This is a genomic window from Salipiger thiooxidans, assembly GCF_900102075.1.
In the GTDB taxonomy this organism is placed as follows: domain Bacteria; phylum Pseudomonadota; class Alphaproteobacteria; order Rhodobacterales; family Rhodobacteraceae; genus Salipiger; species Salipiger thiooxidans.
In genome coordinates, this window is the sequence record NZ_FNAV01000003.1 from 338,957 (window position 1) to 394,505 (window position 55,549).

Annotated in this window: 51 protein-coding genes (2 of these 51 cut by a window edge); 23 read left to right on the forward strand and 28 right to left on the reverse strand. The window is 67.3% G+C overall.

Annotated features, from left to right (window positions below; all coding sequences use genetic code 11):
- Window positions 1-270, reverse strand: partial view of a 2,3,4,5-tetrahydropyridine-2,6-dicarboxylate N-succinyltransferase gene (gene dapD / locus BLQ77_RS05970; RefSeq protein WP_008887233.1) — the 5' portion only. 558 nt of this gene lie to the left of the window's left edge; only the first 270 of its 828 coding nucleotides appear in the window; its start codon is at window positions 268-270; the stop codon falls past the left edge of the window.
- 100 nt (window positions 271-370) lie between these two features.
- On the opposite strand from dapD, the gene BLQ77_RS05975 reads away from it, so the two are divergent.
- The 5 genes from BLQ77_RS05975 (at window position 371) to infB (ending at window position 6,409) form a co-directional block, all read left to right on the forward strand.
- Entirely contained in the window at window positions 371-766 is a 396-nt protein-coding gene (locus BLQ77_RS05975; RefSeq protein WP_008886657.1) for a VOC family protein, read from the forward strand.
- A gap of 187 nt (window positions 767-953) precedes the next feature.
- Window positions 954-1,550 carry a ribosome maturation factor RimP gene (rimP, locus tag BLQ77_RS05980; RefSeq protein WP_008886920.1) on the forward strand — a complete coding sequence of 199 codons (597 nt, stop codon included), beginning with the start codon at window positions 954-956 and terminating at the stop codon, window positions 1,548-1,550.
- A 6-nt stretch (window positions 1,551-1,556) separates the two neighbouring features.
- Window positions 1,557-3,188: a transcription termination factor NusA gene (gene nusA, locus BLQ77_RS05985; RefSeq protein ID WP_008886807.1), complete on the forward strand. Its 1,632-nt coding sequence runs from the start codon at window positions 1,557-1,559 to the stop codon at window positions 3,186-3,188.
- Window positions 3,189-3,190: 2 nt separating this feature from the next.
- Window positions 3,191-3,862, forward strand: a complete 672-nt coding sequence (locus BLQ77_RS05990) for an RNA-binding protein (protein ID WP_008887118.1) — start codon at window positions 3,191-3,193, stop codon at window positions 3,860-3,862.
- Between the two features lie 9 nt (window positions 3,863-3,871).
- A complete protein-coding gene (gene infB / locus BLQ77_RS05995; RefSeq protein ID WP_089956651.1) occupies window positions 3,872-6,409 on the forward strand; it encodes a translation initiation factor IF-2 in 2,538 nt (845 codons plus the stop codon).
- Window positions 6,410-6,573: 164 nt separating this feature from the next.
- Here infB and BLQ77_RS29615 read toward each other — a convergent pair whose 3' ends face one another.
- The 4 genes from BLQ77_RS29615 to BLQ77_RS06015 form a co-directional block, all read right to left on the reverse strand.
- On the reverse strand, window positions 6,574-6,702 hold the full coding sequence (locus BLQ77_RS29615; protein WP_085954141.1) for a hypothetical protein: 129 nt from the start codon (window positions 6,700-6,702) through the stop codon (window positions 6,574-6,576).
- 164 nt (window positions 6,703-6,866) lie between these two features.
- Window positions 6,867-7,268: an 8-oxo-dGTP diphosphatase MutT gene (gene mutT, locus BLQ77_RS06005; RefSeq protein ID WP_008886516.1), complete on the reverse strand. Its 402-nt coding sequence runs from the start codon at window positions 7,266-7,268 to the stop codon at window positions 6,867-6,869.
- Between the two features lie 82 nt (window positions 7,269-7,350).
- Window positions 7,351-8,580, reverse strand: coding sequence for a bifunctional glutamate N-acetyltransferase/amino-acid acetyltransferase ArgJ (argJ, locus tag BLQ77_RS06010; protein WP_089956654.1), 1,230 nt, complete (start codon window positions 8,578-8,580; stop codon window positions 7,351-7,353).
- Entirely contained in the window at window positions 8,581-9,429 is an 849-nt protein-coding gene (locus tag BLQ77_RS06015) for a peptidylprolyl isomerase (RefSeq protein ID WP_089956657.1), read from the reverse strand.
- Between the two features lie 195 nt (window positions 9,430-9,624).
- Between BLQ77_RS06015 and secA the strand changes: the two genes are divergently transcribed.
- From secA to BLQ77_RS06030, 3 genes are all read left to right on the forward strand, one after another.
- Window positions 9,625-12,375 carry a preprotein translocase subunit SecA gene (secA, locus tag BLQ77_RS06020; protein WP_089956661.1) on the forward strand — a complete coding sequence of 917 codons (2,751 nt, stop codon included), beginning with the start codon at window positions 9,625-9,627 and terminating at the stop codon, window positions 12,373-12,375.
- Window positions 12,376-12,511: 136 nt separating this feature from the next.
- The gene (locus tag BLQ77_RS06025; RefSeq protein WP_089956665.1) at window positions 12,512-13,477 is read left to right on the forward strand and encodes a translocase; all 966 of its coding nucleotides are present in this window, start codon (window positions 12,512-12,514) and stop codon (window positions 13,475-13,477) included.
- A 22-nt stretch (window positions 13,478-13,499) separates the two neighbouring features.
- Complete coding sequence (locus BLQ77_RS06030) at window positions 13,500-15,053, forward strand: phosphate ABC transporter substrate-binding/OmpA family protein (protein WP_089956669.1); 1,554 nt, start codon at window positions 13,500-13,502, stop codon at window positions 15,051-15,053.
- Between the two features lie 18 nt (window positions 15,054-15,071).
- Here the strand turns inward: BLQ77_RS06030 and radC are convergent, their stop codons facing one another.
- The 3 genes from radC to dnaK form a co-directional block, all read right to left on the reverse strand.
- Window positions 15,072-15,836 carry a RadC family protein gene (gene radC, locus BLQ77_RS06035; protein WP_089956673.1) on the reverse strand — a complete coding sequence of 255 codons (765 nt, stop codon included), beginning with the start codon at window positions 15,834-15,836 and terminating at the stop codon, window positions 15,072-15,074.
- A 157-nt stretch (window positions 15,837-15,993) separates the two neighbouring features.
- Window positions 15,994-17,151 (reverse strand): molecular chaperone DnaJ, encoded by a 1,158-nt coding sequence (gene dnaJ / locus BLQ77_RS06040; protein WP_008886942.1) that lies wholly within the window; start codon window positions 17,149-17,151, stop codon window positions 15,994-15,996.
- A 79-nt stretch (window positions 17,152-17,230) separates the two neighbouring features.
- Window positions 17,231-19,159, reverse strand: a complete 1,929-nt coding sequence (gene dnaK / locus BLQ77_RS06045; protein ID WP_008887209.1) for a molecular chaperone DnaK — start codon at window positions 19,157-19,159, stop codon at window positions 17,231-17,233.
- A gap of 221 nt (window positions 19,160-19,380) precedes the next feature.
- On the opposite strand from dnaK, the gene BLQ77_RS06050 reads away from it, so the two are divergent.
- The gene (locus BLQ77_RS06050) at window positions 19,381-19,986 is read left to right on the forward strand and encodes an alpha-ketoglutarate-dependent dioxygenase AlkB family protein (RefSeq protein WP_242661636.1); all 606 of its coding nucleotides are present in this window, start codon (window positions 19,381-19,383) and stop codon (window positions 19,984-19,986) included.
- Between the two features lie 197 nt (window positions 19,987-20,183).
- Here the strand turns inward: BLQ77_RS06050 and BLQ77_RS06055 are convergent, their stop codons facing one another.
- Window positions 20,184-20,798 carry an SH3 domain-containing protein gene (locus BLQ77_RS06055; RefSeq protein ID WP_089956680.1) on the reverse strand — a complete coding sequence of 205 codons (615 nt, stop codon included), beginning with the start codon at window positions 20,796-20,798 and terminating at the stop codon, window positions 20,184-20,186.
- An 84-nt stretch (window positions 20,799-20,882) separates the two neighbouring features.
- Entirely contained in the window at window positions 20,883-21,713 is an 831-nt protein-coding gene (locus BLQ77_RS06060; protein WP_089956684.1) for an ABC transporter permease, read from the reverse strand.
- Between the two features lie 126 nt (window positions 21,714-21,839).
- Here BLQ77_RS06060 and cysQ point away from each other — a divergent pair, with 126 nt between their 5' ends.
- The 8 genes from cysQ (at window position 21,840) to BLQ77_RS06100 (ending at window position 31,294) form a co-directional block, all read left to right on the forward strand.
- Window positions 21,840-22,637, forward strand: a complete 798-nt coding sequence (gene cysQ, locus BLQ77_RS06065; RefSeq protein ID WP_008886735.1) for a 3'(2'),5'-bisphosphate nucleotidase CysQ — start codon at window positions 21,840-21,842, stop codon at window positions 22,635-22,637.
- A 4-nt stretch (window positions 22,638-22,641) separates the two neighbouring features.
- Window positions 22,642-23,910 (forward strand): glycosyltransferase family 2 protein, encoded by a 1,269-nt coding sequence (locus tag BLQ77_RS06070; protein WP_089956687.1) that lies wholly within the window; start codon window positions 22,642-22,644, stop codon window positions 23,908-23,910.
- Window positions 23,911-24,014: 104 nt separating this feature from the next.
- Window positions 24,015-24,908 carry a UTP--glucose-1-phosphate uridylyltransferase GalU gene (gene galU / locus BLQ77_RS06075; RefSeq protein WP_008886542.1) on the forward strand — a complete coding sequence of 298 codons (894 nt, stop codon included), beginning with the start codon at window positions 24,015-24,017 and terminating at the stop codon, window positions 24,906-24,908.
- Between the two features lie 6 nt (window positions 24,909-24,914).
- Window positions 24,915-25,898 carry a UDP-glucose 4-epimerase GalE gene (gene galE, locus BLQ77_RS06080; RefSeq protein ID WP_008886561.1) on the forward strand — a complete coding sequence of 328 codons (984 nt, stop codon included), beginning with the start codon at window positions 24,915-24,917 and terminating at the stop codon, window positions 25,896-25,898.
- Complete coding sequence (locus BLQ77_RS06085; RefSeq protein ID WP_089956690.1) at window positions 25,879-27,096, forward strand: glycosyltransferase family 4 protein; 1,218 nt, start codon at window positions 25,879-25,881, stop codon at window positions 27,094-27,096. Before galE ends, BLQ77_RS06085 begins: the two co-directional genes overlap by 20 nt.
- Before the next feature lie 51 nt (window positions 27,097-27,147).
- Window positions 27,148-28,158, forward strand: coding sequence for a glycosyltransferase family 2 protein (locus tag BLQ77_RS06090; RefSeq protein WP_089956693.1), 1,011 nt, complete (start codon window positions 27,148-27,150; stop codon window positions 28,156-28,158).
- Entirely contained in the window at window positions 28,155-29,855 is a 1,701-nt protein-coding gene (locus BLQ77_RS06095; RefSeq protein ID WP_089956697.1) for a DUF5927 domain-containing protein, read from the forward strand. Before BLQ77_RS06090 ends, BLQ77_RS06095 begins: the two co-directional genes overlap by 4 nt.
- Window positions 29,856-29,863: 8 nt before the next feature.
- Entirely contained in the window at window positions 29,864-31,294 is a 1,431-nt protein-coding gene (locus BLQ77_RS06100) for a nodulation protein NodH (RefSeq protein WP_089956700.1), read from the forward strand.
- 218 nt (window positions 31,295-31,512) lie between these two features.
- Here the strand turns inward: BLQ77_RS06100 and BLQ77_RS06105 are convergent, their stop codons facing one another.
- The 6 genes from BLQ77_RS06105 to BLQ77_RS06130 form a co-directional block, all read right to left on the reverse strand.
- A complete protein-coding gene (locus BLQ77_RS06105; RefSeq protein ID WP_008887260.1) occupies window positions 31,513-31,977 on the reverse strand; it encodes a PTS sugar transporter subunit IIA in 465 nt (154 codons plus the stop codon).
- A gap of 56 nt (window positions 31,978-32,033) precedes the next feature.
- A complete protein-coding gene (gene hpf / locus BLQ77_RS06110) occupies window positions 32,034-32,597 on the reverse strand; it encodes a ribosome hibernation-promoting factor, HPF/YfiA family (RefSeq protein WP_008887252.1) in 564 nt (187 codons plus the stop codon).
- Between the two features lie 253 nt (window positions 32,598-32,850).
- On the reverse strand, window positions 32,851-33,609 hold the full coding sequence (gene lptB, locus BLQ77_RS06115) for an LPS export ABC transporter ATP-binding protein (protein WP_008886888.1): 759 nt from the start codon (window positions 33,607-33,609) through the stop codon (window positions 32,851-32,853).
- Between the two features lie 11 nt (window positions 33,610-33,620).
- Window positions 33,621-34,133 carry a lipopolysaccharide transport periplasmic protein LptA gene (gene lptA, locus BLQ77_RS06120; RefSeq protein ID WP_008886897.1) on the reverse strand — a complete coding sequence of 171 codons (513 nt, stop codon included), beginning with the start codon at window positions 34,131-34,133 and terminating at the stop codon, window positions 33,621-33,623.
- Window positions 34,134-34,144: 11 nt separating this feature from the next.
- On the reverse strand, window positions 34,145-34,753 hold the full coding sequence (gene lptC / locus BLQ77_RS06125; protein WP_089956704.1) for an LPS export ABC transporter periplasmic protein LptC: 609 nt from the start codon (window positions 34,751-34,753) through the stop codon (window positions 34,145-34,147).
- A gap of 3 nt (window positions 34,754-34,756) precedes the next feature.
- Window positions 34,757-35,371 (reverse strand): ribonuclease D, encoded by a 615-nt coding sequence (locus tag BLQ77_RS06130; protein WP_089956707.1) that lies wholly within the window; start codon window positions 35,369-35,371, stop codon window positions 34,757-34,759.
- 964 nt (window positions 35,372-36,335) lie between these two features.
- On the opposite strand from BLQ77_RS06130, the gene BLQ77_RS06135 reads away from it, so the two are divergent.
- The gene (locus BLQ77_RS06135) at window positions 36,336-37,025 is read left to right on the forward strand and encodes a sugar transferase (RefSeq protein WP_089956711.1); all 690 of its coding nucleotides are present in this window, start codon (window positions 36,336-36,338) and stop codon (window positions 37,023-37,025) included.
- A gap of 79 nt (window positions 37,026-37,104) precedes the next feature.
- Here the strand turns inward: BLQ77_RS06135 and BLQ77_RS06140 are convergent, their stop codons facing one another.
- Window positions 37,105-37,905: an HTD2 family dehydratase gene (locus BLQ77_RS06140; RefSeq protein WP_089956717.1), complete on the reverse strand. Its 801-nt coding sequence runs from the start codon at window positions 37,903-37,905 to the stop codon at window positions 37,105-37,107.
- A 34-nt stretch (window positions 37,906-37,939) separates the two neighbouring features.
- Between BLQ77_RS06140 and BLQ77_RS06145 the strand changes: the two genes are divergently transcribed.
- On the forward strand, window positions 37,940-38,338 hold the full coding sequence (locus BLQ77_RS06145) for a VOC family protein (RefSeq protein WP_089956721.1): 399 nt from the start codon (window positions 37,940-37,942) through the stop codon (window positions 38,336-38,338).
- Window positions 38,339-38,404: 66 nt separating this feature from the next.
- Here BLQ77_RS06145 and BLQ77_RS06150 read toward each other — a convergent pair whose 3' ends face one another.
- Entirely contained in the window at window positions 38,405-39,070 is a 666-nt protein-coding gene (locus BLQ77_RS06150; protein ID WP_008886455.1) for a YiaD family glycine zipper/OmpA-like lipoprotein, read from the reverse strand.
- A 174-nt stretch (window positions 39,071-39,244) separates the two neighbouring features.
- Window positions 39,245-40,123 (reverse strand): methylated-DNA--[protein]-cysteine S-methyltransferase, encoded by an 879-nt coding sequence (locus tag BLQ77_RS06155; protein ID WP_375360197.1) that lies wholly within the window; start codon window positions 40,121-40,123, stop codon window positions 39,245-39,247.
- An 81-nt stretch (window positions 40,124-40,204) separates the two neighbouring features.
- On the opposite strand from BLQ77_RS06155, the gene nth reads away from it, so the two are divergent.
- From nth to BLQ77_RS06170, 3 genes are all read left to right on the forward strand, one after another.
- A complete protein-coding gene (gene nth / locus BLQ77_RS06160) occupies window positions 40,205-40,849 on the forward strand; it encodes an endonuclease III (protein WP_040384803.1) in 645 nt (214 codons plus the stop codon).
- Window positions 40,846-41,859 carry an adenosine kinase gene (locus BLQ77_RS06165; protein WP_089956725.1) on the forward strand — a complete coding sequence of 338 codons (1,014 nt, stop codon included), beginning with the start codon at window positions 40,846-40,848 and terminating at the stop codon, window positions 41,857-41,859. Before nth ends, BLQ77_RS06165 begins: the two co-directional genes overlap by 4 nt.
- 108 nt (window positions 41,860-41,967) lie before the next feature.
- A complete protein-coding gene (locus BLQ77_RS06170; RefSeq protein ID WP_165617038.1) occupies window positions 41,968-43,194 on the forward strand; it encodes a S8 family peptidase in 1,227 nt (408 codons plus the stop codon).
- 31 nt (window positions 43,195-43,225) lie between these two features.
- On the opposite strand, the gene polA is transcribed toward BLQ77_RS06170, so the two are convergent.
- Complete coding sequence (polA, locus tag BLQ77_RS06175) at window positions 43,226-46,033, reverse strand: DNA polymerase I (RefSeq protein WP_089956732.1); 2,808 nt, start codon at window positions 46,031-46,033, stop codon at window positions 43,226-43,228.
- Window positions 46,034-46,243: 210 nt separating this feature from the next.
- A complete protein-coding gene (gene mbfA / locus BLQ77_RS06180) occupies window positions 46,244-47,218 on the reverse strand; it encodes an iron exporter MbfA (RefSeq protein ID WP_089956735.1) in 975 nt (324 codons plus the stop codon).
- 371 nt (window positions 47,219-47,589) lie between these two features.
- Between mbfA and BLQ77_RS06185 the strand changes: the two genes are divergently transcribed.
- Window positions 47,590-48,207 (forward strand): TetR/AcrR family transcriptional regulator, encoded by a 618-nt coding sequence (locus BLQ77_RS06185; protein WP_040384805.1) that lies wholly within the window; start codon window positions 47,590-47,592, stop codon window positions 48,205-48,207.
- 58 nt (window positions 48,208-48,265) lie between these two features.
- Here the strand turns inward: BLQ77_RS06185 and BLQ77_RS06190 are convergent, their stop codons facing one another.
- The 7 genes from BLQ77_RS06190 to BLQ77_RS06220 form a co-directional block, all read right to left on the reverse strand.
- Window positions 48,266-48,976, reverse strand: coding sequence for an NYN domain-containing protein (locus BLQ77_RS06190; protein ID WP_008886546.1), 711 nt, complete (start codon window positions 48,974-48,976; stop codon window positions 48,266-48,268).
- Between the two features lie 20 nt (window positions 48,977-48,996).
- Window positions 48,997-49,500: a GNAT family N-acetyltransferase gene (locus BLQ77_RS06195; protein WP_089956744.1), complete on the reverse strand. Its 504-nt coding sequence runs from the start codon at window positions 49,498-49,500 to the stop codon at window positions 48,997-48,999.
- Entirely contained in the window at window positions 49,497-50,270 is a 774-nt protein-coding gene (locus tag BLQ77_RS06200; protein ID WP_008886468.1) for a potassium channel family protein, read from the reverse strand. The genes BLQ77_RS06195 and BLQ77_RS06200 overlap by 4 nt, the downstream gene beginning before the upstream one ends.
- A gap of 104 nt (window positions 50,271-50,374) precedes the next feature.
- A complete protein-coding gene (locus tag BLQ77_RS06205; RefSeq protein ID WP_089956747.1) occupies window positions 50,375-51,334 on the reverse strand; it encodes an ABC transporter ATP-binding protein in 960 nt (319 codons plus the stop codon).
- A complete protein-coding gene (locus tag BLQ77_RS06210; protein WP_089956751.1) occupies window positions 51,331-53,229 on the reverse strand; it encodes a dipeptide/oligopeptide/nickel ABC transporter permease/ATP-binding protein in 1,899 nt (632 codons plus the stop codon). The genes BLQ77_RS06205 and BLQ77_RS06210 overlap by 4 nt, the downstream gene beginning before the upstream one ends.
- On the reverse strand, window positions 53,226-54,173 hold the full coding sequence (locus tag BLQ77_RS06215; protein WP_089956756.1) for an ABC transporter permease: 948 nt from the start codon (window positions 54,171-54,173) through the stop codon (window positions 53,226-53,228). The genes BLQ77_RS06210 and BLQ77_RS06215 overlap by 4 nt, the downstream gene beginning before the upstream one ends.
- Window positions 54,174-54,336: 163 nt before the next feature.
- Window positions 54,337-55,549: the 3' portion of an ABC transporter substrate-binding protein gene (locus BLQ77_RS06220; RefSeq protein WP_089956759.1), read on the reverse strand. It continues 359 nt past the right edge of the window; only the last 1,213 of its 1,572 coding nucleotides appear in the window; the start codon falls outside the window, past its right edge; its stop codon occupies window positions 54,337-54,339.

Genomic DNA, 55,549 nt, shown 5'->3' on the forward strand with positions numbered 1-55,549 from the left:
GACCTTGTCCCACCAGCCGCCGCCCTGCGGGCCGTTGTCGTGGATCTCCATGTCCTTGATGCGGAAACCGAGCAGCACGGCCTTCTTGGCCCACTGGTTCACCTGCCAGTTGCCGTCCGCCTGCTTCTCGGCGACGCGCAGCTTGCCCGAATCGAGCGCTTCGAGCGTGTCCTCGATGGCTTCGCGGGTCTCGCCGCCGGTCGAGGGGGTGATCGTGTCGCGCGCCTCCCAGGCGGCTTCGATGGCGGCTTCGAGCTGTGCGTTGGACATCTTTGTCTCCTCGTGCGATCCGGTTCACAGCCCTATAGCGGGCGGCCCGCCTCACGGCAACGCATCCCGAGGTCGCCCTTCGCAGGAAAGGAAAACCGTCATGGCCAAGGCCATCCACAGCATGATCCGGGTTCTCGACGAGGCGCGCTCGCTGGCCTTCTACGAGACCGCCTTCGGCCTGACCGTCGCCGACCGGCTCGACTTTCCCGAGTTCACGCTGGTCTACCTGTCGAACGCCGAGACCGGCTTCGAGCTCGAGCTGACGGTAAACAAGGACCGGACCGAGCCCTACGACCTAGGCGACGGTTACGGCCACCTCGCGGTGTCGGTCGCCGATCTCGAGGCCGAGCATGCGCGCTTCACCGCCGAGGGGCTGAACCCGCGCAAGCTGGTGGAATTCGCGCCGGCGGGCGAGGTGGTGGCGAAGTTCTTCTTCGTGGCCGACCCGGACGGCTACCAGATCGAGGTGCTGGCGCGCGAGGGCCGCTTCGCCTGACGTGTGCCCTGGGACCGGGCGGCGGCGAGAGGTCGCGATGTCGCCCGATGCTCCCCCCTTGCGGAATCGAATCGCGCAGCGTATATCGCCCTTTGACAGCGGCGCGTCGGAGGTTCTCCGAAGTTCCACCGGGAAACATCGACGGGCCGCGCGCCCGTTTTTTTGTGCCCAATCGGACCCGGACCCAATGACCGACCTGATCGCCAAATCCGCCATCGACCGGCGTCTCGCCGAGATCGTCGCCCCCGTCATCGAGGACATGGGGTTCGAACTCGTGCGCATTCGCCTGATGGGCGGCAAGACCGCCACGCTTCAGATCATGGCCGAACGCCCCGAGGGCGGGATCGAAATCGACGAGTGCGGCGACATCTCGACCGCCGTGTCGGCGGTGCTCGACGTCGAGGATCCGATCCTCGACAGCTACGTGCTCGAGGTCGGCAGCCCCGGCATCGACCGTCCGCTGACCCGTCTCAAGGATTTCGAGACCTTCGAGGGCTATGATGCCAAGATCCAGACGGACGAGCTGATCGACGGCCGCAAGCGCTGGCAAGGCGTGCTCGCCGGTGTCGAGGGCGGCGAGGTGCTGCTCAACATCGAAGAGAACGGCGAGACCCAGACCATCGGCCTGCAGTTCGACTGGCTTTCCGATGCCAAGCTCATCCTGACCGACGAGCTGATGCGCGAGATGCTGCGCGCCCGCAAGGCGCGGGGCGATGACGACGCCGACGACGATACCCAATTCGACGAAATTCAGGCCGAGGACGCGGCCACCGACGAGGAGTAAGACCCCATGGCAATCACCTCTGCCAATCAGCTCGAGCTGCTTCAGACCGCCGAGGCCGTCGCCCGCGAGAAGATGATCGACCCGGGCCTCGTGATCGAGGCCATGGAAGAGAGCCTCGCCCGTGCCGCCAAGTCGCGCTACGGCTCCGAGATGGACATCCGCGTGAAGATCGACCGCCGCACCGGCCGGGCGACCTTTACCCGCGTGCGCACCGTCGTCGAGGACGAGGAGCTCGAGAACTACCAGGCCGAGCTGACGGTCAAGCAGGCCAAGCAGTACATGGCCGACCCCAAGGTGGGCGACCAGTTCATCGAGGAGGTGCCGCCGGTCGACATGGGCCGGATCGCCGCGCAGTCGGCCAAGCAGGTGATCCTGCAGAAGGTCCGCGAAGCCGAGCGTGACCGCCAGTACGACGAGTTCAAGGACCGGGCCGGCACCATCATCAACGGCACCGTCAAGCGCGAGGAATACGGCAACGTCATCGTCGACATCGGCCGTGGCGAAGGCATCCTGCGCCGTAACGAGAAGATCGGCCGCGAGAGCTATCGCCCCGGCGACCGCATCCGCTGCTACATCAAGGACGTGCGCCGCGAAGCCCGCGGCCCGCAGATCTTCCTGTCGCGCACCTCGCCGGAATTCATGGCCGAGCTGTTCAAGATGGAAGTGCCCGAGATCTACGACGGCATCATCGAGATCAAGGCCGTCGCCCGCGACCCGGGCTCGCGCGCCAAGATCGCCGTCATCTCCTATGACGGCTCCATCGACCCCGTGGGCGCCTGCGTCGGTATGCGCGGCAGCCGCGTGCAGGCCGTGGTGAACGAGCTCCAGGGCGAGAAGATCGACATCATCCCGTGGAACGAGGACGTGCCGACCTTCCTGGTGAACGCGCTGCAGCCGGCCGAGGTGTCGAAGGTGGTTCTCGACGAGGACGCCGAGCGCATCGAGGTGGTGGTGCCCGACGAGCAGCTGTCGCTGGCCATCGGCCGCCGCGGCCAGAACGTGCGCCTCGCCTCGCAGCTCACCGGTCTCGACATCGACATCATGACCGAAGAGGAAGAGTCCAAGCGCCGTCAGGCCGAGTTCGAGCAGCGCACCAAGCTGTTCATGGACACGCTCGACCTCGACGAGTTCTTCGCCCAGCTGCTGGTCGCCGAAGGCTTCACCAACCTCGAAGAAGTGGCCTACGTCGAGCTTGACGAGCTGCTGGTCATCGACGGCGTCGACGAGGACACCGCGCAGGAGCTGCAGACCCGTGCGCGCGAGTTCCTCGAGGAGCAGGCCCGCAAGGCGTTGGAACACGCCCGCGAGCTCGGTGCCGAGGACAGCCTTATTGAATTCGAGGGCCTGACACCCCAGATGGTAGAGGCACTGGCGGAAGACGGCGTGAAGACGCTTGAGGATTTCGCCACCTGCGCCGACTGGGAACTGGCCGGTGGCTGGACGACCGAAGGCGGCGAGCGTGTGAAAGACGACGGCCTGCTCGAGAAGTTCGACGTGGATCTCGCCGAGGCGCAGAACCTCATCATGACCGCGCGCGTCCTGCTGGGATGGGTCGACCCGTCCGAGCTTGAGCCCGAGGCCGAGGCCGAGGAAGAGGCCGACGGCGAAGACGACGCCGAGACGAGCGAAGAGGCCTGATCATGAGCCGCGGAGGCCAGGACAAGGACCGGGCCGACGGGCCGGAACGCCGTTGCATCGCCACGGGCGAGACGCAGCCGGCCTCCGGCCTGATCCGCTTCGTGGTCGGACCCGAGGGCCAGGTGGTGCCGGATCTCGCGGGCAAGTTGCCCGGACGCGGGATCTGGGTCGCCTCCGAGCCCGCGGCACTTGAGAAGGCGGCGAAGAAGGGGCTCTTCGCCCGCGCCGCCAAGGCACCGGTGACGGTGCCCGATGATCTTCCGACGCTGATCGAGCAGATGCTCGCGCGCCGGGTGGTCGAGCTCATCAGCCTTGCGCGCAAGTCGGGCTCGGCTGTATCGGGCTACGAGAAGGTCAAGGACTGGCTTGGCCGCGAAGACGCGGTCGTGCTGATCCAGGCCGAGGATGGCTCGTCGCGGGGCAAGTCGAAATTGTCGACTCCCTACGGGGGCAAGTACATCGGCTGGCTCACCGCAGACGAGCTGGGGCTGGCCTTTGGACGGGAAAAGGTGATACACGCCGCGCTTGGCGCTGGTGGACTCACGAAACGTGTTGTAGAGGAAGCCCAACGATTGAAGGGCCTGCGCGTCGGAAGGACCGATGCGGCGACGGCAGCAGGGGCTGCCGAGGCGGCGAAAGCCGCCGGGGGCGGCAGGGGCCGCCGGAAAGGATAAGAGAGCTGAATGAGCGATAACGACGGCAAAAAGACTCTGGGCGTGCGTGGTGGTGGTCCCCGTTCGGGTTCCGTGAAGCAGAGCTTCAGCCATGGCCGCACCAAGAATGTCGTGGTCGAAACCAAGCGCAAGCGGGTTGTCGTGCCGAAGCCCGGCGCCGGCGGCGCCAAGGGTGGCAGCGCGCCCGGAGGCATGGGCGGCAAGCGCCCGGCCGGGATTTCCGATGCCGAGATGGAGCGCCGCCTGAAGGCGCTGCAGGCCGCGAAGGCCCGCGAGGTCGTGGAAGCCGCGCAGCGCGAGGCCGAGGAAAAGGCCCGCGCCGAAGAGCGTGAGCGTCTCCGGGCCGAGAAGGAACAGAAAGAGCGCGATCAGCGCGAAGCCGAAGAGCGCGCCCGCGCCAAGGCCGAGGAAGAAGAGCGCAAGGTTCGCGAAGCCGCCGAGGCCGCGAAGAAGGCCGAAGCTGTCGCTGCCGCTCCGAAGTCCGCCGATCCCGCCGCGGCCCGCGCGGGTGGTGCCGCTGCAGGCGCTGCCCCGGCCGCAGGCGCTGCCGGTGCCGCCAAGCCGGCCGCGGGCCAGCCGCAGCAGATGCGCAAGGCCGAGCGCGAGCGCGAAGAGCGTGGCCGTTCGACCCGTGGTCGCGACGATGGCAACCGCCGTGCCGGCAAGCTGACGCTGAATCAGGCGCTCGGTGGCGAAGGTGGACGTCAGAAGTCCATGGCCGCCATGAAGCGCAAGCAGGAGCGTGCGCGCCAGAAGGCAATGGGCGGAGCCCAGAGCCGCGAGAAGGTCGTGCGCGACGTGCAGCTGCCCGAGGCGATCACCGTCGCCGAACTGGCGAACCGCATGGCAGAGCGCGTGGCGGACGTGGTCAAGTCACTGATGCAGAGCGGCATCATGGCGACCCAGAACCAGTCCATCGACGCCGATACCGCGGAACTGATCATCGAGGAATTCGGCCACCGCGTCACCCGCGTCTCGGACGCGGACGTGGAGGACGTGATCAAGACGGCGGACGACAAGCCGGAAGATCTCAGGCCGCGTCCCCCGGTCATCACGATCATGGGTCACGTCGACCACGGCAAGACCTCGCTGCTCGACCGGATCCGTCAGGCCAACGTGACCGCAGGCGAAGCCGGCGGCATCACCCAGCACATCGGCGCCTACCAGGTGCAGACCAAGGGTGGCGATATCCTGACCTTCCTCGACACGCCCGGCCACGCGGCCTTCACCTCGATGCGCTCGCGTGGCGCGCAGGTGACGGACATCGTGGTGCTGGTGGTTGCGGCGGATGACGCGGTGATGCCGCAGACCGTCGAGGCCATCAACCACGCCAAGGCGGCCGGCGTTCCGATGATCGTGGCAATCAACAAGATCGACAAGCCGTCGGCCAACCCGACCAAGGTGCGCACCGACCTGCTCCAGCACGAAGTCGTGGTGGAACAGATGTCCGGTGACGTGCAGGACGTCGAGGTGTCGGCCCACACCGGGCAGGGTCTCGACGAACTGCTGGAAGCCATCGCGCTTCAGGCCGAACTGCTTGAACTGAAAGCCAACCCCGACCGCGCCGCCGAAGGTGCCGTGATCGAGGCGCAGCTCGACGTCGGCCGTGGCCCGGTTGCGACGGTCCTGGTGCAGAACGGTACCCTGAAGCAGGGCGACATCTTCGTCGTGGGCGAGCAGTACGGCAAGGTCCGCGCGCTCATCAACGACAAGGGCGAGCGCGTTGCCGAAGCCGGTCCGTCGGTTCCGGTCGAAGTGCTCGGCCTCAACGGCACGCCCGAGGCTGGTGACGTTCTCAACGTCACCTCGACCGAGGCGCAGGCTCGCGAGATCGCCGAGTACCGCGCACATGCCGCGAAGGAGAAGCGCGCCGCCGCAGGCGCCGCGACGACCCTGGAACAGCTGATGAAGAAGGCCAAGGACGACGAGAACGTCTCCGAGCTGCCGGTGGTCGTGAAGGCCGACGTGCAGGGCTCGGCCGAGGCCATCGTCCAGGCGCTCGAGAAGGTCGGCAACGACGAGGTCCGCGTGCGGGTGATCCACTACGGTGTGGGCGCCATCACCGAGACCGACATCGGCCTTGCCGAAGCCTCGGGCTGCCCGGTCATCGGCTTCAACGTCCGTGCCAACGCGCCGGCGCGCAACAGCGCCAACCAGAAGGGCGTGGAGATCCGCTACTATTCGGTGATCTACGACCTGGTCGACGACGTGCGTGCAGCGGCCTCGGGCCTGCTGTCGAACGAGATCCGCGAGAACTTCATCGGCTACGCCGAGATCAAGGAAGTCTTCAAGGTCTCCAATGTCGGCAAGGTTGCGGGCTGTCTCGTCACCGAGGGTGTGGCCCGTCGTTCCGCCGGCGTCCGCCTGCTGCGCGACAACGTGGTGATCCACGAGGGCACCCTGAAGACGCTGAAGCGCTTCAAGGACGAGGTCGCCGAGGTCCAGTCGGGCCAGGAATGCGGCATGGCTTTCGAGAACTACGAAGATGTCCGTCCGCAGGACGTCATCGAGATCTTCGAGCGCGAGGAGATCGCGCGCACGCTCTGATCGACCCGATCGGAGACAGATCGAAGGCGGCGCCATTGGCGCCGCCTTTTTCGTTTCCGTGAAACTGTGATGCAGGCGGGATGGGGTGGCCCAAAGGCAAACAGGCCCGGGCGAGGTGCCCGAGCCTGTTGCTTAGCTGGAAGTCCGAAGTTTTGCGCGCAATATCAGGCGGCGACCGGAGTTCCGGTAAAGACCTGAGTACCAACACGAACGGCGATACGACCGTCGGGCAGTTTCTTTTCGAAGATGCCCTGCACGGAAACGCAGGTGCCTAGAATGATCGTACGAAGCATTGCATGGGTTCCCGATTTGGGTGTTACAAATATATGAATACGACACAATCGTTAACGGAACCAGAAGAAAGCGCACGATTAGTGCTTAAGGACTAAGCGAGGCTCCGTCTCTTGCGGAAATCCGCCTGCTGCGACGCAGAAAGTTCTGGACAAATTCGGAACGACTAGAGCCAGTCGCGCAGGATCGGGATCAGGGGAATGTCGGCGGGCGGCATTGGGTAGTCGCGCAGATCCGCGGCCCGGACCCACTTCAGCGCCTGGCCCTCGCGTGATTGCGGTGTGCCCTGCCATTTGCGGCAGGCGAAGAGCGGCATCAGCAGGTGGAAGCTCTCGTAGGCGTGCGAGGCGAAGGTGAGTGGCGCGAGGCAGCTCTCCCACGTGTCGATGCCCAGCTCTTCCTGAAGTTCGCGGATCAGCGCTGCCTCGGGCGATTCGCCGGGCTCGATCTTTCCGCCCGGGAATTCCCAGAGGCCCGCCATCGACTTGCCCTCGGGGCGCTGTGCAAGCAGCACGCGGCCGTCGGGGTCGATCAGGGCGACGGCGGAGACGAGGACGATCTTCGACATGGGGCAGCTCTGGCGTCGGCGGAGGGTGCGAGGGGCCAGCCCCTCGCGCTCCCCGGAGTTTAGGGGCAAGATGAAGGGCGGATCAGGACCGGTAGTCGGCGTTGATCGAGATGTAGCCGTGGGTCAGGTCGCAAGTCCAGACGGTGGCCTTGCCCTCGCCGAGGCCGATGTCGACGTTGATCGCGATCTCGGGTTTCTTCATCAGCGCGGCGCCGTCCTCTTCCTTGTAGGAGGGGGCGACCCACCCGTTTTCGGCCACGAGCACGTCACCGAAGCGGATGCTCAGGGCGTCGCGGTCGGCGGCGGCGCCGGACTTGCCGACGGCCATGACGACGCGGCCCCAGTTCGGGTCCTCGCCGGCGATGGCGGTCTTGACCAGCGGCGAGTTGGCGATGGCGAGCGCGTGGGTGCGGGCGTCGGCGTCGTCGCGGGCGCCGGTGACGTTCACGGTGACGAACTTGGTAGCGCCCTCGCCATCCTTCACAACCTGGTGCGCGAGATCGAGGAAGACGGTCTCGAGCGCTTCGGAAAAGGCGGTGTCGGCGGTGGTAACCGCGACGCCGGAGGCGCCGGTGGCACCCATCAGCAGCGTGTCGGAGGTCGAGGTGTCGCTGTCGACGGTGATGCAGTTGAAGCTGCGGTCATTGATCTCGGAGACCAGTGCCTGCAGGTCGCCGCGGCTGATCTTCGCGTCGGTGAAGATGTAGACCAGCATCGTCGCCATGTCGGGGGCGATCATGCCCGAGCCCTTGGCGAATCCCGCGATCTTCACCTCGCCGCCTGGCAGCGAGACGGTGGCGCAGGCGCCCTTCGGAAAGGTGTCGGTTGTCATGATGGCGCGTGCCGCCTCGGAGCCCTTGCCGGGGTCCAGCGCCGCGACGAGGTCGCCGACCTTGGCGATGATGCGGTCATGGGGCAGGCGCTCGCCGATCACGCCGGTGGAGCTGGTGAAGACGCGGGTGGCGGGCAGTCCGGTGGCCGTGGCCACGGCCTCGCAGATCGCTGCCACCGAGCCGTCGCCGGCCTTGCCGGTGAAGGCGTTGGAGTTGCCCGAGTTCACGATGATCGCGGCGCCGTCGTCGCTGTCCGAGCCGATCTTGGCCTGGCAGTCGAGCACATTGGCGGAGCGCGTCGCGGAGCGGGTGAAGACCCCGGCCACAACCGAGCCGGGGTCGAGGAGGGTCAGCATCACATCCGTTCGTCCGGCGTATCGGACCCCGGCCGCGACCGAGGCGAAGCGGACGCCGTCGATCACCGGAAGATCCGGGAACGCGGCAGGGGCGAGGGGTGAAACGGACGTGATCTTGGCCACTTATTCCTCCAGGAGCTGCATGTTGGACAGCACCGAGGTGTCGATGTCGGCCTTGTCCGTGCGGGTGACTTCGGCTGCGCCGAGCTTTTCGTCAATATAATTCTGCACCGCTTCCTGCTGCAGCTTCAGCTCGATGTCGGCGCGGACCTCCTCGAGTTGCGGCGCTTCCTTGTTGCGCTCGTCGTTGAGCTTGATGACGTGCCAGCCGAACTGGGTCTGCACCGGGGCCGAGATATCGCCCACGGACATCTGCTCGACGGCGGCCTGGAAGGGCTCGACCATCATGCCCGGGCCGAACCAGCCGAGCTCGCCGCCGTTGGGGCCCGAGGGGCCGGTCGACTTGGTCTTGGCGAGCTCCGCGAAGTCGGCGCCGCCGTTCAGTTCCTCGATCAGGGCCTGCGCCTCTTCCTCGGTCTCGACGAGGATGTGTGAGGCGTTGAACTCCTTGCCGAGCTCGGCAGTGGCGTATTCCGCGTCGTAAGCGGCCTGCACGGCCTCGTCGCTCACGGCATCGTTTGCGATGGACTGAACCACCTCGGCGGCCAGCAGCGAGCGGCGCTCGTTGTCGAGCGAAAGGGTCACGCGCTTGGTCTCCTCGGCGCGGTCGTCCTGCGCGAGCACGGTCTGCTGCACGATCTGGTCGAGAATGCCGTCCCAGAGGACTTCGTCGCCAAGTTGCTGATACTGCTCGGGAAGCTGGGCGCGGATCACCAGCATGTGGCCGAGTGTGATGTCCTGTCCGTTGACCGTGGCGACGACCGAGTCGAGGTCCATCTCCTCCGCCTGAGCGGGCAGCGCCAGCGTGAAGGCGAGGGCGGCCGCGGTCAGTGTGGTGAGCGTTCTACGCATGTCGTTAGGTCCTTTCCCGGTCCCTGGGTTGGCCGCCCGGGGCAGGCGGCGTTGACAGTATCCGGCCCTGCGCTTACATCGCCATATGGCTCTGCAAGGCCGGTCGTTCCCCTGTGTCATATGGGCTGTGTGCGAGGCGGGCAAGCGGATGCCACCGCAAGAACACGGTTTTGTCAGACAGGAAGCAGGCCAGGAATGCTGGGTATCGGAACTATCGCGCGGAAGGTTTTCGGAACCCCGAACGACCGCAAGATCAAGGCGACGCGCCCGCTGGTCGACAAGATCAACGCGCTCGAGCCGGAGTTCGAAAAGCTCGATGACGCCGGGCTGATCGCCAAGACCGAGGAGTTCCGCAAGCGCATCGCCGACGGCGAGAGCCTGGACCACATCCTCCCCGAGGCCTTCGCCAACTGCCGCGAGGGCGCACGCCGGGCCATCGGCCTGCGTGCCTTTGACGTGCAGCTGATGGGCGGCATCTTCCTCCACCAGGGCAACATCTCGGAGATGAAGACCGGTGAGGGCAAGACGCTGGTCGCCACCTTCCCGGCCTACCTCAACGCGCTGACCGGCAAGGGCGTGCACATCGTCACCGTCAACGACTACCTCGCCCGCCGCGACGCCGAGTGGATGAGCAAGGTCTACGGTGCGCTGGGGCTGACCACTGGCGTGGTCTACCCGCAGCAGCCCGAGGACGAGAAGCGCACCGCCTACGCCGCCGACATCACCTACGCGACGAACAACGAGCTGGGCTTCGACTACCTGCGCGACAACATGAAGTCCGAGCTCAGCCAGATGATGCAGCGCGAGCATTACTTCGCCGTCGTCGACGAAGTGGACTCGATCCTCGTCGACGAGGCGCGGACGCCGCTGATCATCTCGGGCCCGAGCCAGGACCGTTCCGAGCTCTACATCGCCATCGACAAGATCATCCCCGAGCTGGCGGATGATGCCTACACGATGGACGAGAAGACCCGCAACGTGACCTTCACCGAGGAAGGCAACGAGGCGCTGGAAGAGCTGCTGCACGCCCGGGGCATCCTGCCCGAGGGCCAGACGCTCTACGATCCGGAAAGCACCACGGTCGTCCACCACGTGAACCAGGGCCTGCGCGCCCACAAGCTCTACAGCCGCGACAAGGACTACATCGTCCGCGACGGCAACGTGGTGCTGATCGACGAGTTCACCGGCCGGATGATGGTCGGCCGCCGTCTCTCCGACGGTCTGCACCAGGCCATCGAAGCCAAGGAAGGCTGCCAGATCCAGCCCGAGAACGTGACCCTCGCGCAGGTGACCTTCCAGAACTACTTCCGTCTCTACGAGAAACTCGGCGGCATGACCGGCACCGCGGCCACCGAGGCCGAGGAATTCATGGAGATCTACGGGCTGGGCGTGGTCGAGGTTCCGACCAACCGTCCCATCGCCCGCCAGGATGACGACGACCAGGTCTTCCGCACGGCGCGCGAGAAGTACGACGCCATCGTCGAAGAGATCAAGATTGCCCACGAGAAGGGCCAGCCGGTCCTCGTCGGCACCACCTCGATCGAGAAATCCGAGCTGCTGTCGCAGCTGCTGACCCGCGCCGGGCTCAAGCACAACGTGCTGAACGCCCGCCAGCACGAGCAGGAGGCGCAGATCGTCGCCGACGCCGGCAAGCTGGGCGCGGTGACCATCGCCACGAACATGGCCGGCCGCGGCACCGACATCAAGCTGGGCGGCAACGTCGAGTTCAAGATCATGCAGGCCATCGAGGCCGACCCGGAAGCCGATCCCGAGGCGATCCGCGCGCGGATCGAAGAGGGCCACGCCCAGGACGAGGCCGCGGTGAAGGCGGCCGGCGGCCTCTTCGTGCTGGCCACCGAGCGTCACGAGAGCCGTCGCATCGACAACCAGCTTCGCGGCCGTTCCGGCCGTCAGGGCGACCCGGGCCGCAGCTCGTTCTACCTCTCGCTCGAGGATGACCTGATGCGCATCTTCGGCTCCGAGCGTCTCGACCGGATGCTCTCGAAGCTGGGGATGAAAGAGGGCGAGGCCATCGTACACCCCTGGGTGAACAAGTCGCTCGAGCGCGCGCAGGCCAAGGTCGAGGGGCGCAACTTCGACATCCGCAAGCAGCTGCTCAAGTTCGACGACGTGATGAACGACCAGCGGAAGGTGATCTTCGCCCAGCGGCGCGAGATCATGGAAGCCGAGGACGTGTCGGAGATCACCGAGGACATGCGCCACGAGGTCGTCGACGAACTGGTCGACACCTACATCCCGCCCAAGACCTACGCCGACCAGTGGAACACCGAAGGCCTCTACGCCGCCGCCATCGAGAAGCTGGGCGTCGACGCGCCGGTGATGAAGTGGGGCGATGAAGAGGGCGTTGACGCCGAGATCATCCGCGAGCGTCTCGAAGAGGCATCGGACAAGATGATCGCCGACAAGGCCGCCGCCTTCGGTCCCGCCACCATGCGCCAGATCGAGAAGCAGGTGCTGCTGCAGACCATCGATACCAAGTGGCGCGAGCACCTGCTGACGCTCGAGCACCTGCGCTCGGTGGTGGGCTTCCGCGGCTACGCGCAGCGCGACCCGCTGAACGAGTACAAGACCGAGGCGTTCCAGCTCTTCGAGAGCATGCTCGAATCGCTCCGCGAGACGGTGACCGAGCAGCTCTCGCGCATTCGTCCGATCACCGAGGACGAGCAGCGCGCGATGTTCCAGCAGCTCGCCCAGCAACAGGCCGCCCTGCGCCAGCAGGCCGAGGCCGCGCAGCCCGCGACCGCGCCGACGCCGGTTCCGGCCGCGGCCGACACAGGGGCCGAGGCGGGCGGCGTGGCGCTTGCGCCACTGGTCGAAGGCTTCGACGAATCCAATCCGGACACCTGGGGCTCGCCCAGCCGAAACGATGCCTGCCCCTGTGGCTCGGGCAAGAAGTTCAAGCACTGCCATGGTCGGCTGAGCTGACCGCAAGATCCGGGATCAAGGGGCGCTTCGGCGCCCCTTTCTGTCAGAATGACTCCCCGTAACCGCCGCAACAAAGCCGCTTTTCCTTGCGAGATTGTTTACCAACAAGGAATGTGGACCGTGAGCGGAGGCCTGGATGGAGCGTCTCAAGACATATCTTCTTGGAGTGGTGACTGCCTGTGCGGCGCTGGCCATCGGCTTCGTCATGGAGCATGGCGCCACGACGCAACCCGTCCTGAGCGCCGAGGCCGCGCCGCTGGTGGTCAGTGGGATCACCGAGACCTCCTCCGCCGTCGCGCCACGCCTTCCCGCCACCAGAGCCGCCTACCGGGTTCCGGCGCCGCTGTCCCTCGCCTCGCTCCGGACCGTGCCCGCGGCTGACAGCGCCGCCTCGCTGCAGGCGGCTGCGGCCTCGCCCGACTGCATGGTCACCGCGCGTGCCAAGGTCGAGCTCGGCGCCATGGTGGCGCTCGAGGTCATGGCGCCCTGCTACCGCTCCGAGCGCGTCGCCATCCATCACCAGGGCATGATGTTCACCGAGATCACCCGCCCCGACGGCAGCCTGCGTGTGAGCGTCCCGGCGCTGGCGGAAAGCGCGCTCTTCATCGTCTCCTTCGGCAACGGCGACGGCGCCATCGCCCGCGCCGAGGTCCCCGTCCTGCCCTATTACGACCGCGTCGTTTTGCAGGGGCAGGGGGGCAGCGGGCTCGGCCTGCACGCGCTCGAGTTCGGCGCGGGCTACCGCGACGAGGGCCACGTCTGGTCGGAACGCACCGGCGACGTCGAGCGCGCCGCGCAGGGCGATGGCGGCTTCCTGACCCGGCTCGGCAACAGCCTCGTGCCCGGTGCTCTGGTGGCCGAGGTCTACAGCTTCCCCACCGGCGGCGCCAAGCGCGAGGGCAGCGTGGCGCTCTCGGTCGAGGCCGAGGTCACCGCCGGGAACTGCGGCACCACGGTCGAGGCCCAGATGCTCGATCGCCGGGGCTCGGGGCGGCTCGGCGTAAACGATCTGTCGCTCGACATGCCGGCCTGTGACGGCGCCGTCGGAGATTTTCTGGTGTTGAATAATCTGGTCGAAGACCTGAAGATTGCCGCGAGGTAGACAGGGGCAACCGGGGTCTTTCATGCAGGCGTTTCGTGCGGCGGTCTTCGCCGCACTTTTCATTACGGGCACACCGCTTCTGGCGCAGGACATCACCCTGCGCTCGCGCGATGGCGGGATCGAGCTGAACGGCACTCTGCTGGGCTTCGACGGTGAGTTCTATCGGGTCGAAACCCGCTACGGCGAGCTCACCGTGGACAGCTCCGGCGTGCTCTGCGACGGTGTGGGCTGCCCCTCGCTGACCGATTTCGTGGCCGAGATGCGGGTCTCGGGTTCTGCCACCATCGGCGACGTGCTGATGCCCGCGCTGATCGAGGGCTTCGCGCTGCGCAACGGGCTCGAGGCCGAGCGTCTGCAGCTGGGCGACACCGGCTTCCGCTACGAGCTCACCGATCCCGCCGAGGACCGCGTGGTCGGGCGCTTCGACTTCCGCATCAGCAGCACCGACGCGGGCTTCGCGGACCTGCTCGCCGACGAGGCCGACATCGTCATGGCCCTGCGCGAGATCCGCGACAACGAGGAAGCGCTGGCCAGCGAGGCCGGGCTCGGAGACCTCTCGCATCCCAACCGCAGCCGGGTGCTGGCGCTCGACGCGATGATCCCGGTGGTCGCGGCGAACAACCCGGTCAACGCGCTTTCACTTTCGGACCTCGCGCGAATCCTGTCGGGGCGGCTCAGCAACTGGCGCGAGCTCGGCGGGCCCGACGCGCCGGTGGTCCTGCACCTGCGCAACGCCGAATCCGGGCTGTCGCAGGGGATCGAGGACCGGCTGCTGCGCCCTTCGGGGCTCGAGCTCGACGGCGAGATCATCCGCCACGCGGGCAATGCGGCGCTGGCCGAGGCGGTGGCCGGAGATCCCTTCGGCATCGGCCTCGCGAGTTACTCCGAGATCGGCAACACCAAGCCGCTCTACATCACCGGCAGCTGCGGCTTCCAGCTGCGCGGGCGGCGCGCCGAAATCAAGACCGAGGATTACCCTCTGACCGCGCCGATGTTCCTCTACCTGCCCGCGCGGCGTCTGCCGGCGCTGGCGCGGGACTTCCTCGCCTTCACCCGCAGCGCCCCGGCGCAGATCGTCATCCGCCGGGCGGGGTTCGTGGATCAGGCGCCCGAAGAGCTGGCGCTGAACCTGCAGGGCGACCGGCTGGCCAATGCCATCGCGGTGGCCGAGGGCGAAGGCGGGCTGGCGCTGCTGCAGCACATGGTGACGGCGCTGGCGCCAATGCGGCGGCTCACCACCTCGTTCCGCTTCGAGCCCGGCTCGGTGCGGCTCGACGCGCAGTCGCGCTCGAACGTGCAGCAGCTGGCGCGCTCGCTCGAGGCGGGCGAGTACGACGGCCGCGAACTGGTCTTCGTGGGCTTCTCGGACGGGCAGGGGGATGCGGACGCCAACCTCGAGATCGCCCGCAAACGCGCCGACGCGGTGCGCACGGCGGTGGAGCAGGCGGCCGAGGCTGCCGACCTTGACCGCATCGGCATGGCGACCGAGGCCTTCGGTGAGGCCATGCCGATGGCCTGCGACGACACGGTCTGGGGCCGGCAGGTCAACCGCCGCGTCGAGGTCTGGGTGAACTGATCCGCCTGCGCGCCCGGGCTACAGCAGCCCGGCGCTGCGGAAGCTCAGCTCGCGGGATTTCCCGATCACGAGGTGGTCGTGCAGGGTGATCCCCAGCGCATCCGCCGCGACCTGGATCTGCGCCGTCATGTCGATGTCCGCCTGGCTTGGCGTGGGATCCCCAGAGGGATGGTTGTGCACGAGGATCAGCGCCGAGGCATTGAGCTCGAGCGCGCGCTTGACCACCTCGCGCGGGTAGACGGGCACGTGGTCCACGGTGCCCCGCGCCTGCGGTTCGTCGGCGATGAGCACGTTCTTTCGGTCGAGGAACAGGACGCGGAACTGCTCGGTGTCGCGGTGGGCCATGGCGGTCTGGCAATACTCGAGCAGCGCGTCCCACGAGGTGACCACCTGCTTCTGCAACACGCGCGAGCGGGCAAGCCTGTGCGCGGCAGCCTCGACGATCTTGAGCTCGGTCACCACGGCGTCGCCGACCCCGGCGGTCTCGTGCAGGCGGGTGGCCGGTGCCGAAAGCACTCCGTTGAAATCGCCGAAACGCTCGAGCAGCGCGCGGGCGAGCGGCTTCACGTCGCGTCGGGGGATGGCGCGGAAGAGCACGAGTTCCAGCAGCTCGTAATCCGGCAGCGCATCGGGGCCGCCTATGAGGAAGCGCTCGCGCAGCCGGGCGCGGTGGTCGCGGATGTAGGAGGGAAGCTGCCTCTCTCCGCGGGCAGGCAGCACCGGCGCCTCGTCGTGATCGAAGAGTGCGGCCTGGGAATCGGAGAAATGCGGGGCACGTTTCATGCCGCCAGATTGACGCGGGCTGGTTAGCGAAGGGTTAAAAGCAGAAAGGCCGCGCCGAAGCGCGGCCTTTCGGATGTGCGCGTTGGATGGGGCCCGTGATTTCACCAAACCCTCTCCCCGGAGAGTTTGCCCGCGCCAGAGGCGCGGGTACGTGAAATCACCCCTTCATCGAATCCCAGAAGTTCTTCACCGATGAGAAGAAGCTGTGCGATTCCGGATTGTTGTCCTCGGACAGCTCCTCGAACTCGCGCAGGAGTTCCTTCTGGCGCGAGGTCAGGTTCACCGGGGTCTCGACCGCGAGTTCGATGAACATGTCCCCCGCAGCACCGCCGCGCAGGGCGGGCATGCCCTTGCTGCGCAGGCGCATCTGGCGGCCGGACTGGCTGCCGGAGGGGATCTTCACCCGGCTGCGGCCGCCGTCGATGGTCGGGACCTCGATGTCGCCGCCAAGTGCTGCCGTGGTCATCGACACCGGCACGCGGCAATGCAGCTCGACGCCTTCACGCTCGAAGATCTCGTGCGGCTTGACCTCGATGAAGATGTAGAGGTCGCCCGGAGGCCCGCCCCGCATCCCGGCCTCGCCCTCGCCGGCAAGCCGGATCCGGGTGCCGGTCTCGACGCCTGCGGGGATGTTGACCGAGAGCGCGCGTTCCTTCTGGACGCGGCCCTGACCGCCACACTTGGCGCAGGGGTTCTTGATGATCTGGCCGAGCCCGGAACAGGTCGGGCAGGTGCGCTCGACCGTGAAGAAGCCCTGCGTGGCGCGGACCTTGCCCATGCCGGAGCAGGTCGGACAGGTCACCGGCTCGGCGCCGCCCTCGGCTCCGGATCCGTTGCATTCGCCACACTGCACCGAAGTCGGCACGTTGATGGTCTTCTGAAGGCCGTTGTAGGCCTCTTCCAGCGTCACGCGCAGATTGTAGCGCAGGTCGGCCCCGCGCGCGGCGCGCTGGCGCCCGCCACCCTGACGGCCGCCCATGAAGTCGCCGAAGAGGTCGTCGAAGACGTCGGAGAAGGCCGAGGCGAAATCGCCCTGGCCGCCCTGGAAGCCGCCGCCGGGACGCCCGCCGCCACCACCGCCCATGCCACCTTCGAAGGCTGCATGGCCGAAGCGGTCGTAGGCGGCCTTCTTGTCGGCGTCCTTCAGGACGTCGTAGGCCTCGTTGATTTCCTTGAACTGTGCCTCGGCATCGGGGTTGTCCGCGTTACGGTCGGGGTGAAGTTCCTTCGCCTTCTTGCGATAGCCCTTCTTGATCTCTTCCGCGGAGGCCCCTTTCGCGACGCCGAGCAGGTCGTAATAGTCACGTTTGGACATCTATGTCCTCCTCTCGCCCGGAACGGGAAGGGGCCGGCCCGGCATCCGGACCGGCCCCCGATCTGTTCCGAGGCTTTGCTCAGCCACGCTTGTCGTTGCCAAGATCCTCGAAATCGGCGTCGACGATGTCATCATCCTGCGACGAGGACCCGGCGTTGGCGGAGGCCTCGGGATCGTCCGACCCCTCGGCCGAGTCGGCCTGCGCCTTGTAGATCGCCTCGCCCAGACGCATGGCCGCTTCGGTCACGTTCTGGATGCCGGCCTTGATCTTCTCGGCGGCGACGCCGTCCTTCTCGAGATCGTCCTTGAGCGCGGAGATCGCCAGCTCGATGGCCTCGATGGTCGACGGGTCGACCTTGTCGCCGTGCTCCTCGATCGACTTCTCGGTCGAGTGGATGAGGCTTTCCGCCTGGTTGCGGGCCTCGACGAGCTCGCGGCGCTCCTTGTCCTTCTCGGCGTTCTCTTCGGCTTCCTTGACCATCTTCTCGATGTCATCGTCCGACAGACCGCCAGAGGCCTGGATGGTGATCTTCTGCTCCTTGTTCGTGCCCTTGTCCTTGGCGGACACGGAGACGATGCCGTTGGCGTCGATGTCGAAGGTCACCTCGATCTGCGGCAGGCCGCGGGGGGCCGGCGGGATCTGCTCGAGGTTGAACTGGCCGAGCAGCTTGTTGTCGGCAGCCATCTCGCGCTCGCCCTGGAAGACGCGGATCGTCACGGCCGACTGGTTGTCCTCGGCGGTGGAGAAGATCTGCGACTTCTTGGTCGGGATCGTGGTGTTGCGGTCGATCAGGCGGGTGAACACGCCACCCAGCGTCTCGATGCCGAGCGACAGCGGGGTCACGTCGAGAAGGACCACGTCCTTCACGTCACCCTGCAGGACGCCGGCCTGGATCGCGGCGCCCATGGCGACCACTTCATCCGGGTTCACGCCCTTGTGCGGCTCCTTGCCGAAGAACTTGGTCACCTCTTCCATGACCTTCGGCATGCGCGTCTGACCGCCCACGAGCACGACCTCGTCGATCTCTTCCTTCGAGATGCCGGCGTCCTTGAGAGCGGCGGCACAGGGCTTGAGCGAGTTCTTGATCAGGTCGCCCACGAGGCTTTCCAGCTTGGCACGGGTCAGCTTCATGACCATGTGCAGCGGCTGGCCGCCCGAGCCCATCGAGATGAACGGCTGGTTGATCTCGGTCTGGCTCGACGAGGACAGTTCGATCTTGGCCTTTTCCGCCGCCTCTTTCAGGCGCTGCAGGGCCATCTTGTCCTTGGTCAGGTCGACCTGGTGCTCTTTCTTGAACTCGTCGGCGAGGTAGTTGACGATCCGCATGTCGAAGTCTTCACCGCCGAGGAACGTGTCGCCGTTGGTGGATTTCACTTCGAAGAGGCCGTCGTCGATCTCGAGGATGGTGACGTCGAAGGTACCGCCGCCAAGGTCGTAGACCGCGATGGTCTTCGATTCCTTCTTGTCGAGACCGTAGGCCAGCGCGGCGGCCGTCGGCTCGTTGATGATGCGCAGCACTTCGAGACCGGCGATCTTGCCGGCGTCCTTGGTGGCCTGACGCTGGGCGTCGTTGAAGTAGGCCGGGACGGTGATGACCGCCTGGGTCACTTCCTCGCCGAGGTAGGATTCGGCGGTTTCCTTCATCTTGCCGAGGATGAAGGCCGAGATCTGGCTCGGGGAGTACCTCTCGCCCTTGGCCTCGACCCATGCGTCACCGTTGCCGCCGTCGACGATCTTGTAGGGGACGATCTTCTGGTCCTTCGTCACTTCCGCATCGGTGGTGCGGCGGCCGATCAGGCGCTTGACGGCGAAGATAGTGGCTTCGGGGTTGGTCACGGCCTGCCGCTTCGCGGGCTGGCCGACAAGGCGCTCGTCGTCGGCGAATGCGACGATCGAGGGGGTGGTGCGTGCACCTTCGGAGTTCTCGATGACCCGGGCCTGGCTGCCGTCCATGATGGCGACGCACGAGTTGGTGGTGCCGAGGTCGATACCGATCACTTTACCCATGTTTCGATCCCTTTCTGAATTCAAGGCGATGACGCGAGGTACTCGGACCCGATTACGGCATCAGAGCCCCGCTGTTTGATCTGCCGTCTGGCCGGGGCCTCGCGGCTTCGGGAGGTATATAAGGAGGGCGTTTCACCCCTGCAAGCGCCGCTCTTTGCCAGTTTCGCGGGAATCTCGGTATTTTCTTTGCGTCACATGAAGGGATGCGAAAGAAAGAGGCCATGACAGAGACCTTCGAGCGACGCGGATTCCGGATCCATGCGGGCTTTCTCGACCGTGCCGCGCAGGAAACGCTGGTGGCGCGGCTGCGCGACTGCCTGCGGATCGCGCCGCTGTACCAGCCGGTGACGCCGCGCGGGCAGAAGATGTCGGTGCGCATGTCCGCGGCCGGACGCTTTGGCTGGGTCACCGACCGCCGCGGTTACCGCTACGAGCCGCGCCACCCCGACGGCATGGACTGGCCGCCGATTCCCGACGAGGTGCTGGCGATCTGGGAGGCGGTCTCGGGCTGCGCGCGGGCGCCGGAATGCTGCCTGATCAACTGGTACGGCGAAGGCGCGCGCATGGGCCTGCACCAGGACCGCGACGAGGCGGATTTCTCCTGCCCGGTGGTCTCGGTGTCGCTGGGAGACGAGGGGCTCTTCCGCATGGGCAACACCGAGCGCGGCGGCAGCACCGAGTCGGTCTGGCTGCGCTCGGGCGACGTCGTGGTGATGGGCGGCGAGGCACGGCTGCGGCACCACGGGGTCGACCGCATCCGCTTCGGCTCGTCGACGCTGCTGCCGCAGGGCGGACGGATCAACCTGACCTTGCGGGTGGTGAGCTGATCTTGGGGGCTGATCTGTTTTGTGGTGGGCTGAACCGGGGGGAGGCGGGGCGCTGACCTTCGGGCCATGCGCCCGGTGGCGAGCTCGGATGCCTCCGGCGGGAGTTTATCCGGCAAGATGAAGGGCGGGGGTCCGCCCTTGCCGTGGCGTCTCAGGGCGTTGGATGTGTCTGGTCCGGCTGGTCCGGCTGGTGCGGATCACTGCGGTTCGAGGCTGCAGCATCCCGAGACCGCCCGGCTGAGCGCGCCGGTCAGCACCACGGTGCCGCTCAGCCCCCAGAGACCGTCCGACATCCCGTCCGAGCATTCCGCGTCCTTCTGCATCACGAGCACGCCCTGCTGGTCCGGGCCGCCCGCGATGGAGACGAAGGGCTCGAAGCGGGCGTCGGCGTGGCGGAACGGGCCGGCGAGCATGGTGGCGACCTCGTCGTCGATGGCCAACCACGTGGCGTCGCCGCCGGGGGTGACATGGTAGCTCCAGAACGGCTCGGTCCCGAAGCAGGTCACCTCGGCGGCGTCGGGCATGGCGCTGCCCTCTTGCGGCGCGAGGAAGGAGAGCGAGGCCCAGCCGGTTCCCTCGCCGATGTTGACCCGGCCCCAGCTGCCGTCGTCGTCGGAGGCGGTCACCTCGACGTTCTGCTGGTTCGGGGCAAGCGCGCCGATGACGTCGGCCGCGGCGTCCGGGGCGGTGCGCACGTTCAGCACGTCCCCCGCCGCGACCCCGGTCACGTCGTAGAGCGCGGGAAACTCCTGGGCGAAGAGCGGCTGCGACAGCGCAAGGCCGCAGGCGAGCGAAAGCGCAAGGCGTGACATGGGCAATCCCTTTTCGGTCAATCTCTGGCGGCAGGATAGCAGCGATGCCGGGCGCAACCCAGGGTGTTGCGGGCGGCCGCGGTGTCAGCGCCGCGCGCTCCAGCTCGCAGAGGCATGGCGGCGGGTGTAGAATTCGCCCATCAGCCCGATCATCAGCAGCACCAGCGAGACGTAGAGCGCGTATTCCCAGTTCGAGTTGCGCGGGTTGTAGTCGACGAAGGCGTAGCCGCGCGACTGGTCGATGGTGTGGAAGAGCGGGTTCCAGTCGAACATCACCAGCATGTAGCTCGGCAGGGTGTTGGCCACGAACATCTTGCCCGAGGCGATCATGTTGGCGCGCTGGTAGACCGTCGAGAGGATCTGCACCGGCGTCGGGAACCAAGGCTTCGCCGCAAGGAAGACCATGCCGATGGCCGCCCCCGAGAACCACGACAGCAGGATCATGGCGATGCAGCCGATGGGGTCGTGGATCTCCTGCATGACGAAGGGATTGAAGGCCACGTCGTAGACGAAGAGGATGAAGACCAGCGACAGGATCTGGATGTAGAGCGTCGACAGCATCGCCGAGGCGATGGCGATGGCGGTGTTCATCGGCGCGTGCTGCATCATCGGGCTGGCGGGCCCCTCGGAGGCGACGACGGCGCCCAGCGTCTTGGAGTGGGTCATGTAGAGGAACACGCCGGTCATGATGTAGATCATGAAGTCGCCGCGGATGGCGGTGCTGCGCATGCCGAGCACCTGGAACATGAAGTAGAAGGCGAGCACGAAGATGATGGTCTGCAGCATGTTCATGAAGAGCGCCACGAAGGCGTTGCCATGGCTCTTGCGGACGGCGCGCACGGAGTTGTGGTAGATCAGTTCGCAGATGTAGAGCGCGGATCCGAACCGCGAGCGCGGCTTCGTGGTCTGAAACATGGCAGAACTGCTCCGATACACGCAAAAGGCGACGGGTCTTCTTGCCCATCTTGTTTGGCGCCAGCATAAGAGTCGCAGGCTTCCAAATCAATAAATCCGCGGGCGTCGCGGTGAAGGAGACAGGCTTTGAATTACGAAACTCTGGTTGCGGTCATGCGCCGTCTGGCCCTCGAGGCGGGCGACAAGATCATGGAAATTTACAACAGCGACGACTTCGAGGTGAAATCGAAATCCGACCAGAGCCCGGTGACCGAGGCCGACGAAGCTGCCGACGCCCTGATCTCCGCCGGTCTGCGCGAGGCCTTCCCCGACATGCCTCTGGTCACCGAGGAGCAGTCCGACAGTCACGGGCAGGAGGTCATGACCTTCCTCATCGTCGACCCGCTCGACGGCACCAAGGAATTCGTCAACCGTCGCGGCGACTTCACCGTGAACATCGCGCTGGTGGAAGAGGGCGTCCCGGTGCGCGGCGTGGTCTACGCGCCCGCCAAGCAGCGCATGTTCTACACCGATGCGCTCGGCAAGTCGGTCGAGGAGGCCGGCCCCTTCGACAAGGAGACCGTGGGCGAGCTGACCCCGATCACCGTCTCGCAGGCGGACAACTCGTCGCTGATGGTGGTGGCCTCCAAGTCGCACCGCGACCAGGCCACCGACGACTACATCGGCAAGTACTCGGTCGAGGACATGAAAAGCGCCGGTTCGTCGCTGAAGTTCTGCCTCGTCGCCACCGGCGAGGCGGACCTCTATCCGCGCCTTGGCCGCACCATGGAGTGGGACACCGCCGCCGGTCACGCCGTGCTCAACGGTGCGGGTGGCCGGGTCGTGCGGTTCGATGACCATTCGCCGCTGGCTTATGGCAAGCCGGGCTTCGCCAACCCCTTCTTCATCGCCTACGCTCCGAGCGTGGAGCTGAAGCAGGGCTGACATCATGGGCGTGCCCCCGGTCAGCGTCGTGATCGTGAGCCGGGGACGCCCGCAGGCGCTGCGCCTCTGCCTGACGGCGGTGGCGCAGCTCGACCATCCGGGCTTCGAGGTGATCGTCGTCGCCTGCCCGGAGGGCGCGGCGGCCGCCTCTGCCCGTCCCCACGCGGACCGCATCAAGCTGGTCCCCTTCGACACCCCCAACATCTCGGCCGCGCGCAATCTCGGCATCGCCCATGCGGCGGGCGAGGCGGTGGCCTTTCTCGATGACGACGCGGTGCCCGAGCCGACATGGCTCGGTCATCTCTGCGCGCCCTTCGAAGCGGCGGAGGTTGCCGCAACCGGGGGCTACGTGCGCGGGCGCAACGGCATCGACTACCAGTGGACGGCGCGCAGCGTGACCGGGCGTGCGGAAGAGGCGCCGCTCGCTCTCGGGGGAATGGAGGCGCAGGTCTTTGCGCCGATGCCCGGACGCGCGGTGAAGCTGCAGGGCACCAACATGGCGCATCGCCGCTCGGTGCTGGCAGGGCTCGGAGGTTTCGACCCCGCCTATCGGTTCTTTCTCGACGAGACCGACCTCGACCTGCGGCTGGCGGCGGCGGGGCATGCGGTTGCGGTGGTGCCACGGGCGCAGGTCCACCATGGCTACGCCGAAAGCGCGCGCCGCGGGGCCGACCGCACGCCGCGGGACCTGACCGAAATCGGCGCCTCGCTGGCGGTCTTCCTGCGCCGGCACTGCCCCGAGGCCGAGCGCGGTGCCGCGTGGCTGACGTTCCGCGCGGAGCAGCGACGGCGGCTGCTCGAGTACATGCGGCGCGGCCCGCTGGGGCCGGACGATGTGCTCCGGCTGCTGGCGGGGCTCGACCGGGGCTATCGCGACGGCGAGACGAGGCCGCTATCGGCGCCAGAGCCGATCGGGCCCGCGAAGACGCCGTTCCTGCCGTTCCCGGGTCGCCCGGGGGCGCCCCGAGATGTACTCGCGGGGAGGCTGTGGAGCCGGCGCAAAACGAGGGTGGAGGCAGCGCGGCTCGCGGGCCTCGGACACGTGGTGAGCGTGTTCCGTTTCTCGCACACGGCGCTCTACCACCAGATGAGTTTCAGGCCCGAAGGGTACTGGGAGCAGACAGGGGGGCTTTGGGGCCGGAGCATCCGCTCTGGCCGTATCATTCGCCCTTGTCTTTTCAGGTCGCGCGTGCACGCTGAGGTTGAGCGAGTCGCGGATATCCGCGGCAGTAGCCAAAAAAACAGCGGCCTTTTGCTGCAGGCGCAAAATTGACGGAATACATGCAAGTTTGCGTTGTTTTATCGTCATGAGTAACGTGTTAGTGAATCTTCGATACGGGCGCGAAAAGAGCCCGTATGGAATGCTAGGAGCAGAATATGCGGAACAAGGTAACGAAAGCCATCTTCCCTGTTGCGGGACTTGGCACGCGCTTCCTTCCGGCGACCAAATCCGTCCCGAAAGAGATTATGACCCTGGTTGACCGCCCGTTGGTGCAATACGCCATCGACGAGGCACGGGCCGCCGGTATCAAGGAATTTATTTTTGTCACCTCGCGCGGGAAGAGCGCGCTTGAGGATTACTTCGATCACGCTCCCCATCTTGAAGCCGACCTGAAGGCCAAGGGCAAGGACGAGCTGCTCGAAGTCCTGCAATCCACCAACATGGACTCGGGCGAGATCGCCTACATCCGCCAGCACAAGGCGCTGGGCCTCGGCCACGCGGTCTGGTGCGCCCGCCGCCTGATCGGCGACGAGCCCTTCGCCGTGATGCTGCCCGACGACGTCATCGCCGCCGACAAGCCCTGCCTCCAGCAGATGGTCGAATCCTACGAGGAAATCGGCGGCAACATGGTCGCCGCGATGGAAGTTCCCGCTGACAAGGCGTCCTCGTACGGCATCCTCGACGTGCAGGAAGACATGGGGTCGCTGGTGTCGGTCAAGGGCATGGTCGAGAAGCCCGCCAAGGGCACCGCTCCGTCCAACCTCGCCGTGATCGGCCGCTACATCCTGTCGCCGACGATCCTCGACAACCTCAACCAGAAGCAGGCCGGTGCCGGCGGCGAGATCCAGCTGACCGATGCCATCGCGCAGCAGATCGGCAGCGACGAGGGCGTCTACGGTTTCCGCTTCAACGGCCAGCGCTACGACTGCGGCTCCAAGGCCGGCTTCCTGCAGGCGACGGTGGCCTTCGGGCTCGACCGGGCCGACCTGCGCGACGACCTCGAGGCCTACCTCCACGAGGTGATCGGGGCCCGCAAGGCCGCGCAATAAGAGGCAATGAGCAATGTATTGGTGACCGGCGGTGCGGGCTATATCGGCTCGCACGCCTGCAAGGCCCTGAAAGCCGCCGGTTATACCCCCGTGACATACGACAACCTGGTCACGGGCTGGAAGGATGCCGTGAAATTCGGCCCATTCGAGCAGGGCGATCTGTCGGATCGCGCCCGGCTCGACGAGGTCTTCGCGACCTACCAGCCCGTTGCCGTGATGCATTTTGCCGCCCTCAGCCAGGTCGGCGAGGCGATGTCGGAACCCGGCCGCTACTGGCGCAACAACGTCGAGGGATCGCTGACGCTGATCGAGGCCGCCACCGCGGCGGGCTGTCTGAACTTCGTCTTCTCCTCGACCTGCGCCACCTACGGCGAGCATGACAACGTCGTGCTCGACGAGAGCACGCCGCAGGAGCCGCTCAACGCCTACGGTGCCTCCAAGCGCGCGGTCGAGAACATCCTCCGCGACTTCGAGGCCGCCAAGGGGCTGCGCCACGTGATCTTCCGCTACTTCAACGTGGCGGGCGCCGATCCCGAGGGCGAGGTCGGCGAGCATCACCGCCCCGAGACGCACCTGATCCCGGTGATGCTCGAGGCGATCGACGGCACCCGCCCGGCGCTGTCGATCCACGGCACCGACTACGACACGCCGGACGGCACCTGCATCCGCGACTACGTGCATGTCTGCGACCTCGTCGACGCGCATGTGCTCGGGCTGAAGTGGCTGACCGATGGCAAGGGCAGCCGGGTGTTCAACCTTGGCACCGGCAAGGGCTTCTCGGTGCGCGAGGTGATCGACGCATCGCGCTCCGTCACCAACCGCGAGGTGCCGCATTCCGAGGGCCCGCGCCGTGCCGGTGACGCCACCAAGCTGGTGTCGGGCTCGACCCGTGCCGCCGCCGAGCTCGGCTGGGAGCCGTCCCGGTCGACCATGCCGCAGATGATCGCCGACGCCTGGCGCTGGCACCAGAATGGGCACTACGAGGGCTGAGGCGCCGCCGCGCCTCCTCGACCTCACGCGGCTGGTCTCCAGGGCCGGCCGCCCCTTCACCGGCATCGACCGGGTGGAATACGCCTATCTCGACCATTTGCTGACAACCGGCTCCCTCTGGGGGCTGGTGCGCACGTCGCTGGGCTACCTGCTGCTTGGCCATGACGGTTGCGCCGCGCTGAAGCGGCACATCGACCGCGGAGACTGGCCTGCGCCCGACCGCCTGTCGCGGCTGCGGGGAATCGCGCCCGCCCGCGCCGGGGCCGAGCGCGCGCTGCGCCGCGTGGCCGTGGCGCGGTGCCTGCCGCCGGGTCTCGGGCGGATGCTGCGCGGGCTGCCCGCCGGCACTCACTACCTCAACACCGGCCACACCGGCCTGACCGACCGCCTCGTCCGCGCCCTTCGCGGCGTGCCGGGCGCGCGCATCGCGGTTCTGCTGCACGACACCATCCCGCTCGATCACCCGGAGTATTGCGGCGAGGGCATCCCGCAGCGGTTCCGGAGCTTTCTGGACCGGGTGGGGCAGGCGGCGGATCTGGTGATCTGCAATTCGCGGGTGACCGAGGCGGATCTGCGTCGCCACCTCGGCCCCGCGTGCCCCGAGACGGTTGTGGCCCATCTCGGCGTGCCCAGGCCACAACCCGGCGTGGCGCCCGAGGGGCCGTGGACAGGCAAGCCCTATTTTGTCGTGCTGGGCACCGTGGAGCCACGCAAGAATCACACGCTGCTGCTGCGGCTCTGGCAAGGGGACAAGCCTTCCGAGACGGACCGGAATAGCGTGCCGCCCGACGCCCACTTGCTGATCTGCGGGGGCAGGGGCTGGAACAACGCCGCGGTTTTCGCCGCGCTCGATGCCCGCCCCGCACGGGTGCACGAATTGCCGGGGCTCGACGACGGGCAGGTCGCGGCGCTGCTGGCGGACAGCGCCGGGTTGCTGTTCCCGAGCCTCGCCGAGGGCTTCGGCCTGCCGCCGGTCGAGGCCGCGGCGCTGGGGGTGCCGGTGCTTTCGGCCGAGCTGCCGGTGGTGCGCGAGGTGCTGCAGGATATTCCCGTTTACGCACAGGTATCCGACCAGTATCTTTGGGCCCGTGAAATAACGAGGATGGCAGCGGATCGGCACGACGTGCGACGCGGCGCCGGCAACTGGACTCCGCCGGGCTGGGATGCGCACTTCAAGACCGTGTTAACGCTGATCTGATAGCCGTCGGGAATTGGGCCAGAGAAACCGGCCCGCGTAAGGGTGCGCGTTTTGGGTGCATGGCAGTCATACCGGCTGAGGCTTCAGCGCAAGCGATGGCGGCTGCGTGCCCTGCGCAAATCGCGCGAGCTTCGGCCCGCCAGCGACCGCACCGACCGCATCCGCCCCTCGGACCTGCTGGTCTTCTGCACCCAGCGCAACGAGGGGGTGCGGCTGCCGTATTTCCTGCGCTACTACCGCGAGATGGGGGTGAACCACTTCATCTTCGTCGACAATGACAGCACCGACACCTCGCTCGACTACCTCGCCCGGCAAGAGGATGTCTCGGTCTGGACCACCCGCGGCAGCTACAAGCGCTCGCGCTTCGGGATGGACTGGATCAACTTCCTCCTGCGCAGGTACGGCCACGGCCACTGGACCCTGACCGTCGATCCCGACGAGTTCTTCCTCTACCCGTTCTGTGATACCCGGCCGCTCAGGGCGCTGACCGACTGGCTCGACGCCTCGTCGATCAAGAGTTTCTCGGCGATGCTGCTCGACATGTACCCCAAGGGCCGGATCGACGCGCAACCCTACGAGGCCGGGCAGAACCCGCTCGAGATTGCGCATTGGTTCGACGCGGGCAACTACTCGATCCGGCGCAACCATCGCTACGGCAACCTCTGGATCCAGGGCGGGCCGCGCGCCCGGGCATTCTTCGCCGACCGGCCCGAGCAGGCTCCGGCGCTCAACAAGGTGCCGCTGGTCCGGTGGGACCGGCGCTACGCCTACGTGAGCTCGACCCACATGCTGCTGCCGCGGGGGCTCAACGCGGTGTTCGACGAGTGGGGCGGCGAAAAGGCCAGCGGGCTTCTGCTGCACACCAAGTTTCTCGACACCTTCACCGGCAAGGCCGAGGAAGAGCTGACCCGCAAGCAGCACTACGCGGGCTCGACCGAGTATCTCGCCTATGCCGCGCGCATCCGCGACAACCCAGACCTGTGGTGCAAGTGGTCCGAGAAATACATCAACTGGCGCCAGCTCGAGATCCTCGGCCTCATGTCCAAGGGGAACTGGGCGTGAGTGTCGGCATCCTGATGCTGGTCCACACCGCCTTCGGGCGGGCGGAGCAGGTCGCGCGGCACTGGAACAAGGCCGGCTGCCCGGTGGTGATCCACGTCGACAGCATGGTGCCCGCCGCGGATCACGACCGCTTCGTCGAGGCGCTGGGCGATCTGCCCGACGTCACCTTCTCGCGCCGGCACCGCTGCGAATGGGGCACCTGGGGGCTGGTCGCCGCCAGCCAGGACGCCGCCGAGCTGATGCTCGAGCGCTTCCCCGACGTGCGCCACGTCTACCTGACCTCGGGCTCCTGCCTGCCGCTGCGCCCGGTCGAGGAGCTGATCGCGTATCTCGACGAGCGCCCGCGCACCGATTTCATCGAAAGCGCCACCACCGCCGACGTGCCCTGGACGGTGGGCGGGCTCGACGAAGATCGCTTCACGCTGCTCTTCCCGTTCTCGTGGCGCCGCAACCGTTTTTTCTTCGACCGCTTCGTCGAGCTGCAGCGCCGCACGGGGTTTCGCCGCCGGGTGCCGCGGGGGATCGTCCCGCATATGGGCAGCCAGTGGTGGTGCCTGACCCGGCAGACCCTCTCGGCGATCCTGCAGAACCCCGAGCGCCGGGTTTTCGACCGCTATTTCCGCCGGGTCTGGATCCCGGACGAGAGCTATTTCCAGACGCTGGCGCGGCTCTGCTCGACCAACGTGGAAAGCCGGTCTCTGACGCTCTCGAAGTTCGATTTCCAGGGCAAGCCACACATTTTCTACGACGATCACCTGCAGCTTCTGCGCCGCTCGGACTGCTTCGTCGCGCGCAAGATCTGGCCCCATGCCGATCGTCTCTACAGCGCCTTCCTCTCCGACCCCAAGGGCACCCAGGCCCGGCAGGAGCCGAACCCGGGCAAGATCGACCGGATCTTCACGCGGGCGGTGGACCGGCGGACTCGGGGGCGGGCCGGGCTCTACATGCAGTCGCGCTTTCCTAACCATGGCTGGGAGAACGGCGTCACCGCGGGCAGGTACTCGGTCTTCCAGGGCTTTTCCGAACTCTTCAAGGGGTTCGAGGGCTGGCTGGCACGCGCCACCGGGGCGCAGGTGCACGGCCATCTCTACGGACCCGGGCGGGCCGAGTTCGCCGATGGCCAGACGGTGATCAACGGCGCGTTGCCCGACACCGCGAAACTGCGCGATGCCAACCCCAAGGCCTTCCTGACCAACCTGCTGTGGAACACCCGCGGCATGCGGCAGTGCTTCCAGTACGGCCCGCACGACACGCCCGAGATCATGTGGGACCTGGCTCGCGACCCCAACGCCCAGATCAGCGTGATCTCGGGGGCCTGGGCGGTGCCGCTCTTCAAGTCCAACGCCAATTTCGCGGATCTCCGGGCCGAGGCCGCCAGGCTGCAGAAGATCGAGAGCGCGATGCTCGACGAGCTGCGCTCGCCTGACGCCAGGGCGCGGATCCGGATCTGGACCATGGCCGAGTTCATCGAGGCCCCGATGGAGCCCCTGCAGGCGGTGATCGACGAGATCGGGCAGACGGCGCCGCGCCGCCTCGCCGAGGCACCGGTGCTCGAGGATCTCGCGGGCTTCGGCCAGTTCCTGCAGAACCTCAAGAATCAGGGGATGCACCCCTATCTCGTGGGCGACTTCCCGGTCGAGCCCGCGCCGCGCAACAGCCACCGCCCGGCGCGCAGACCCTACCTTGTGAAGAAGTAAGGCCCCGCATGTCCGACCGCTTCGACTGTTTCGTCGTCTTCGCCGAGATGCGCACCGGCTCGAACTTCCTCGAGGCCAATCTCAACGCCTTCGACGGCATCACCTGTCATGGCGAGGTCTTCAACCCGCATTTCATCGGCTACCCGAACGCCGAGGACGTGCTGGGGATCTCGCAGGCCGAGCGCGACCGCGACCCCGGGCGGCTGCTGGCCGAGATCCGCGGCGCGACCCCGGGCGGGCTCGGCGGCTTCCGCTTCTTCCACGACCACGATCCCCGGATCCTGCCGGTGATCCTGCAGGACCCGCGCTGCGCGAAGATCGTGCTGACCCGCAACCCGGTCGACAGCTACGTGAGCTGGAAGATCGCGCAGGCCACGGGGCAATGGAAGCTCACCAACGTGAAGACGCGCAAGGACGCACGGGCACGCTTCGACGCCGCCGAGTTCGAAGAGCATCTGGGCGCGCTGCAGGCCTTCCAGGTGCAGCTGATGACCGCGCTGCAGGTGGCCGGGCAGACGGCCTTTTACGTCGCCTACGAGGATCTGCAGGACGTGGCGGTGATGAACGGGCTCGCGACCTGGCTGGGGGTGCCCGCGCGGCTCGAGAGCCTTAACACCGCGCTCAAGCGCCAGAACCCCGAGCCACTCTCCGAGAAGGTGGCGAATTTCGACGAGATGGAGCAGGCGCTGGCGCGGCACGACCGGTTCAACCTCACCCGCACGCCGAACTTCGAGCCGCGGCGCGGGCCCAACGTGCCTTCCTACGTGGGCGGCGCGCGCACGCCGCTCCTCTACATGCCGATCCGCTCCGGCCCCGAGGACGGGGTCGAGCGCTGGCTCTCCGCGCTCGACGGCGTCGGGCGCGAGGGGCTCACCCGCGGCTTCAGCCAGAAGACCCTGCGGCAGTGGAAACGCGAGCGGCCGGGCCACCGCAGCTTCACCGTGATCCGCCACCCGCTGGCGCGGGCGCACGATGCCTTCTGCAGCAAGATCCTCGGCACCGGCCCGGGCAGCTTCCTCGGCATCCGCAAGACGCTGATCCGCGCGCACAACCTCGCGCTGCCCGAAGACGGCGCGCTGGACGCCTATACGCCGGAGGCGCACCGCGAGGCCTTCACCGCCTTCCTCGCCTTCCTGAAGGCGAACCTCGCCGGGCAGACAGCGGTGCGCATCGACGGCCACTGGGCGAGCCAGGCGCAGGTGATTCAGGGCATGTCTGAACTGACCCTGCCGGACATGATCGTGCGCGAGGACGAGATGGCGAGCTACCTGCCGGCGCTGGCCATGCAGGTGGGCCACGAGGCGCCGCCCGAGCCCCTGTCGCAGACCACCCGCGCGCCTTACGGTCTGGCGCGGATCTACGACGACCGGCTCGAGAGCCTCGCCCGCGACGCCTATGCGCGCGACTACCTGATGTTCGGATTCGGCGACTGGGGCTGAGCCGGGACGGCCGGGGCTACGCGCGGCCGGAGCAAGCATCAAAAAAGGGGCTCTGCCCCCTCGACGCAACACGCGCCCTACTCGGAATACCGCACCTCTTCCCCGGGGCCACCTGACCGTGCCAGCCGACAGCGCGCCACGCCCGCTCTTCATCTTGCCGGATAAACTCCCGCCGGAGGCATCCGGCGTCACGGCCTGGCGCTACGGATGAGAAAGGATCACGCCGCCTGCGACGAGCGGTCCTCGGTGAGGATCGCGTGCAGCGTTGCCGGGTCAGGGTTGGCGCGCAGCTTGTTGCAGAGCGTCGCGTCACGGAGCGTGCGGGACACCAGCGCAAGCGCCTTGAGATGTTCGACCCCGGCCTCCTCGGGCGCAAAGAGCGCGAGGATGACATCGACCGGCTGGCGGTCGACGGATTCGAACTCGACGGGTTTCTCGAGCAGGATGAACACGCCGCGCACCTCGTCGATGCCCGAGACCCGGGCATGGGGCAGGGCGACGCCATGGCCGACGCCGGTCGGGCCGAGGCTCTCGCGTTCCATCAGGGCTTCCACCGCCGCGGGGGCCGAGAGCCCGTAGGCGCTCCCGGCCAGTTCGGCGATGTCGTGCATCAGCCGCTTCTTGCTACTTGCGGCCGCGACGACTTTGACCGCCTGCGGCTTCAGAAGTTCCAGAAAGGTCATAGACCGCCTTTCACTTGCTGCTCTGGGGCGCTCAAGGCCGCGGCCGCGTCGATCGTTTATGGATCGATCCAGCCGATGTTGCCGTCTTCACGCCGGTACACGACGTTCACGCCATCCTTTTTCTCGTTGCGGAAGACCAGCACGGGGGCCCCGGCCAGTTCCATCTGCATCACGGCTTCGCCCACGGTCAGAGACGGGATCTTGGTTTCCATCTCAGCCACGATGATGGGCTGCAGCGAGTCCGGTTCCTCTGCACCCGAGTCGGCTTCGCCGGCGAGGATATACGAGGAGGCCCCGAAGAGTTCAACGGGCTCTGCGCGCTCCTTGTGGTGGTCTTTCAGGCGGCGCTTGTAACGGCGAAGCTGCTTGTCGACTTTCTCGGCACAGCCGTCGAAGGAAGCGTAGATCTCGGTCGCCTTGTCCTTGGCCGAAGAGGTCAGGCCGGTCGAGAGATGCACCGTGACCTCGCAGATATACTCATGTGCGCTCTTGGAAAAGGTGACCTGAGCGTCGGTCGGCCTGAAGGCGTATTTCTCGAGCACCACATCCAGTTCGGTCTGGACATGAGTCTGGAGCGCCTCGCCGATATCGATCTGCTTTCCCGTGATCTGGTAGCGCATGTTCATTCCTTCTCTTCGTTGGACCCGACTTCACTCCTGCCTTGATGGCAGGTTAGATGTGGTGCCGGATCGGGGGAGACGCAAGGCTGCTGCACTCAACGCCCAATCCTCCCTCTCCTTTGGGGGCGTTCGAGAACGGGCATGCAGGGATGCGCTGCGTCATGGCCTTATTTGACTTGAGACTCGGCGGTTCTGTCAATGATCTGTCGCAAACCTGTCGTGGAAACATCCGACCGGATAGGAAGAATTCGCCCTAACCGATGCGGAAGTTCTCGCCGAGATAAACCCTGCGCACATTTTCGTTCTGGACGACCTCGGCGGGGGTGCCGGACATCAGCACCTTGCCGTCGTGCAGGATGTAGGCGCGGTCGACGATCTCGAGCGTCTCGCGGACGTTGTGGTCGGTGATCAGCACCCCGATGCCGCGCTTCTTGAGGTCGGCGACGAGGTGGCGGATGTCGTTCACGCTGATCGGGTCGACGCCGGCGAAGGGTTCGTCGAGCAGCAGGTACTTGGGATCGGCGGCAAGGCAGCGGGCGATCTCGACGCGGCGCCGTTCACCACCCGAAAGGGCCAGCGCGGGGGCGCGGCGCAGGTGCTCGATCGAGAACTCGCCCAGGAGCTCCTCGAGCCGCTCGCGGCGGCGGTGCCGGTCGTTGAGCGCGATGTCGAGCACCGAGGCGATGTTGTCCTCGACGGTGAGCCCGCGGAAGATCGACATCTCCTGCGGCAGGTAGCCGATGCCGAGCCGTGCGCGCCGGTACATCGGCAGCCAGGTGGCGTCGCGCCCGTCGATGGTAACCTGCCCGCCCTCGGGATTCACCAGCCCCGCCACCGCGTAGAAGGTGGTGGTCTTGCCCGAGCCGTTGGGGCCCAGCAGCGCCACGACCTCGCCGCGGTCGAGCTCAAGCGTCACGTCACGGATCACGACGCGCTTGCGGTAGCTCTTGCGCAGGTGGCGGACGCGAAGGCCGCTGTCGCCTTCGGTCACGGTCAGTTCGGGGCGGGCCATGGGTCTACCGGTCACTCTTGCACTTGTTGCGGGGCGTCCGTGCCCTGTTGGATCACCGTGCGGACCCGCCCGGTCATCTGCGCCGTCCCGTCCTCGAGATTGACGGTCATGCGTTCCGAGGTCAGCGCGTTCGGCCCCTGCGTGAGCAGCACGTTGCCGGTCATCACCACCACGCCGGTGGCGATGGTGTAATCGGCGTTCTCGGCCTCGGCCGCCTCGTCGCCGCTGACCAGCGTGACACCGCCAGAAGCTTCCATGCGCTCGATCCGGCCCTGTCCCTCGCCCTCGGCGTAGACGATCAGCACCCGCGGCGCGGCGAGGCGCATCTCGCCCTGGCCGATCACCACGTTGCCCTCGTAGAGCGCGGTGCCGTCGGTCTGGTTCACCTGCAGCGAATCCGCGCTGACCTCGACCGGGGCGGAGGTGTCCTGCGACATGCCGCCGAATGCGACCTGCGCACCCTGCGCCAGCGCCGGTCCGGACAGGAGGAACAACGTGGCGGCGGCGGTCAGAAAGCGGAACATGCTGGAAAACCTCATTGGTCTTTCGGATCGTATATCAGGTTTACGCCTTCGGTGAAAAGCAGTTGCACGTTCTCGCCGTTCTCGTCGGCGGCAATCGTCAGCTTGCCGGCGGTGAAGCGCCCGGCGGGGCCGCTGCCGCTCACCGGGGTGAGGGTCTCGGCGCCGATCCGGTCGAGCGAGGTGAGCATCCGTTCGGTGTCGATGACGTAGCCGGTGGAGCTGGTGATGTGGACCCCGCCCTCAAGATCGGCGGTCTTGTCGGTGTCGTCCACCACCGCCTGGTCGGCGCGCAGGGTGATGCGGCTGCCGTCCACCAAGTCGAGCGCGGCGTCGAGCTGATGCGCCCGCAGCCGCGCCATGTCGGCGGCCAGCGGCTCGGCGCGGTCGGCGGTCATGGTGATGCGGTCGCCCTTGTCGGTGGTGCCGGCGAAGTTCGGCGCCACGATCTGCTGGCGGGTGGCATCGCCGGGGTCCTCGCCCTCGACGAAGGGCAGCTTGTTCACCGGCTCCGACACGCGCGGCAGCAGGAACATCGTCGACAGCAGCGTGAGCGCAGCCAGCGGCAGCAGCAGCTTCAGCCAGCCGATGAACTTGGAATATGTGTCCCCGCGCGGTGCCATCGGTCACGCATGGGCAAAGATGTCGGTCTCGGGCCAGCCCTCGAGATCGAGCAATGCGCGCGTCGGCAGGAAGTCGAAACAGGCCTGCGCCAGCGCCGTCCGGCCCTCGCGCTCGAGCATTCCGTTCAGCTTGTCGCGCAGCTGGTGGAGATAGAGCACGTCGGAGGCCGCATAGTCGAGCTGGGCCGCGGTCAGATCCGCGGCGCCCCAGTCGCTGGACTGCTGCTGCTTGGAGATGTCGACCGACAGCAGCTCCTGCGTCAGCGCCTTGAGCCCGTGCCGGTCGGTGTAGGTGCGCACCATGCGGCTGGCGATCTTGGTGCAATAGACCGGGGCTGCGAGCGCGCCGAAGGCATGGTACATCGCGGCGATGTCGAAGCGGCCGAAGTGGAAGAGCTTCAGCACGGTTTCGTCGCGAAGCAGCCGGCAGAGGTTCGGCGCCTCGGTCTGGCCGCGGGCAACCTGCACGAGATGGGCATTCCCGTCGCCGCCCGAGAGCTGCACGACGCAGAGCCGGTCGCGGTGCGGATCGAGCCCCATGGTCTCGCAGTCGATGGCCACGACCGGTCCAAGGTCGAGCCCATCGGGAAGATCGCCCTTGTAGAGGTGGTTCGCCATGATCCCGGACCCTTTCAACTCGTGCTTCCGATCTGCGAGGGGAATAGGCAAGCGGAGCGGGTTCTGCAACTGAGCCCGACCACGCCGCGGCCACATTTGCGCGATGCCCCGGGCGGAATGTGGCCTGATTCGGGGCGAATGTGGCGATTCATTGTCGTGCCTCGGGCGCGAATTCGACCCTCTCCCTCTCGGCCTCCGAACCAGTGTAACATTTCGTGAGGAAAGTCACTCGCTTCTCGCGTGTCGTTCGCCGGGGGCTGTGAGCGGCACCGTAAGCGGGCATCGCGCCGGGGCCCGAGGGCGTCTTCGGGGGCGGATCCGGGCCCCCCGCCGGGGTAGGCGGCCGGATCCCCTCGGCGGGATTGTTTCCGATTGCAGGTCCTCTCGGGCACCGTGCCGTGGCGGATGCGCCGCCGGGCCGGAGAGTGTTCGCGAACCGTCAACGATCCGCCGTTTTCGAGGGCCGCGGATCTGGAGTGGAAACAATCATGGGTTGTTTCCGGCGGGAATTGTTTCTGGCCGTCTTGCGCCTCTCCGGTCGCCGTGCCGGCACCTCGGGACCGGCACTCAGGCCCGGGGTATGAGAGCTTGCGCCCGGGTGAAATACCCACGGAGACGGTTGAGGAACGGCGAGACACGGGCATGTGACTCAATCAAAAAGTGTAGTAGAAACCGGATGTTGACGGCTTTCATGGCGCTATGATTAAAGATCAAGGTCGATCAATAGAACATTTTTCTGTCACACGACGGCACTCGGGGGTTGGTGCTTCCACTTGGGAGTTTTTGGTTAGGTTGCTGCGGTCCGCTCGGTCCTGAAGTTCTGAAAATCCGACCCGTTCGCGGGCGCTGCGAGCCTGTTTCTCCGCTCGGAGAGACACTTATAAGTTGTGTCTTTCGATCGGGAACAGGGACGCTCCGCCGCCTTGCCATTGCTTTCGTCGATCAATGCCTCCGGGAGGTCGAATTGACACTGCACATACGCCAGCCGCTGCCGGCGGCCGACATCGAGAAGCTCATCGACGACGCGCTCTTCGCCGCGCCTAGGGGTGCCTTCTACCGCCATTTCGCCAAGCGCGTTCTCGACGTGGCGCTGGTGCTGATCGGGGCGCTGCCGGCGCTGCTGGTCACGCTGGTGCTGGCCGCGATCATCGCCTCCGACGGCCATCGGCCGGTCTATCTCCAGCGCCGGGTCGGACGGAACGGGCGGGTGTTCCACATGTGGAAGCTGCGTTCGATGGTGAAGGACGCCGACGCCCGGCTCGAGAGCTATCTCGCCGGCAACGCCATCGCCCGCGCGGAGTGGCACCGGACCCAGAAGCTGCGTCGCGATCCGCGCATCACGCCGGTGGGTCGGATCATCCGCAAATGCTCGCTCGACGAGCTGCCGCAGCTCTGGAACGTGCTGCGCGGGGACATGTCGCTGGTCGGGCCGCGTCCGATGATGGTCGAGCAGCAGTCCATCTATCCGGGCACCGCGTATTACGCGATGCGTCCGGGCATCACCGGCTTCTGGCAGACCTCGGTGCGCAACGAATCGAGCTTCGCCGAGCGCGCCGGCTTCGACACCGCCTACCTGCGCGACCTCTCCTTCCGCACCGACCTGAAGGTCCTTGCCCGCACCGTGCGGGTGGTGATCCACGGCACCGGCTGCTGAGCCCGTCTCTCTCTGCCTCTCTCCGAGGGTTCACGACAGACCCCCGCCCCGGCGGGGGTCTTCGCGTTTCAGAGGGACGTCAGAACGAGAGCTCGGCGCTCATGCATTGCCGCCCGTCAACGCCGCGGATCCAGGCGTCGGTGCCCTTGCGGCAGAGCGTCACCGTCTCGCCCAGCGTGACCGGCGCCGTGGCGCGGAAGGCGAAGCGCCGCAGCGGCGCGCGGTCCTCGGCCATCAGCATCAGCAGCTGCGCCAGCAGGGGCCCGTGCACCACCGGCGCGGCGTAGCCCTCGACCTCGCGGCAATAATCGGCGTCGTAGTGGATGCGGTGGCCGTTGAAGGTCAGCGCCGAGTAGCGGAACAGCAGCGTGCTGTCGAACTCCGCCGGCAGCGCCTCGTCCTCGTCGTCGCGGGCGACCGGCGGCACCGGCTGCGGTGCGCCGGGGGCGGGGTCCTCGCGGTAGACGACGTCCTGACGTTCGTCGACGCAGAGCACGCCCTCCTGCATCACCTGGTGGCGCAGGGTGACGAAGGCCAGCGGCCCGCTGCGGCCGGTCTTTCGGGCCACCGACTCGCAGCTGGTGCGCTTCTCGGCGGGGATGCCGGCGCAGAGCGGCGCGAGGAAGTCGAGCGTGCCGCCCGCCCACATCCGCCGCGGCAGGCCGAGGTCGGGGATCAGCCCGCCGACGCGCGGATGGCCGTCGCGCCCAAGCGCCACCGGCGGCCGCGCGTCCCAGAAATGCAGCTGGTGGAAGAAGGGGGGCAGCGGGTCTCCGGTCTCGATCACGGCGGGTCTCCCAAGCGCCGCCAGCAGGGCATTGGCGCGGGCCGGGTCCATGAGATCGGTTTGACGTGTCGTCTGCGGGGCGGCATCGTGCATGAAACATCTCCCTTTGCAGCGGAGCTAGCCCGGTATGCCGCCGTCCGTCCAGTCGTTCGACCACCTCGTCCTCACCGTTGGCGATACCGGCGTGACCTGTGCCTTCTACGAAAGCGTGCTTGGCATGACCGTGCTGCGCTTCGAGGCGGCGGACGGAACCCTGCGCGTGGCGCTGCGCTTCGGTGCCCAGAAGATCAACCTGCACCAGGCCGGGGCCGAGTTCGAACCCAAGGCCCGCGCCGCCGCGCCGGGCAGTGCCGACCTCTGCTTCCTGAGCGATGTGCCGCTCGATGCGTGGCTGGCGCATCTCGACAGGGCGGGGATTCCGGTGATCGAGGGGCCGGTGGCGCGCAGCGGGGCCGAGGGGCCGCTCATGTCGGTCTACATCCGCGACCCCGACGGCAACCTGCTCGAGATCTCGAACCGCGCCTGAGGGGCGCAAACGAAAACGCGCCGCGGGGGTGCCGCGGCGCGTTCGTTGTCCGTCGGGAACGGCGGATCAGGAGTTCGGCAGAATGACGATCTCGACCCGGCGGTTCTGCTGCTTGCCCTCTGCGGTCAGGTTCGACGCGATGGGCTGGTCCTCGCCACGGCCGATCGACTGGATGCGCGAGGACGGCACGCCCTCGGCGATGAGCACGCTCGACACCGCCTGCGCGCGACGCAGCGACAGTTTCTGGTTGTAGGCGGCGTCGCCGTCGCTGTCGGTGTGGCCCAGCACCTGCACGGTGGTGTTCGGGTATTGCAGCAGCGAGCGGCCCACGGTGCGGATGTCGGCCTGCAGGTCCGACCGCAGCGCGGCGCTGTCGAACGGGAACAGGATGTCCTGCGGCATGGTCACCACCAGACGGTCGCCGGTGTTGTTGATCGACACGTTGTTGCCGAGCTGCTGGCGCAGTTCCGCTTCCTGCTTGTCGAGCTGGTTGCCGATCAGGCCGCCGGCGATGGCGCCCACGGCGGCACCGGCGAGGGCGTTCTTGGTGGAATCGTCGTTGTTGCCGCCGATGATGCGACCCGCGGCCGCGCCGCCGAGCGCGCCGAGCAGCACGCCGCTGTTGGTGTTCCGGTTCGGGTTGCCTTCGCCGAAGGTCTGACCCTCGCCGCAGGCGGTCAGGGCCATCGCTGCTGCGAGCGAAACGAAGATGGAAGTTCTGGCGCGGATCATCTGATGCCTCATGTTCTGTCGACCCTCAGCGGGGTTCCTACTGCTTTATAGCGTCAGCATGGACTGCGGGAACACCGCTGTCACCGGGGAATCGGCGGGTCTCCGCGCATCGTGAAGCACGGGCTCAAGGGCTTGTGAAACGGCCCCGCCGTACAGGTCCGGGGCGCGCCACGCTCAGGCCTCGAGCCGCGCCGATTCCCAGGCGAGGATGGCGCGCTTGACGGGCAGGCCCCAGTGATAGCCACCGAGCCCGCCTGACTTGCGCAGCGCCCGGTGGCAGGGGATGAGCAGCGACACCGGGTTGCGCCCCACCGCGGTGCCGACCGCGCGGACCGCCCTGGGGTGGCCGACCGCGTGGGCGATCTCGGAATAGGTGGTGACGTGGCCCGAGGGGATGTGCATCAGCGCCTCCCACACCTTGATCTGGAACGGCGCGCCGATCAGGAACAGCGGCACCTCGCCCTCGGTCCGGCCGAAGGCGCGGGCCACCCACTCCTCGAGCGCGTCCGGGTCCTCGATGTACTCCGCACCGGGCCAGCGGCTGCAGAGATCCTCCATCGCCGCCGCCTCGCCGGTTTCCGAGGTGAAGGCCACGCCGCAGATGCCGCGGTCGGTCGCCATCACCAGCGCCGGGCCGAAGGGGCTGTCGAAGCGGCCCCAGCGGATCACCAGCCCCTCGCCGCCGCGGGCGTAGTCGCCGGGGCTCATCGCCTCCCAGCGCAGGAACAGGTCGTGCAGCCGCCCGCCGCCCGAGAGCCCGGTGGCAAGCGCCGTGTCGAGCGTGGTGAAGCGCTCGCCCAGCAGCGCCTTGGCGTGGCCCAGCGTCAGGTACTGCTGCAGCCGCTTGGGCGAGACCCCGGCCCACCGCGAAAACACGCGCTGGAAATGCGCCGGGCTCATGCCCATCCCGGCGGCCAGATCCTCGAGCGTCGCGGCCGGACCCTTGGCGTCCACCAGCTCGATGGCGCGTCGCATGACCTCGTAGTGATATCCGCCTTCGTCCATGGCCTTGCCCTCCGACTTGCTCCATGCGCGCGCCGCCACTGCGGCCATCCACCTCTTTTTCTAGACAATTCGTCCCGTGGAGCGACCCGAATATTGCGCATCCCGGTGCGCTCGGGCATCAATCGCGGGATGGCCAAGCAGCTCGATTATCATACCATGCGGGAAATCTTCACCCGCTTCCGCGAGTCGGAGCCCGAGCCCAAGGGCGAGCTCGAGCATGTGAACGCCTATACGCTGGTCGTCGCCGTCGCCCTGTCGGCGCAGGCCACCGACGCGGGCGTCAACAAGGCCACCCGCAAGCTGTTCCAGATCGCCGACACGCCGCAGAAGATGCTCGATCTCGGCGAAGAGGGCGTGATCGAACACATCAAGACCATCGGTCTCTACCGCAACAAGGCCAAGAACGTCATCAAGCTGTCGAAGATCCTCGTCGAGGAGTACAACGGCACGGTTCCCTGTTCCCGCGCGGCGCTCGAGAGCCTGCCCGGGGTCGGGCGCAAGACGGCGAACGTGGTCCTGAACATGTGGTGGCACTACCCGGCGCAGGCGGTGGACACCCACATCTTCCGCGTCGGCAACCGCACGGGCATCTGCCCGGGCAAGGACGTGGTGGCGGTCGAGCGCGCCATCGAAGACAATATTCCAGTTGATTTTCAACAGCACGCCCACCACTGGCTGATCCTGCACGGGCGCTATACCTGCGTCGCGCGCAAGCCGAAGTGCAATGCGTGCCTCATTCGTGACCTTTGTGATTTCGAGGACAAGACACCATGACGCTTACTCCCCAGCATCCGACCAAGAAGTACCAGGTCGTCGGCATCGGTAACGCCATCGTCGACGTGCTGACCCGCGCCGACGACAGCTTTCTGGAGCACATGGGCATCGAGAAGGGCATCATGCAGCTGGTCGAGCGCGAGCGCGCCGAGCAGCTCTACGGCGCCATGGAGAGCCGCGTTCAGGCCCCCGGCGGGTCGGTCGCCAACACCCTCGCGGGGCTCGGCAACCTCGGGCTGCGCACCGGCTTCATCGGCCGTGTGCACGATGACGCGCTGGGCCGCTTCTACGCCGACGCGATGGAGAAAGACGGCTCGGATTTCGTCAACGCGCCGGTGCCGGGGGGCGAGCTGCCGACCTCGCGCTCGATGATCTTCGTTTCGCCCGACGGCGAGCGCTCGATGAACACCTACCTCGGGATCTCCTCCGAGCTCGGGCCCGAGGACGTCTCCGAGGACGTGTCGGCTCAGGCCGAGATCATTTTCCTCGAGGGCTATCTCTTCGACAAGCCCAAGGGCAAGGAAGCCTTCCTGCGCGCCGCCCGCACTTGCCGCGCCGCCGGCGGCATGGCCGGCATCGCGATCTCGGACCCGTTCTGCGTCGAGCGTCATCGCGACGACTTCCTGCGTCTCATCGCCAACGAGATGGACTACGTGATCGGCAACGAGGCCGAGATCCGCTCGCTCTACCAGGACGACCACCTCGACAAGGACCTCGCCCGCGTTGCCGAGGTCTGCCCGCTGGTGGTCTGCACCCGCTCGGGCGACGGCGTGACCATCGTCCGGGGGGGCGAGCGCATCGACATCCCGGTGACCAAGGTCGTGCCCGTGGATGCCACCGGTGCCGGCGACCAGTTCGCCGCGGGCTTCCTCTACGGTCTCGCCACCGGCGCCGACATGGAGACCGCGGGCCGCATGGGCACCGTCGCCGCCTCCGAGGTCATCGCGCACATGGGGCCGCGCCCCGAGGCCGACCTCAAGGCGCTGTTCCGCCGGGCCGGGCTGCTCTGACCGGAGAATTTACGCTGGGTTCACGTTAAGAGGCTTCGTAGAGACAACCTTAGAGTGTAATTTCGCTTCATTGGACACTGATATTGCCCCATTGAAGCGAGAGAGCCCATGTTTGTCATTCTACGTGACGAGAATGCACCCTTCCGCAGCCGAGCCCCGCGCCCGGCTGCGCCCACCGGCCTTCCGGGGTTCGGTCCGGGGGCCCTGGAAAGTCCGATGATCGCGGCGGTGCCCCCGTCGCCCAAGCTCGAGACCGCGGATCTCACAGCTGCCGACATGCGCGACGTGGCCCATGACCCCTCAGTCGCCGCGGTGGCACGCGCCATGCCGACCAAGCTGATCGAACCGGAACCGCTCGACGACGTGCGGGCCGAGGACGCCGAGCCTGCGTGGGGCGTGGCCGCGGTCGGCGCGCTCGACGCGCCATTCACCGGGGCGGGGGTCAGGGTCGCGGTGCTCGACACCGGCATCGACACCGACCACCCGGCCTTCGCGGGCGTCAATCTCGTGACCCGCGACTTCGCGGGCTCGGGCATCGAGGACGCCAATGGCCACGGTACCCATTGCGCCGGCACCATCTTCGGGCGCGACGTGGACGGCACCCGCATCGGCGTGGCGCGCGGGGTCACCGATGTGCTGATCGGCAAGGTGCTGGGCGACGATGGCAGCGGCTCGTCCGAGATGCTCTTCGACGCGATCAAGTGGGCCTCGGACCAGCAGGCGCAGGTGGTCTCGATGTCGCTGGGTTTCGATTTTCCGGGACTGGTCGAGCAGCTGATCGGAGAGGGCTGGCCGGATCTGCTGGCGGCCTCGGTGGCGCTCGAGGGCTACCGGATGAACCTGCGCATGTTCGACGCGCTGATGGACATGCTGCGGGCGCAGGCGCCGTTCTCGGGCGGCACCGTGGTCTGCGCCGCCGCCGGCAACGAGAGCCGCCGCAACATCGACCCGGGCTTCGAGGTCTCGGCCTCGGTCCCCGCTGCCGCCTTCGGGGTGGTCTCGGTGGGGGCGCTGGGGCAGGGCGACGCCGGGCTCGGCATCGCGGCCTTTTCCAACACCAACCCCACGGTCTCGGCGCCGGGCGTCAATGTCATCTCGGCGGCGACCGGTGGCGGGTTGCGGGCGCTGAACGGCACCTCGATGGCCTGTCCCCACACCGCCGGCATCGCGGCGCTCTGGTGGGAGGCGCAGCGCGCCTCGGGCAGCCCCGCGAATGCAGAGGCGGTGCGGGCGCGGCTGCTCGCCACCTGCACCACCGCGGGGCTCGACCCGGCCACCGACGCGCTCGACCGCGGGCAGGGGCTGGTGCAGGCACCGCGGGCGGCGGTGGGCTAGGGCACCCAGTTGGATTGAGAGATGCGTTGCCTCAGTGCGCCTCGGCCCAGCTCTTGCCGCGTCCGGCGTCCACGACCAGTGGCACGTCGAGCTTGACCACCGGCTCGGCGGCGCCCTCCATGACCGAGCGGGCCGCGGCGATCAGGTCGTCCTCGGCGCCCTGATCGACCTCGAAGATCAGTTCGTCGTGCACCTGCAGCAGCATCTTCGCGGGGATCTCGGCAATGGCGCCGGGCATCCTCACCATGGCGCGCCGGATGATGTCCGCCGCCGTGCCCTGGATCGGCGCGTTGATCGCGGCGCGCTTGGCAAAGCCCGCGCGCGGGCCGCTGGCCGAGATCTCGGGCGTGTGGATGATGCGCCCGAACAGGGTCTCGACCCGCTTGTGTTCCTTCGCGAAGGCCACGGTCTCGTCCATGTAGGTCTTGATGCCGGGGAAACGTTCGAAATAGCGGTCGATGAAGGCCTGCGCCTCGCCGCGCGGGATGCGCAGGTTGCGGGCGAGGCCGAAGCCCGAGATGCCGTAGATGACGCCGAAGTTGATGGCCTTGGCCTGACGCCGGATCTCGGGCGTCATTTCCTCCATCGGCACGTTGAACATCTCGGAGGCGGTCATCGCGTGGATGTCCTGCCCCTCGCGGAAGGCCTCCTTCAGTGCGTCGATGCCCGCCATGTGGGCGAGGATGCGCAGCTCGATCTGGCTGTAGTCGAGCGAGACGATGGTCTTGCCCTCGGGCGCGACGAAGGCCTCGCGGATGCGCCGCCCTTCCTCGGAGCGCACCGGGATGTTCTGCAGGTTGGGGTCGGTCGAGGCCAGGCGGCCGGTGTTGGCGCCCGCGATCACGTAGGAGGTGTGGACGCGGCCGGTCTCCTTGTTGATGTGCTCCTGCAGGGCGTCGGTGTAGGTCGACTTGAGCTTGGAGAGCTGGCGCCAGTCCAGCACTCGCGCCGGCAGCTCGTGCTCGGTCGCGAGATCCTCGAGCACGTCGGCGCCGGTGGCATAGGCGCCGGTCTTGCCCTTCTTGCCGCCCTCGAGCCCCATCTTGTCGAAGAGGATCTCGCCCAGCTGCTTGGGAGAGCCGACGTTGAAGCTCTCGCCCGCGAGATCGTGGATCTCGGCCTCGAGCTGCGCCATCTTCTGGCTGAAGGCGTTCGACATGCGCGAGAGCGTGTCGCGGTCGACCTGCACGCCGGTCATCTCCATCTCGGCCAGCACCGGGACCAGCGGGCGCTCGAGCCCCTCGTAGACCCGGGTGACGTGGACCTGGTGCAGCTGTGGCTTGAAGATCGTCCAGAGACGCAGGGTGATGTCGGCGTCCTCGGCGGCGTATTTCACCGCGTCCTCGACCGGCACGCGGTCGAAGGTGATCTGGTTCTTGCCCGAGCCCAGCAGCGACTTGATCGGGATCGGCGTGTGCGAGAGGTAGCGCTCGGAGAGCGTGTCCATGCCGTGCCCGTGCAACCCGCCGTGCATGGCGTAGGACATCAGCATGGTGTCGTCGATGGGGGTGATGCCGATGCCGTAGCGGGCAAAGATCTTGGCATCGTATTTCATGTTCTGCCCGATCTTCATCACCGCTGGATCCTCGAGCAGCGGTTTCAGAAGGTCGAGCGCGTCCTGCATCGGCATCTGCCCCTCGGCCAGCTCGTCGCTGCCGAAGAGATCGTCGGTGGCGACGGCGCGGTGGGCGAGCGGGATGTAGCAGGCCTTGCCGGGGGTGATGCAGAGCGAGATGCCGACGAGATCGCAGGCCATCTCGTTGAGCCCCGTGGTCTCGGTGTCGACGGCCACCCAGCCGCGCTGCTGCGCCTCGGCGATCCACGGCGCGAGCTCTTCGGCGGTCTTGACCCAAGCGTAGCCGGCGGGGTCGATGGCTGGCATCTCGGGCGCGGCACCGGCCTCGGCACCCGCGGCGGCGGGCGCTGCCTCGGGGAGGACGGGGGCGTCCTTGCCGAACTTGTCGGCGACGCGCTTGGTGAGGGTGCGGAACTCCATCTCGGTGAGGAAGCCCAGCAGCACCTCGGGATCCGGGTCGCGGACCTCGAGATCGTCGAGGCTGAAGTCGAGCGGGGTCTCGCAGTCGAGCTGCACGAGGCGCTTCGACAGCTCGATCTGCTCGCGCTTCTCGATCAGGGTCTGGCGGCGCTTGGGCTGCTTGATCTCCCCGGCGCGGTCGAGGAGCTCTTCGAGCGAGCCGAAGTCGTTGATCAGCAGCGCCGCGGTCTTGATGCCGATGCCCGGGGCGCCGGGCACGTTGTCGACCGAATCCCCGGCCAGCGCCTGCACGTCGACGACCCGCTCGGGGAAGACGCCGAATTTCTCGAAGACGCCGTCGCGGTCGATGCGCTTGTTCTTCATGGCGTCGAGCATCTCGACCCCGTCGCCGACCAGCTGCATCAGGTCCTTGTCGGAGGAGATGATCGTCACCCGCCCGCCGGCTTCGCGCGCCTGGCAGGTGAGGGTGGCGATGATGTCGTCGGCCTCGTAGCCCTCGAGTTCCTTGCAGGCGATGTTGAAGGCCAGGGTGGCGGTCCGGGTCAGCGGGATCTGCGGGCGCAGGTCCTCGGGCATGGCCTCGCGGTTGGCCTTGTAGAGGTCGTAGAGATCATTGCGGAAGGTGTGGCTGCCCTTGTCGAAGATCACCGCGACATGGGTCGGCGCGTCGGGGCCGGAGCTGTCCTCGACGTATTTCTGCAGCATGTTGCAGAAGCCGGACACTGCGCCGATGGGCAGCCCGTCCGACTTGCGGGTGAGCGGCGGCAGCGCGTGATAGGCGCGGAAGATGAAGGCCGATCCGTCGATCAGGTGCAGGTGGCAGCCCTTGCCGAACTGGGTCATGGTGGCGTCTCCCGGTGCTGTGCGTTGCGCCATGGTTTGCCACGGGCGGCGCGCGCCTGCCAGAGGGAATGCCCGGCGGAGGGGCCGAAGGGGGGCCAGCCCCCCGCGCTTCGCGCTCCCCCCGGAGTTTACGGGCAAGATGAAGGGCGGGGGGCGCGCTTGCGGTGGGCTCTGTGCTTGTGCCGGAAGGCGGGCGGGGGCCTTGGGAGGTCAGCCGCTGCCGATCAGGATGCCCGCGGCCAGCACCAGCGCGCCGCCAAGGACCACCTGCACGGCGGCGCGGAGGAAGGGGGTCTCCATGTATTTCTTCTGGATCCAGGCGATGGCCCAGAGTTCGAAGAAGACGACGATCCAGGCGATGATGGTCGCGGTCCAGAAATGCGGGATCAGGTAGGGCAGGGCATGGCCGAGCCCGCCCACCGCCGTCATCACCCCGGAGGCAACGCCGCGCTTGAAGGGCGAGCCGCGGCCCGACAGTTCGCCGTCGTCCGAGGCGGCCTCGGTGAAGCCCATCGAGATGCCGGCGCCGACCGAGGCGGCGAGGCCGACGAGGAAGGTGGTGAAGGTGTCCTGCGTGGCGAAGGCGGTCGCGAAGATCGGCGCCAGCGTCGAGACCGAGCCGTCCATCAGCCCCGCGAGCCCCGGCTGCACCCATGTCAGCACGAACTGGCGGTGGGCGATGCGGTCTTCCTCTTCGCGGGTCTCGTCGTCGAGGTGGTCGCCGGTCAGCTCTATTGCGCGGCGTTCGTGCGAGGCCTCGGCGGCGGCGAGATCGCCCAGCAGCCGGCGGGTCGACGCGTCGGTGCTGCGCTTGGCGGCCTCGAGGTAGAAGCGCTCGGCGTCGCGCTCCATGATCTCGGCCTGTTCGCGGATCCGCTCGAGCGAGAGGTTCTTCATCAGCCAGACCGGCCGCCGGGCGTAGAAGCCGGCCACGTGCTCGCGCCGGATCAGCGGGATCACCGTGCCGAAGCGCATGCTGTGGGCCGAGATCAGTGCCTTGCGGTGGCCGTCTTCCTCGATGGCCATGTTGTCGAAGATCGCCGCCGAGTCGGGGAAGTCGGGGCGCAGCATCTCGGCGTAGCTGCGGTAGATCCGGGCGTCGTCCTCTTCCGACGAGATCGCCAGCGCGAGAATCTCCTGTTCGCTCAGATCCCGGAACTGCCGGCGGTGATTGAAGAAACTCATCGCAAACCTCTGTGGTTAGAATAATTCTAAACTAGAAATTTTCTGGTGGAATGCAATCGGCAAAAAGTGAACTGATCGGTTCACTCTTGTGCTTGGCATGATCGCGGGATTTCGCAAAAATGAACCATACAGTTCAGTTTGGAATCGCGCCATGAAAGAGATGCTTCTGCTTGCCGCCGCCCTCATGATCCTTGCGCCCCTGCCCGGCGCCGCGCAGGGGATCGAGCTTCCGCGCCTGACCTGACCTGACCTGGCCTGCGCCCGCACCGTCGCCCGCGCCCGTCCCGCAGCCGGCAGGGCGGCCCTGAACCGTTGGTGCTTGCCGGAACTGAACTGGCCGGTTTATGATGGCCGGCATCGGGAGGTCCGGGATGACAACCACTCAGGCGACCGTCCGTCGGGGGCGCAAATTCGACCAGGTGCTTGAAGGCGCCCGCGAAATCTTTCTTCGCGATGGCTTCGAGGGGGCCAGCGTCGACGACATCGCGCGCGCGGCGGGGGTCTCGAAGGCGACGCTCTACAGCTACTTCCCCGACAAGCGGCTGCTGTTCATGGAGATGGCCAGCGCCCAGTGCCAGGCCCAGACCGACGAGGCGATGCTGAGCATCGACATGTCCGGGCCGCCGGACCGGGTGCTGCCGCAGGTCGGGCGGCGCTTTCTCTCGTTCCTGCTGTCCGAGATGGGCCAGCGCGTCTTTCGCATCTGCGTGGCGGAATCCGACCGCTTCCCCGAGCTCGGCCGGCAGTTCTACCAGTGCGGGCCGCGGATGCTGCACAACGCGCTCACCGGCTATCTGCACCAGAGCGCCGAGCGCGGCGAGCTCAGGGTCACGGATTTCGAGCTTGCCGCCGACCAGTTCGCCGAGCTCTGCAAGGCGGATCTCTGGGCCAAGCTCTGCTTCGGCATCCAGACCCGCTTCGAGGATGACGAGACCGGCCGCGTCGTGGATGGGGCGGTCGAGACCTTCCTCGCCCGCTACGGCGCCTGACGCCCGGCCCATCCCCGAACTGGCCCCGACCTGCCAGCAGGACGGGGCAGGGGCGGCCTCAGTCGAGGCGCCGCACCAGAAGCTGGTTGCCCGGGCCGCGCTTGGTCTCGAACACCTTCAGCTCGGACACCAGGTCGGAGAGCTTGCGCTTGCCGTAGGTGCGGGTGTCGAAGTCGGGGTTCGCCGCGGTGATGAACTGGCCGAGCTGGCCGAGCGTGTACCAGTCGTCTTCCTGCTCGATGGCGTCCATCGCGGTGAAGATGAGGTTGCGCGCCTCGTCGAGCTTGCCGGTGGCGTGAGGCTGGCTGCCGGCGGTCTTCTGCTCGGGGGCGCCGTCGAGGTTCTCGAGGAAGATGAAACGCTTGCAGGCCTTGCGGAAGGCGTCCGGCGTCTTCTGCATGCCCATGCCGTAGGCGTCGAGCCCCTGTTCGCGGATGCGGCTGGCGAGGCGGGTGAAATCGCTGTCGGAGCTGACCAGCACGAAGCCGTCGAACCGGGCCGTGTGCATCAGGTCCATGGCATCGATCACCAGCGAGATGTCCGAGGCGTTCTTGCCCACGGTGTTGGCGGGCGAGTGCAGCGGCACCAGCCCGTATTCGGCAGTGATCTTCGACCAGCCGGCCATCTGCTGGCTGGAGAAGTCGCCGTAGACGCGGCGCACGCTGGCCTCGCCCAGCGAGGCGATCTCGTCGAAGATCGCCTTGGCGTATTTCGGCGAGGTGTTGTCGGCGTCGATGAGAATGGCGAGAAGCCGGTTTTCACTGGGCATTGTGCCCTCCTTGTACGGGATCACGTGGCGCCCAGCGGCTTGTGCATCACGAGCGCGTCCACGTAACCCTCCTTTGGGTGGTTGAAGGCGCCGGGAAGGCGGCCGACGATCTTGAACCCCGCCCGTTCCCACAGCGCCACGGCGCGCAGGTTCGAGGAGATCACGAAGTTGAACTGCATCGCGCGGAAGCCTGCGCTGCGGGCGCTGGCCAGCGCGTGGGCCAGCATCGAGCGCGCGATGCCGCGCCCATGCTGGTCGGGGTCGGTGACGAAGCCGCAGTTGCAGACATGGCTGCCGCCGCCCTTCTGGTTCCGCACCAGGAAGTAGGAGCCGACGAGACGGCCGTCAATCACCGCCGAGAACACCTGCCGCCCGGGCCCGCACCAGTAGGCCAGCGCGTCCTCGCGCGGGATGTCGGGGTCGATGGCATAGGTGTCGCCCGCCCGGAACACCGGCTCGAGCACGCGCCAGAGCGCGTCGCGGTCGCGGGGCTCGAAGTGCCGGATGGTGATCTCGGACGTCAACTCTGACCCTCCGTCTTGATGTGGATGATCGCGCCGCAATGCTTGCAATGCACCGCGTCGGAATCGTGCAGCGACAGGCCGCAGGTGCCGCATGTCTCGCGCACCTTGTTGGGCCGGAACAGCACTTGTGCCAGTCGCAGGAACAGGGTGACGCCGCAGATCATCACCACGACCGAGATCATCCGTCCGAGCGAGCCTGTGAGCGTGATGTCCCCGAAGCCGGTGGTGGTCAGCGCCGTGACGGTGAAATAGAGCGCATCGGCGTAATTGTCGATCTGCGGGTTCGAGCCAAATTGCGTGGCATAGACCAGCCCGGTCATCACGAAGATGAAGACCATCAGATTGATCGCCGCCACAAACACGTCCTGGTTGCGGCTGAAGAACGGGAAGTCCGCGCGAAGCCGTTTCAGCAGCTGGTAGGTGTGCAGGAAGCGCAGCGTCCGTACCACCCGCAGGAAGCCCAGCCCCTCGCCCGCGAGCGGCGCGAGGAAGGACACGATCGACACCATGTCCGCCAGCGTCACCGGCATCACGAGGAAGCGCAGCTTGCGCGGTGCGATGGCCACACGGGCGATGAAATCCGCGAGGATGACGACCCCGAACACCGCGTCGATGCTCTCCACCACGCGACCGTGTTGGGTAAAGCTGGTGGCGATCACGAAGAGGATGGTCCCGATGTCGAAGATCAGCACCGCGTAGCGGAACCGGTGTGCCTTGTCGCTTTCGCCCTCGTAGAGCTCGCGGAGTTTGTCGAGACTGCCTGCCGTCATTCCTGCCCGTTCCTTGCCCCTGTCCCCAACCTATAGGCGGCAGGGACGGGGCCGGGCAAGCGGTCGGCGCCCTGCTGTGGTGCAAGCGGGGAGCCGGAGGCGTCTCAGGCGCCCGGATGCAGGGGGTGGAAGCAGGCGGCCTGCTGCGATCTGCCGTCGAGCATCGGCACCTCCCCGGCGCAGCGGGGGCCCGCGTTGGGGCAACGCGCCCGGAAGGCGCAGCCCCGCGGCGGGTTCAGCGGGTCGGGAAGCTCGGTCTCGCGGCCCTCGGGGGCGGTGAGCGCCCGGCCCACCACCGGGGCGCTGTCGGCGAGCAGCCTGGTGTAGGGGTGGCGGGGATGGGCGAAGACCTCTTCGGCACGCCCGAGTTCGACCACCGAGCCGAAGTAGAGCACCGCGACCCGGTCGCTCACCGCCTCGACCACCGCGAGGTCGTGCGAGATGAAGAGGTAGGTCAGCCCCAGCCGCGCCTTCAGGTCGGCAAGCAGGTTCAGCACCTGCGCCTGCACGCTCACGTCGAGCGCCGAGACCGGCTCGTCGAGGATCAGGATCCGCGCCTCCGCCGCCAGCGCCCGCGCGATGCCGATGCGCTGGGCCTGCCCGCCCGAGAACTCGTGCGGGTAGCGGTCGAGGAACTCCTCGCGCAGGTTCACCTGGCTGAAGATCTCGGAAATCCGCGCCGCCCGCTGCGCCTTGTCCATCCGGTGCAGGCGCTTCAGCGGAACCTCCATGATCTGCCGGATGGTCTTGCGCGGGTTGAGCGAGCTGATCGGGTCCTGGAACACATACTGGATGCGCTTGCCGAAGACCGCCGGATCGGCGTTGTCGAGCGGCTCGCCGTCGATCTCGATATGCCCGCCGCTGGGCTCGAGCAGCCCCACCAGCATCCGCGCCAGAGTGGACTTGCCGCAACCGCTCTCGCCGACGATGCCAAGGGTCTCGCCCGAGGCGATCTCGAGAGTCACCGGATGCACCGCGTGGACCCGGCCCTTGGGCGGCCCGAAGAGTCGCTTGCCGACGGCGAAGGTCTTGGAGAGCTCCTCGAGCTTCAGGGCGACGGTCATTGCGCGGCCTCCGCAGCGGTTTCCGGGTCGGTTTCCGGGGCAGTCTCGGGGAACAGGCAGCGCACCTTGCGCGCGCCGCCGTGCAGGGCCACGTCGCCCTCGCGGCAGGCTTCCGCCGCCTTGTCGCAGCGCGGCGCGAAGGCGCAGCCGGGCGGCAGCGCATCCACCGCAGGCGGCAGGCCCGGGATCGCGTGCAGCACCCGCTTGCCCTCGCCCAGCTCGGGCACGCAGGCGATGAGACGGCGGGTGTAGGGATGCGCCGGCGTCTCGAGCACGGCCTGCGTCGGCCCTTCCTCGACGATGCGCCCCGCGTACATCACCGCCACCCGGTCGCAGAGCTGCGCCACCACGCCGAAATCATGGGTGATGAAGACGATGGCCAGCCCCTTCTCGCGCCGCAGTGTGTCGAGCAGCGACAGGATCTGCGCCTGCACCGTAACGTCGAGCGCCGTGGTCGGCTCGTCGGCGATGATCACCTGCGGATCGTTGGCCAGCGCCATGGCGATGCCGACCCGCTGCCGCATGCCGCCCGACATCTCGTGCGGGTAGCTGTCGAGACGGCTCTCGGCGTTGGGAATGCGCACGTCCCGCAGCAGCGCAAGCGTCCGGCTCCGCGCCTCGCCGCGCGAGACGCCGCGATGCACCCGGATCGCCTCGGCCAGCTGGTCGCCCACGGTGTAGAGCGGGTGCAGCGTGGCCAGCGGGTCCTGGAAGATGTAGGCGATCTCGCGCCCCCGCAGGCTGCGCAGCCGCTCGTATGTCGCCCCCACGAGGTCCTCGCCCCGGTAATGCACCGCCCCGCCGGCGATCACCCCGGGCGGCGAGGCCACCAGCCCCATCACGCTCAGCGCCGTCACCGACTTGCCAGAGCCGCTCTCGCCGATGATGCCGAGGCATTCGCCGGGCCGCACGCCAAGGCTCACCCCGCCCAAGGCGCGGTACACCCTTTGCTTCACGTGGAACTCCGTGCGCAACTCGCGGAGCGCGAGCAGCGCCTCGCCCTCGGGCTGCGGAACCGGCCCCTCGCGCCGCACCATGGTGGCCGCCATCGGCCGGGACAGCGCCCCCGAGCGCAGCCGCGGGTCGAGCGCGTCGCGCACCCCGTCGCCCAGCAGGTTGATCGCCATGACGATCACCAGGATCATCATCCCCGGCACCACCGAGGTGTGCGGGTTGGTGATCAGCGCCGAGCGCGCCTCGCCCAGCATCGAACCCAGATCCGCCTGCGGCGGCTGCGAGCCCAGCCCGAGGAACGACAGCCCGGCGGTCTCGAGGATCATCCAGCCCACGGTGGTCGACATGGCGATGACGATCACCGGGATCACGTTGGGCAGCACCTCGGACAGGATGATGCGCCCGTCGCCCATGCCGGCGAGCTTGGCCGCGTCCACGAACTCCTTGTGCGCGATGCCCACGGTGATGCCACGGATGTTGCGGGCAAAGAACGGGATGTTGACCGCCGCCACCGCGATCAGCGCGTTCAGAAGCCCGGGCCCGAGTGCTGCCACGATGGCGAGCGCCAGCAGGATGTAGGGAAAGGCCATGAGCATATCGACGCCGCGCATGATCAGGTTGTCCACCCGCCCGCCGTAATAGCCCGCGACGATGCCCACCGCGGCGCCGAGCACGGCGGCGATCACCGCGGCGGCAAAGCCCACCGCAAGCGACAGCCGCGTGCCCCAGAGCAGCCGCGACAGCAGGTCCCGCCCGAGATGGTCGGTGCCCAGAAGCGCGCCCTCCGAGAACGGCGGCAGGAAGCGGTTGCCGGTGTCGGTGACGTCCGGATCGGCGAGCGGCAGCAGCGGCGTCACCAGCGCCAGCGCGACCACCAGCGCCATGACCACGAGCCCGGCCAGCGCCAGCCGGTTGCGGGCGAGAAGCGCGAGGAAGCTCATGTCTTGATCCTCGGGTCGAGCAGGCTCTGCGCCACGTCCACCACGATGTTGAAGAGCACGTAGCAGGCAGCGACGAAGACCACGCCGCCCTGCACCAGCAGGATGTCGCGCTTGAGGATGGCGTCGACCAGCATCCGCCCGACGCCGGGCCACTGGAACACCATCTCGATGTAGACCGCGCCCGACAGCACGAAGCCGGCCTGGATGCCCAGCACCGGGATGATGCTCACCATCGCGGCGCGCAGCGCATGGCGCCAGATCACCCCGCGCTCGGGCACGCCCTTGGCCCGCGCCGTGCGGATATAGTCCTGCCGCAGCACCTCCAGCATGGCCGAGCGCGCGAGCCGCGCCACCACGCCGGTCGCCACCACCGCCAGCGCCAGCGCCGGCATCGTCAGGTGCCGCAGCAGCACCCAGAGATGGCGGTCGCCGTAGATCGGCCACATCCCCGAGGCCGGGAACCAGCGCAGCCGCACGGCGAAGAGCAGGATCATCATCATGCCGAGGAAGAAGGACGGGATCGAGATCCCCAGCAGCACCGCGAAGGTGATGCCCCGGTCCGCCGCCCCGTATTGCCGCGCCGCCGAGACCACCCCCGCCGCCACGCCCACCACCGAGCACAGCACGAAGGAGGTCCCCGCCAGCACCAGCGTCGCCCCGAACCGGTCCAGCACCTCGTCGAGCACCGGCCGGTTGAGCGAGAACGACCGCCCGAAATCGCCCTGCACCATGTTCCAGAGCCAGATCGCGTAGCGCTGCACCGCCGGCTTGTCGAGCCCGAGATCCCGGTTCAGCTTCTCCACGTTCTCGGGCGTTGCGTAGCTCCCGAGGATCGCCGTCGCCGGATCGCCCGGGATCAGCGCCATGATGGCGAAGACGATCACCGTGATCCCCAGCAGCACCGGGATCGCCGAGACCAGCCGTTTCAGAATGTAGCTTCCCAAGGGGTGCCCCCGTTTTCCGCTGTCACCGACCGCGGCGCTTCATCTTGCCGGACAAACTCCGGGGTAAATGCGCGCTGCGCGCGCAGAGGGGCAGAGCCCCTGCTTCCGCGCGGGCGTCAGCCCGCGCCGGTCGGACCGGGCGCAGCCCCGGTCCGAAACCCCTTCAGTTCTTCGTCACCTCGTCCAGCAGCAGGAAGAACGACGGCTGCAGCTCGAAGCCCTCGACCCGGTCGCTGGTCACCGCGTTCTGCTTCCAGTTCGCCACGAAGACCCAGGGTGCATCCTCCTGCACGATCTCCTGCATCTGCTTGTAGAGCGTCGCGCGCTCGTCCTGGTCGGTGGCGACCCGCGCCTTCTCGAGCAGCTCGTCCACCTCCGGGTTGGAATAGTAGCCCGAGTTGAACCCGCCCTTGTCGGGCCAGGCCTCGCTGCGCAGCGCGAGGAAGGGCAGGGTGTCGGGGTCGTTGGTCATCCACGCCATCTCGGCCATGTCCGCCTTGCCCTCGAGCCCTGGGTTCACCTCGCCGAGGAAGGTGTTCCACTCGTAGGTCTCGATCCTGGTGTCGAAGCCCACCGCGTTCAGGTCCGCCTGGATTGCCGTGCCCATGGCAATCGGATCGAGCATCCCCGACCCCCCCTCGGTCACGAAGAAGGTCAGCTCCGCGCCCTCAGCACCGGCCTCGGCGAGCAGCGCCTTCGCCTTCTCGGGGTCATAGGGGTAGGGCTCGAGCGCCTCGTTGTAGGCCCATGCGAAGGCCGGCGGCGTGGGGCCGGCGGCGACCTCGGCAGTGCCCTCGAGCACGTCGTTCACCAGCGCTTCCTTGTTGATCGCGTAATTCGCCGCCTGCCGCACCTTCTTGTCGGCAAACGGGCCCTCCTTGGCGTTCAGGATCAGGAACCACACATGCGGGCCGGCCTGTTCGAAGATCCGGAAGCTGTCGCCCCGGAACTCCGACAGCGCCACCGGGGGCACCTCGACCATCATGTCTATGCCACCCGCCAGCATCTCGGCGGTGCGGGTGTTGGCGTCGGTGATCGGACGAAACACCACCGCCTGCAGCGCCGGCGCGCCGTCCCAGTAATCGGGGTTGGCCTCGACCACCACCGCCTCGTTCGAGCGCCATTCGGCGAAGGTGAAGGCCCCTGTGCCGCTCGGGTTGCGGGCGAAATCCGCGCCGTACTGCTCGACCGCCGCGGGCGAGACGATGAGCCCGGTAGGATAGGCGAGGTTCGACAGGAAGGGCGCATAGGGCTCGGACAGGGTGAACTTCACCGTCAGCTCGTCCACCGCCTCGACCGAGGCCACCGACGAGAAGAAGAACGCCAGCGGGAAGGGGCCGGTGTCGTGGAACGGGTGGTCCTCGTTCAGCATGCGC

Bases quoted from the DNA above. Each gene is read 5' to 3' on its own strand.
- BLQ77_RS05975 (WP_008886657.1), top strand. From the start codon at position 371: ATGGCCAAGGCCATCCACAGCATGATCCGGGTTCTCGACGAGGCGCGC.
- rimP (WP_008886920.1), top strand. From the start codon at position 954: ATGACCGACCTGATCGCCAAATCCGCCATCGACCGGCGTCTCGCCGAG.
- nusA (WP_008886807.1), top strand. From the start codon at position 1,557: ATGGCAATCACCTCTGCCAATCAGCTCGAGCTGCTTCAGACCGCCGAG.
- BLQ77_RS05990 (WP_008887118.1), top strand. From the start codon at position 3,191: ATGAGCCGCGGAGGCCAGGACAAGGACCGGGCCGACGGGCCGGAACGC.
- infB (WP_089956651.1), top strand. From the start codon at position 3,872: ATGAGCGATAACGACGGCAAAAAGACTCTGGGCGTGCGTGGTGGTGGT.
- BLQ77_RS29615 (WP_085954141.1), bottom strand. From the start codon at position 6,702: ATGCTTCGTACGATCATTCTAGGCACCTGCGTTTCCGTGCAGGGCATC.
- mutT (WP_008886516.1), bottom strand. From the start codon at position 7,268: ATGTCGAAGATCGTCCTCGTCTCCGCCGTCGCCCTGATCGACCCCGAC.
- BLQ77_RS06015 (WP_089956657.1), bottom strand. From the start codon at position 9,429: ATGCGTAGAACGCTCACCACACTGACCGCGGCCGCCCTCGCCTTCACG.
- secA (WP_089956661.1), top strand. From the start codon at position 9,625: ATGCTGGGTATCGGAACTATCGCGCGGAAGGTTTTCGGAACCCCGAAC.
- BLQ77_RS06025 (WP_089956665.1), top strand. From the start codon at position 12,512: ATGGAGCGTCTCAAGACATATCTTCTTGGAGTGGTGACTGCCTGTGCG.
- BLQ77_RS06030 (WP_089956669.1), top strand. From the start codon at position 13,500: ATGCAGGCGTTTCGTGCGGCGGTCTTCGCCGCACTTTTCATTACGGGC.
- radC (WP_089956673.1), bottom strand. From the start codon at position 15,836: ATGAAACGTGCCCCGCATTTCTCCGATTCCCAGGCCGCACTCTTCGAT.
- dnaJ (WP_008886942.1), bottom strand. From the start codon at position 17,151: ATGTCCAAACGTGACTATTACGACCTGCTCGGCGTCGCGAAAGGGGCC.
- dnaK (WP_008887209.1), bottom strand. From the start codon at position 19,159: ATGGGTAAAGTGATCGGTATCGACCTCGGCACCACCAACTCGTGCGTC.
- BLQ77_RS06050 (WP_242661636.1), top strand. From the start codon at position 19,381: ATGACAGAGACCTTCGAGCGACGCGGATTCCGGATCCATGCGGGCTTT.
- BLQ77_RS06055 (WP_089956680.1), bottom strand. From the start codon at position 20,798: ATGTCACGCCTTGCGCTTTCGCTCGCCTGCGGCCTTGCGCTGTCGCAG.
- BLQ77_RS06060 (WP_089956684.1), bottom strand. From the start codon at position 21,713: ATGTTTCAGACCACGAAGCCGCGCTCGCGGTTCGGATCCGCGCTCTAC.
- BLQ77_RS06070 (WP_089956687.1), top strand. From the start codon at position 22,642: ATGGGCGTGCCCCCGGTCAGCGTCGTGATCGTGAGCCGGGGACGCCCG.
- galU (WP_008886542.1), top strand. From the start codon at position 24,015: ATGCGGAACAAGGTAACGAAAGCCATCTTCCCTGTTGCGGGACTTGGC.
- galE (WP_008886561.1), top strand. From the start codon at position 24,915: ATGAGCAATGTATTGGTGACCGGCGGTGCGGGCTATATCGGCTCGCAC.
- BLQ77_RS06085 (WP_089956690.1), top strand. From the start codon at position 25,879: ATGGGCACTACGAGGGCTGAGGCGCCGCCGCGCCTCCTCGACCTCACG.
- BLQ77_RS06100 (WP_089956700.1), top strand. From the start codon at position 29,864: ATGTCCGACCGCTTCGACTGTTTCGTCGTCTTCGCCGAGATGCGCACC.
- BLQ77_RS06105 (WP_008887260.1), bottom strand. From the start codon at position 31,977: ATGACCTTTCTGGAACTTCTGAAGCCGCAGGCGGTCAAAGTCGTCGCG.
- hpf (WP_008887252.1), bottom strand. From the start codon at position 32,597: ATGCGCTACCAGATCACGGGAAAGCAGATCGATATCGGCGAGGCGCTC.
- lptB (WP_008886888.1), bottom strand. From the start codon at position 33,609: ATGGCCCGCCCCGAACTGACCGTGACCGAAGGCGACAGCGGCCTTCGC.
- lptA (WP_008886897.1), bottom strand. From the start codon at position 34,133: ATGTTCCGCTTTCTGACCGCCGCCGCCACGTTGTTCCTCCTGTCCGGA.
- lptC (WP_089956704.1), bottom strand. From the start codon at position 34,753: ATGGCACCGCGCGGGGACACATATTCCAAGTTCATCGGCTGGCTGAAG.
- BLQ77_RS06130 (WP_089956707.1), bottom strand. From the start codon at position 35,371: ATGGCGAACCACCTCTACAAGGGCGATCTTCCCGATGGGCTCGACCTT.
- BLQ77_RS06140 (WP_089956717.1), bottom strand. From the start codon at position 37,905: ATGCACGATGCCGCCCCGCAGACGACACGTCAAACCGATCTCATGGAC.
- BLQ77_RS06145 (WP_089956721.1), top strand. From the start codon at position 37,940: ATGCCGCCGTCCGTCCAGTCGTTCGACCACCTCGTCCTCACCGTTGGC.
- BLQ77_RS06150 (WP_008886455.1), bottom strand. From the start codon at position 39,070: ATGATCCGCGCCAGAACTTCCATCTTCGTTTCGCTCGCAGCAGCGATG.
- BLQ77_RS06155 (WP_375360197.1), bottom strand. From the start codon at position 40,123: ATGGCCGCAGTGGCGGCGCGCGCATGGAGCAAGTCGGAGGGCAAGGCC.
- nth (WP_040384803.1), top strand. From the start codon at position 40,205: ATGGCCAAGCAGCTCGATTATCATACCATGCGGGAAATCTTCACCCGC.
- BLQ77_RS06165 (WP_089956725.1), top strand. From the start codon at position 40,846: ATGACGCTTACTCCCCAGCATCCGACCAAGAAGTACCAGGTCGTCGGC.
- BLQ77_RS06170 (WP_165617038.1), top strand. From the start codon at position 41,968: ATGTTTGTCATTCTACGTGACGAGAATGCACCCTTCCGCAGCCGAGCC.
- polA (WP_089956732.1), bottom strand. From the start codon at position 46,033: ATGACCCAGTTCGGCAAGGGCTGCCACCTGCACCTGATCGACGGATCG.
- mbfA (WP_089956735.1), bottom strand. From the start codon at position 47,218: ATGAGTTTCTTCAATCACCGCCGGCAGTTCCGGGATCTGAGCGAACAG.
- BLQ77_RS06185 (WP_040384805.1), top strand. From the start codon at position 47,590: ATGACAACCACTCAGGCGACCGTCCGTCGGGGGCGCAAATTCGACCAG.
- BLQ77_RS06190 (WP_008886546.1), bottom strand. From the start codon at position 48,976: ATGCCCAGTGAAAACCGGCTTCTCGCCATTCTCATCGACGCCGACAAC.
- BLQ77_RS06200 (WP_008886468.1), bottom strand. From the start codon at position 50,270: ATGACGGCAGGCAGTCTCGACAAACTCCGCGAGCTCTACGAGGGCGAA.
- BLQ77_RS06205 (WP_089956747.1), bottom strand. From the start codon at position 51,334: ATGACCGTCGCCCTGAAGCTCGAGGAGCTCTCCAAGACCTTCGCCGTC.
- BLQ77_RS06210 (WP_089956751.1), bottom strand. From the start codon at position 53,229: ATGAGCTTCCTCGCGCTTCTCGCCCGCAACCGGCTGGCGCTGGCCGGG.